Consider the following 56,987-nt stretch of genomic DNA (forward strand, 5'->3'; position numbering starts at 1 on the left):
GATCTATGCGCGCAAGCTGACCTTCGCCGAGGCCAAGGCTCGCGTCGATCTGGCCCACCGACCCTATCATGACGCCCTGGACCGGCTGCTGGCTTCGGCGCGGGCGACCCATGGCGTGGCGATCCTGATCGACTGGCACTCGATGCCGGCGGCGGCGGCGCGCGGCCAGCGGGCGCGGGGCGGCGGACCGTGCGACATCGTGCTGGGCGACCGGTTCGGCGCGGCCTGCTCGCCCAAGCTGACGGGACTGGTCGAGCGCGAGCTGGAAGCCATGGGATACAGGGTGGCCCGCAACGCCCCCTATGCCGGCGGCTACACCACCGAGCACTATGGCCGCCCGGCTCGCCGCACCCACGCCCTGCAAATCGAGATCAATCGCGCGCTCTACATGAACGAGGTCACGCGCGAGCCCACCGAGGGCCTGGAGCGACTGACCGCCGACGCCGGGCGTCTGACGCAGGCCCTTGCGGCCCTGGACGTCGCAACCCTGCGCTAAAACGGGCCCTGGGCACCTTGCGTGCGCTTCCATTGGGACCGGCCGGTGCCGCTCGGCGGCGTCAAATCCCCTTTTCCGCCTGAAAGCGGCCCGGCCCAGGTTCAGGCCAAAAAAAAGCCCGGCTCGAAAGCCGGGCAGTTCATTAGGGAGGAAACGCCCAGGAAGGGCAGAAGCGGCAAGGCCGCCTCACGGGTTGTTTATAGGGTGCGATGCGAAATCGAGCAAGCGGAAAAGTGGACGGTAATGTCGATTTTTCTTAACCCACTTCGAGAAACCCTTTGCGGCGTAAGGATTAGCGAACGGCGATAGATGAAGATGATGAATTTTTAGGCATGCTGCACCGCACAATTAGTTACGCCTGAAACCACCTGACCCGCAGATGGGGCTCAAAGCCCTTCTAATCAAGGCTTTCGGGTTGACACCGGTTTCCTGGAAATCCTCTTTCCTGCGGGGTGGGCTGGATAAATGTCGCGCAGTCGCGTAAAAGCCGCGCGCCTGACGCCTACAGCGTCAAATCCTGATCCTCCCCGCCCGACCCTCCCCGAAAGTCCGTCCGTTCCCATGTCCATGCGAAATATCGCCATCATCGCGCACGTCGATCATGGCAAGACCACCCTCGTCGATCAGCTGCTCGCCCAGTCCGGTGTTTTCCGCGCCAACGAGGCGACGACCGAACGCGCCATGGACTCCAACGACCAGGAGCGCGAGCGCGGCATTACGATTCTGGCCAAGTGCACCAGCGTCCTGTGGAACGGTGAAGCGGGCGAGACCCGCATCAACATCATCGACACCCCCGGCCACGCCGACTTCGGCGGCGAAGTCGAGCGCATCCTGGGCATGGTGGACGGCTGCGTCCTGCTGGTCGACGCCGAAGAAGGCGTCATGCCGCAGACCAAGTTCGTGCTGACCAAGGCCCTGAAGATGGGCCTGCGCCCGATCCTCTGCATCAACAAGGTCGACCGCGCCCACGCCGATCCGGACCGCGTTCACAACGCCGCCTTCGACCTGTTCGCCGCCATCGGCGCCACGGACGAGCAGCTGGACTTCCCGCACATCTACGCCTCGGGCCGCGCCGGCTGGGCGACGATGGACATGAACGTGCCCAACGACAACCTGGGCCCGTTGTTCGACCTGATCGTGCGCCACGTTCCCGAGCCCAAGCAGATCGCCAAGAGGGATGAGCCGTTCCAGATCCTGAACGTGCTGATCGAAAGCGATCCGTTCCTGGGCCGCCTGCTGACCGGCCGTATCGAAAGCGGCAAGGCAGTCGCCGGCATGGCCATCCACGCGCTGGACCGCGACGGCAAGGAAATCGAACGCGGCCGCATCACCAAGGTGCTGGCCTTCCGCGGCCTGAAGCGCTCGCCGGTCGACGAAGGTGCTGAAGCGGGTGACATCGTCGCCATCGCCGGCATGTCCAAGGCCACCGTCGCCGACACGCTGTGCGCCATGGACGTGACCGAGGCCCTGCCCGCCCAGCCCATCGATCCGCCGACCATCTCGATGACCGTCTCGGTCAACGACAGCCCGCTGGCCGGCAAGGAAGGCGACAAGGTCCAGAGCCGTGTCATCCGTGACCGCCTGCTGAAGGAAGCCGAATCGAACGTCGCCATCAAGGTGACCGAAACGACCGAAGGCGACGCCTATGAAGTGGCCGGTCGCGGCGAACTGCAGCTGGGCGTCCTGATCGAGAACATGCGTCGCGAAGGCTTCGAAGTGTCGATCAGCCGTCCGCGCGTGGTGTTCCAGACCGATCCGGAAACCGGCAAGCGCCTCGAGCCGATGGAAGACGTCATGATCGACGTCGACGACGAATATTCGGGCATCGTCATCGAGAAGCTGTCGCTGCGTAAGGCCGAACTGAAGGACATGGGCCCCTCGGGCGCCGGCAAGACCCGCATCCAGCTGACCGCTCCGTCGCGCTCGCTGATCGGCTATCAGGGCGAGTTCCTGACCGACACGCGCGGTTCGGGCGTGCTGAACCGCGTGTTCAGCCACTACGAGCCCTACAAAGGCGCCTTCGACAGCCAGCGCAAGGGCGTGCTGATCTCCAACTCGGACGGCGAAACCGCCGCCTTCGCGCTGTGGAACCTGGAAGATCGCGGCACCATGTTCGTCGGTGCCGGCGAAAAGACCTATCTGGGCATGATCATCGGCGAGAACGCCCGTCAGGACGACCTCGACGTCAACCCGATGAAGGCCAAGCAGCTGAACAACATCCGCGCCGCAGGCAAGGATGAAGCCGTTCGTCTGACCCCGCCACGCCGTATGACCCTCGAACAGGCCATCGCCTACATCGAGGAAGACGAACTGGTGGAAGTGACGCCCAAGAACATCCGCCTGCGCAAGAAGATCCTGAACCCGTCGTTCCGCAAGCGTCGCGTCAAGGAAGACTAGGACCCTAGAGCCCTTTCCGACCTGATGGCTTCTTGAGGCCGGACGAAAAGGGCTCTAGGTCTAAAGTTTGGAGCATTTTTCGATCCGATAACCGTTTCACACTTATCGGAAAATGCTCCACGGCTCCCGAACGACCAAAGGCCGCCGCCCCCTCGGGACGGCGGCCTTTTTCGTGCGCCGCGCGGCGGAAGCGCCCGAAAATACAGGCTTAACGCCGGATTTACCCAAACCACGCAAGGTCGTGGCGGGGGACGTCTTTGTCCTGGGGAATTCAGGACCGCGCCGTGCGTTCAGCCGCCGCCAGCAAGATCGTTGAACAGCGCATGGCGAAGCGCTTCGCCGGCCTGTCGCCGGCGGTGCCCGAGGCCATGGCCGGCCGCGTGCGCATGGAGCAGGTGCTCAGTATCCTTCGCCTGACGCCCGTGATGATGAGCGCCAACATCATCATCGCCACACTCGTTCTCCTGGCGGGTTTCGGCGGTCCCCACCGCATCGCGTTGTCGTTGTGGGCCTGCCTGGTCGTCAGCTATGGCCTGCTTGGCCTGCGGGGCTGGCTGGCCGCGCGTCGCCGCAAAGGCGGCAAAACCAGCGTCTCCGCGCGAGGTTTGCGTCGCATTACCTTCCAGGCTGCGGTTCTGGGCTGCCTCTGGGGTGCCCTGCCCCTGCTGGCCCTGGACGACTCAAGCGTACAGATGCGGATGCTGATCGCTTCGGTGATCGCCGGCATGATCGGCTGTGGCGGCTTCGCCATGCTGACCCTGCCTCCTGCCGCGATCGCCTATTGCACGCCGATGGTGGCCGGCACGCTGGCTGTGCTGCTGACCAGCCATGATCCGATCCTGATGGCCTTGGCCTGTCTCCTGATCTTTTGCTACGTCGTGGTGATCGTCTCCTGCCAGGACCACGCCAAGGTCTTCGCCGAGCGTCTGGTGGCCGGCGACGAGCTGGAGCGCCAGCGCCAGGTGGTCAGTCTGCTACTGAGCGACTTCGAGGAAGGCGCCAGCGACTGGCTGTGGGAAATCGACGCATCGGGCGCCCTGACCTATGTGTCCGACCGCATGTCCGAGGCCGCCGGCCTGCCGCGCGAGGCGCTGCTGGGCCGCGTGGTCACCGATATGGGCGTCGAACTGACCGCCGGCTCGCAGGACATCGCCGGGACGCTGGCCGCCCTACTGGCCCAGCAGAAGGCCTTCCGGGACGTAACGATTTCAGTCCGGGTGGGCGAGGCCTCGCGCTGGTGGTCACTGACGGCCAAGCCGACCCACGACCTGACCGGCACCTTCACCGGCTTCCGGGGGGTGGGCGCAGACGTCACCGAGGCCCGCGAGGCCCAGGAGCACATCGCCCGCCTGGCCCATTTCGACGTCCTGACCCAGTTGCCCAACCGGCTGTCGTTCCTGAAAACCCTCGGCAGGGCCTGGACCGACCACGGTCCGGGTGAGGCCGGTGGCTGCGCCGTGCTGTGCCTGGACCTGGACTACTTCAAGTCCGTCAATGACAGTCTCGGCCATCCGGTCGGCGATGCCCTGCTGATCGAGGTGGCTCAGCGCCTGAGCGCCTGCGTCGGTGACACCGGCTTCACCGCCCGCCTTGGCGGCGACGAATTCGCCGTCGTGGTAACCCCGGTCCCGTCGACCCAGGTGCTGGGCGAACTGTCCCGCACCATCATCGAGCACCTGTCCCAGCCTTATGAGATCAGGGGCCATACGGTGCTGATCGGCGCCAGCGTTGGCATAGCCATCGCCCCGGTCGACGCGGCCGACCCCGACAGCCTGCTCAAGAACGCCGACCTGGCCCTCTATCGCGCCAAGGGCGACGGGCGCGGCGTCTATCGGTTCTTCGAGATGTCGATGGACCTGTGGGCCAAGGAACGCCGCGCGCTGGAGATGGACCTGCGGGCGGCCCTGAAGAACGAGGAACTCAAAGTCTTCTTCCAGCCCCTGATCGGTTGTCGCGACCACGGGATCACCGGCTTTGAGGCCCTGGTGCGCTGGCAACATCCGCAGCGGGGCCTGGTGATGCCGGGCGACTTCATCGAATGCGCCGAGCAATGGGGCCTGATCGGCAAGATCGGCGAGTGGGTGCTGAACGAGGCCTGCCGCCAGGCGGTGACCTGGCCCGCGCCGCTGAGCGTGGCGGTGAACCTGTCGCCCAACCAGTTTTCGACCGGCGATCTGGTGGGCCAGGTGGCGCGCGCGCTGGAGGCCTCGGGCCTGGAGCCCTCGCGGCTGGAGCTGGAAATCACCGAGGGTCTGCTGCTGAACGACACGACCCGCACCATGGACCAGCTGACGGCCCTGAAGGCCCTGGGCGTGAAAATTGCCATGGACGACTTTGGCACGGGCTATTCCAGCCTGGCCTATCTGTGGCGTTTCCCGTTCGACAAGATCAAGCTGGATCGCTCGTTCGTCGCCGAGATGCAGGACAATGCGGCGATCACCGACATCGTCCGCACCATCACCCTGCTGGGCCAGGCCCTGAAACTGCAGGTGACGGCCGAAGGGGTCGAGACCACCGACCAGATGAACATCCTGGCCGGCATGCACTGCGACCATTTCCAGGGCTATCTGTTTGGCCGCCCCATGCCGGTGGGCGACATCCCCGGCTTTCTGGTCAGCGACCTGGCTCGCCGGATGCGCCGCGAAAGCGTCGAGGCGGCAAGCCTGTCGCGGGATGCGGCGGCGGGGTGACCGCATGACTGTCATCCGGGCCAAGCGCCAAGCGCGCCGAGCCAGGATGACAGGCCGTTTGCAATCTATCGCTTCCTGATCAGGCCCAGCAGGGCCAACAGCAGCACCGCGCCGATGGTCGAGATCACCAGACTACCGACAAAGCCTCCAAAGCGGATGCCCAGCAGGCTGGCCACGAACGCGCCGAGGAACGAGCCCACGACGCCGACGATCAGATTGGTCCACAGCCCGTGGTTACGCTTCATGATCTGTTCGGCGATCCAGCCGGCCAGAATGCCGATGATGATCGCGCCGATGATGCCTACGCCACTCATATGTGTCTCCTGACAGCCGTGTTGAGCCTCAGAAATGCGCGAGCTGCGGTGAAGGTTGCGTCGGAAGGGGCGCAAGGTCCCTCCAACGACACTGTCATCGCCTTGTAGCGCTGGCGACGTCCGCGTGCCGCAGGGACGCGCGTGGCGAGCTTCGAGCCTGAGCGGGCCTTGATCCAGGAGGGCCGCCGTTACTTCGCTCTATCCGTTTTGATCAATATTGTCGGTTTTTCTTCAGTCCATGAGGCGACCAAATGACGATCCACGAAACCGAAGAATTCCGTGCTGATGCGTGCTGCGAGCTTCGAAAACTCCTCTGTCGTTTTTAAGGGAAGCTCTTCACTCACCCATCGGGAGCTGCTTTTGGGAACAGCGGTATCCCAGTCAGAATAGTAAAAATGACGCATTGCCCAGAAGGAACAAATTCGGGTCGCAGATATAATCGGAGCAACAGTACATTCTTCGGGTGCAATAATTTTGAATTTCGGCTCAAGACGAATAGTCAGCGATGAAAATGGGAGAGATGCAGTATTTTTATATCCCGATATAACGCTACGCGTAGCATCAACAAGTTTTGTATCCTCATCGATTAGCAGATTTGGGAATAATCGGCTAGATAAATTGAAAACAGATGGCGGGCTTCTCGGAACCCGGCGCTTGTAATTTTCAGTCTTGTGGCTCGCTGCGGCATAGTAGTTGCGCTCGGCGTTCGCCGCGATCCACTCGCCAATCACCGATGCATCACTCGGCTCGTCCGAGAGAGGCATAATCTTCAAGTCAAATATATCACGTAAATTGGTAGGCAGACTAATATTTGATAATACAGTATGCAGCGCTTTGAGCGCGGCCAACGCCTCCTCCCGGGACACGTACGCTTCATCGCTAGACTTAATCCGGTCCAGGAGCGTGATCGATTTAGCCGGTGCGGGGCTCGGGCCCGACGAGGCGGCTGGGCTTGGCGGTAGGGGCGTGGCTGGAGCGGACGGCTTCAAGGAAGTTGGCAGATATGGCTTCAGAACTGCCTGCAATGCCGCGCCGGCCTCGCAGAACACCTCTGTGAATGGTGCTTGGGTTACAAACTGAGGCGTTTGAGTTCCGTGCAATACGAAATAGTCGGAGGCTGCGCTCATTAGATCGCGATAGCGGATGGGGCCGCTATCTTGAGCAGCAACGGCTTCTAGAATTCCAGTCGTGAAGGCGCTTAACTTCCCCGCCGTTCGGGATGGCTCAGAATTCTGCGAAGAATATAGAAAGTAGACGCTCTTAAAATTGCTGGTGGTTGATTTTAGATATTCATTAAGTTCGTCATCTTCACCCTTAATATAATTTATACCAGAATAGCAGGCATCAACGACCTTAACAAACAAGTCGGGCGAGAGAGCCCTCATCATTGTGTCAAACTCACCACTGGTCAACGTTGTTTGGTTTCTGTATCCCTTTTGATAGTCAGATAAAATGTGATAAAATTCATTTGATGAAAATTCTCCGTGCCCACTAAAGTAATAAAATAGCTCCTCCACATTATTTGACTTATGCTTATCAACGAAAGCTGAAAGTTCAGCTTTGACATTCTTGCTTGCAGTTTCTTTTTCAGACGAAAGGATCAATAAATCGTCAAACTTGCCCGTTCCCTTGAGTAGGGCAGCGATGGCGGCACCATCGTTCGCACAGGCGGCTAGGCTATTAACCGGCGCAATATTGTTGCTGACGGCGATGACGATTCCTAAGCGCGACATTAGCTATCCTTAGTTGTATCGGCGCACCCTAGCTTAACCTTTGGTGGGATTCCTAGTACCTTCGGCGATACGCGCCAAAGTCCGCCACCCCCCCCAACCGACCTTCAGAATGTCTCCTGCCGGCACAGCGACGGATAGCGGCTAGACCCGTCGTTCCATGAACACATCCGCCCGCGCATATGGCGTATCGCGATGGGGCAGATCGACAAAGCCCATCGCCCGATAGAGCCCGAGCGCCGGCGCGAGGCTGGAATTGGTCTCCAGATAGAGCCGCGGCGCGCCCAGCGCCTGGGCCTTGTCGATACAGGCCTGCATCAGGGCCCGGCCCAGGCCGGTGCCTCGCGCCGCCTCGGTGACGGTCATCTTGGCCACCTCGAAGCCGCCGTCATCAAGGGCGATCAACCCCACGCAGCCGACGATCTGGCCATCGTCCGTCTCGGCCATCAGGATGTGGCCGCCCTTGTTGAGGATCTTGCCAACGGGATCGTTCAGCGCCTCGTGGTCCTTGGGCTCCATGGCAAAATAGCGGGAGATCCAGGCGGTGTTGAGGTCGCGCCAGGCGTCGGCGTGCCGGGGCTCGAAGGGGATGATGCGCATGGCGTTGATAATGTGGCATCAGACGGACCAGGCAACAGCGAACGCGTCCCATGGTCCACCCCGTCTTCGAAAACCTGCCCACCACCATCTTCGAGGAGATGAGTGGCCTGGCGCGCACGCTGGGTGCCCTCAATCTGGGCCAGGGCTTTCCCGACGACGCCGGTCCCGAGCCGGTGCGCGCCCGGGCGGCGCAGGCCCTGATGACGGGCCTCAACCAGTATCCGCCGATGCGCGGCCTGCCCGAACTGCGCCGCGCCGTCGCTGAGCACTACCGCCTGTCGCAGGGGCTGGACCTGGACGAGGGCGAGGTCACCGTCACCTCGGGCGCCACCGAGGCCCTGGCGGCGGCCTTCTTCTCGCTGATCTCGCCCGGCGACGAGGTGGTGCTGTTCCAGCCGCTTTACGACGCCTATCTGCCGCTGATCCGCCGGGCGGGTGGCGTGCCCAGGCTGGTGCGCCTGACGCCGCCGCACTGGCGGTTTGACCGGGCCATGCTGGAGGCCGCCTTTACCGACAAAACCCGGATGGTGGTGCTCAACAGCCCCCTCAATCCGGCAGGGACCGTTACCCCCGACGCGGACCTGGCCCTGCTGGCCGAATTCTGCGTGGCGCACGACGCCGTCGCCGTCTGCGACGAGGTGTGGGAGGCGGTCACCTTCGACGGGGCGCGGCATCGCTCGCTGATGGACTTTCCGGGCATGCGCGAGCGCACGGTCAAGATCGGCTCGGCGGGCAAACTTTTTGGTATGACGGGGTGGAAGGTCGGCTTCCTGTGCGCCGCCCCGCCCCTGACCCGCGCCCTGGCCGGCGCCCACCAGTTCCTGACCTTTACCACCCCGCCCAACCTGCAGACCGCCGTGGCCTGGGGGCTGGAGCACTATCGCGACTGGTTCGTCACCATGCCGGCCGGCCTGCAGCGCTCGCGCGATCGCCTTGCCGACGGCCTGACCTCTGCAGGCTTTGCAGTGCTGCCCAGCGCCGGGACCTATTTCCTCAATGTCGACCTGCGCGCCTCCGGCGTGGAAACCGCCGACCGGGCCTTTTGCCTGGCCAGTGTGCGCGAGCACGGGGTGGCGGCCATCCCCGTCTCGGCCTTCTATGCGCAGGATCCCGTGACCCATGTCGTGCGCCTGTGCTTCGCCAAGGCCGATGACACCCTGGACCAGGCGGTTGAACGCCTGGCGCGCGCCCGGCAGGAACACGCCGGATGATCCGGCTGATCTGCGGGACCACCGCGACCCTGGACGCCGAGGACGTGGGCGGCGAAGCCATCGCCGACTGCCTGGGCGTCGCCCCGCCTGCCGCCTGGCCGCCGGAGCACAATGACCGCGCCACCCGCGACTGGATGCGCGCCCTGTTGGCCGAGCATCCCGCCGAGCCAGGCTATGCCTGCTGGTACATCGTGGCGGACGAGCGTCTGGTCGGGGTGATCGGCTTCAAGGGCCCGCCGACCGCGCAGGGCGAGGTCGAGATCGGATACGCCATCGTCGAGACCGAGCAGCGCAAGGGCTACGGCGTCGCGGCAGCTGAGCTGATGGTGGCCAAGGCCTTCGCCGATCCCCGCGTGAAGCGGGTGGTGGCCCAGACCTTGCCCCGGCTTGAAGCATCACAAAAGGTGCTGACGCGCTGTGGATTTGTCCATGTCGGCGGCCATCTGGATGCCGAGGAGGGACAGATCATGCGCTTTGAGCGAGGCCGCCCCTAAACCGCCAGAGCATTGCGATCGCCCTCGGGCCGGCCGGCAGAGCGCGCGCCCAGGCACTGATCCATCACTGACAGCAGGTTGCGCAGGTCGATGGGCTTGGCGACGTGAGCGTCGGTCCCGGCGTCCAGGCAGGTGCGGATCTGGGCCGACATCACGTCTGCGGTCAGGGCGATCACCGGCAGGCGGGCGAAACGCGGATCGGCCCGCAGACGCCGGGTGGCCTCCAGCCCGTCCATCACCGGCATGTTGACGTCCATCAGCACAATGTCGACCGCCTCACGGTCCAGCGCCTCCAGCGCCTGCAGGCCGTTCTCGACCTCGATCAGCTCGCATTCAAAGGGCGTGAGAAACAGGCGGATGACGCGACGATTGACCGGGTGGTCATCGACCACCAGCACCCTGCGGCCGTGCAGGGCGGTGAAGCTGGACTCATCGGGCGTCTCGTCGAGGGTCGGTTCGCGGGTCGGTTCACGGGTCGGGGCGACGTCGGTCGCCGCATCGGCAAGGATCTCGATGGTGAACACCGACCCCTGACCATCGCGGCTTTCGACCACGATCTCGCCGCCCATCATCTCGACCAGCCGGCGGGTAATGTTCAGGCCAAGACCGGTACCCCCGAAATTTCGGGTGGTCGAGGCGTCGGCCTGGGTAAAGGCACCAAAGAGCTTGGCCAGGGTGGCTTCATTCATGCCGATGCCGGTGTCCGAAACCTTCAGCCGCACGCGCTGGCGACCGCTGGCCAGATCAGGCGCGCATGACAGAACGACCTCGACCGATCCGCCATTGGTGAACTTCAGGGCATTGGACACCAGGTTGGTCATGCACTGACGCACCCGCACGGCGTCAAACAGCAGGGGTCCCGGCGGCTTGCCCTCAACACGGAAGGTCAGGGTGATGTCCTTCTCGCGCGCCGTGGGCTGATAGCCGCCGATCAGGCGCGCGCAGGTCTGGACCAGATCCCCGGGCGTGGGCGCAATCTCCAGCTTGCCCGCTTCGATCTTGGAGAGGTCGAGAATGTCGTTGAGCAGCACCAGCAGGGTGTCGCCGGAGTCCAGGATCAGGTCGACATGTTCGCGCTGGGCCGGCGTCAGGCTGTCGCTGCGCAGCACCTGGGCCAGGCCCAGCATGCCGTTCAGCGGCGTGCGCAACTCGTGGCTCATCACCGCCAGGAAGGATGACTTGGCCCGATTGGCGGCCTCGGCTCGCTCCTGAGCCTCGCGCAGGCGACGGGAGATGCGGCGCTGATAGATGGTCAGGGCCACACCGCCAACGCCCAGCAAGGCCAGCAGGGAGGCGATGACGCCCGATGCATGGGCCAGGCGGCGGTTCAGGGCCACCTCGGCGGCCAGCCGCCGGCTCTCGTTGCGCTTGACCCGCAGCTCGCTTTCAAGGGCCGCCGACATTTCGGCGACGCCCTGCGCATGGGCCTTGCTGGCCTTTTCGCGGTCAATTCGGCCCCAGGCCTCCAGCCGGTCGAAAGCCGACTCCAGCCGCCCCTCGCCCTTGTCGATATAGGCCTGGATCAACTGCTCTATCTGCGGATCGGGGGCCGCAAGCGTGGCTGGCAGCGAGCGCAGGGTCGTCAGGTCGACGCGCGCCCCGGCGGTGTCGCCCAGCATCGCACGCGCCCAGCCCCGTTTGCGCAGCATCAACACGTGCAGGCGCGTGGTGGGCTTGGCCAGATCCGCGTCGATCTCGGAGACGCAGTTGAGCACGCGCCGAGGATCGTTGCGCCCTTCGGCGACGATCGTGCAAAGAAAGCGGTCCCAGCTGCGCAGGTCAGGATCGCCATCGGCCTTGGTCATGGTTCGGTGAAGGGTCGCAAAGCGCTCGGCGGCGCCCAGCTCGCCGATTTCCACCGCCGTATAGGCGATGTCGTAGACCCGCTCGATCTTGCGCATGTAGAAGGCGTCGCGCTCGTCCAGCGCCGCCGCCTGGGCCATGTGATCCAGGGCTCCTTCCTTATCGCCGATGTCCGACAGGGTGTAGGAATGCACCTGGTGGATCTCGGCCAGCAGGGGGCGGGCGATTTCACCGCGCCGCTCGGCCTCAATCGACAGTTCGGCGGCCAGGCGCGCGGCCTCTGCCCAGCGACCGGTCTGGGCCTGGTCACGAACGCGCTCGACTCCGGCCATCATGCGAATGTCGCGCGACGGCCCATTGAGGAACCGGCGCCAGTCATCGGGCGTGAAGATGCGATAGCCTTGAGTCTCGTGGCGGTAGGTCAGGGTCAGCAGGTCGACCAGGGCCAGCAGTTCGGCGTCCTTGTCGCGCTGGGCCACCTGGCGTGTACGCTCTGCCCAGGTCTCGAAGCCGCCCTGGACCTGGTTGCTTTTGTAAGCATAGAGCACGCGCCAAAGGCCGTAGAGACGCTCTGAACCCTGCTGGCGCAGCGCCTTGCGGCCGGCTTTCTCGATGTCCTCGTTGCGATTGGGCGGCTTGGCAACCTGATGGGCGCCGACCTGATTGTTCAGTTGTTCGAGCTTGGCGGCTATGCTCTGAGACGCACCGGGACCCGCCAGGGCCGGAGCGCTGGTCGCCAGGCCTCCGACCAGAGCGATAGATGCAAAAAGGCGACGCAAGACTCGTTCCCCGACAAAGGCGGGAACCGTGCGCGGCAACCTGTATAAGAGCCGTTAAGCTTGGGCGGCTCCAAGGACACTAGATGGTCGCGCCCCCGTCCACCACCAAAGCCTGCCCGGTCATGAAGCTGCCGGCCTGCGAGGCCAGATAGACGGCGGCCCCGGCCAGTTCGTCCGGCTCGCCGATCCGGCGCAGCGGTACGCTCTTGGTCGAGCGCTCCAGCGTCTCGGGATTGTCCCACAGGGCCTTGGCGAAATCGGTCTTGATCAGGCCCGGCGCAATGCAGTTGACCCGCACATTGTCGGGGCCAAACTCGTGGGCCAGGTTGCGGGCCAGCTGGAAGTCGGCGGCTTTCGAGATGTTGTAGGCCCCGATGATGGCGTTGCCACGCAGGCCGCCGATCGAGCTGACGATGATGATCGACCCATCGCGACGCTGGCGCATCTCGGGCGCGACCATGCCGATCAGCCAGTGATTGCTGATGATGTTGTTGTCGAGGATCTTGCGGAACTGGTCATCGGCGATGCCGGCCAGCGGACCGTAATAGGGGTTGGATGCGGCGTTGCAGACGCAGATGTCGACCTTGCCGAATGCGGCCTTCGTCTCATCGACCAGCCGCTGGAGATCTTCCTTCGAGCCGATATTGGCCGGGACCGCTATGGCCGTCCCCTCGCCGTGCTCGGCGTTGATCGCGGCGGCCACCTCGTCGCAGGGCCCGGCCTTGCGCGACGAGATCACCACCCTGGCCCCATGCTCGGCCATGCGCTGGGCGATGGCCTTGCCGATCCCGCGTGAGGATCCGGTGATGATCGCCACCTTGCCGGTGAGGTCGAAGAGGCCCATGTCGCGCGCCCTAAACAGTTGTTTTAATTCCAGGCACAGTGGCGGTCGGGGATAGCCAGGTCAAGTCGCCGAGGCCTTGTCAGAACAGGCCCTTCTGCGGCAAAGTTGTCTCGACGTTTCGGCCGATACCCTGGAGCCTGACATGCCCGTTCCTGACCTGGACCCCGAACGCGACCTCATTCTCAGCCGCGTTATCGACGCGCCGGCGGACAAGCTGTTCCGTTGCTGGACCACGCCCGAGCTGCTGCCCCTGTGGTTCTGCCCGCCGCCCTGGAGGGTTTCAAAGGCGGTGATGGATGTCAGAACCGGCGGCAACAGCCTGATCACCATGGCGGGCCCCAATGGCGAGGTGATCGACAATCCCGGCGTCTATCTGGAGGTCATCCCGAACGTAAAGCTCGTCATCACCGACGCTTTCAGCGAGGCGTGGAAGCCCTCGGCCAAGCCCTTCACGGTCGTCACGGTCAGCTTCGAGGATCTTGGCGAAGGGCGCACGAACTACACGGCGGTCGCGCGGCACTGGAACGCGGAGGACAAGGCCGCACATGAGCAGATGGGTTTCCATGAAGGCTGGGGGATCGCCACCGACCAGCTGGCCGCCCTGGCCGCCAGCCTCTAGCGCCCCCTAGCTCAGGGAACCGCACTCTCACCCGTCCGTTTCAGCCAAACAGTCGGGAGTTGCAGCATGGCCGAGATCGTTAGCGATGAGACCGCCCTTGAGGAGGTTCTGGCCTTTCTGGATCACCCTCCAGAGCACGGAACACCGGAAGACAGCGTCTTTGGCGAGCGCCTGCGTCAGGTGATGGCGGCCTCTGTCGCGGATGAACCGGAAGAGGATGATCGCGGCGAGCCCACCCTGATGCTGGGCGAAGATCTGCGCCGCAAGCTCGACGCCGCCGCAAAGCGACAGGCCGGTACCCATCCGTTTGGGGACTATCCGGACGGGATCGGCCCAACCCTGGGCATGGACCTGAGCCACAGCTGAACGCGACGGGAAAGCGCCAGGACCTGCCGGAGGGCCAGCGTCCAAATGGGCGTTGAGGGCTGGCAACCCGCCGGGGCGGCGTGTAGAGCCGCGCCCAGACCCTGAACCACCAGAAAGCCCAACATGACGCCCGGATGGCGCGATCTTCTGAACCGCGACCTCGCCGCGCGCTTTGCCCTGCTGTGCCTGGGCATCTGGCTGAACGCCGCCGACACCCTGGTGACCGTAACCATCATGCCCAGCGTGGCACGCGAGATCGGCGGCTATCAGTATTTCGGCTGGTCGATCGCCGCCTTCCTGCTGGGCTCGATCCTGGCCGGGGCCTGCGCGGGCAAGCTGTCGATGCGCTTTGGACTGCGGCAAGCGACAGCCCTGGCCGGGGTGATCTACGCCATAGGCTGCGCCATGAGCGCCCTGGCCCCCGACTTTCTGATCTTCGTGGCCGGCCGGCTGGTGCAGGGGCTGGGCGCGGGGGCCATCGTCTCGCTGTGCTATGTGGCCATCACCGCCATGTTCCCCGAAAGCCTGTGGCCGCGCGTCTATGGCGCCATTGCCGGCGTCTGGGGCGCAGCCACCCTGCTGGGCCCGCTGTGCGGCGGCCTGTTCGCCCAGGCCGGCTTCTGGCGCGGAGCCTTCTGGTTCTTCGTCATCCAGGCCGTGATCTTTGTCGGCGCGGTTCTGATGCTGATGCCCTCGACAAAAGGAACCCGCGACGAGGGCCACATTCCAGGCCGGCAACTGGCCCTGCTGACCCTGGGGGTGAGCCTGATCGCCGCCGCCGGTGTCGTGCCCGGCGGCCTGCTCGCCGCGCTCTGCGCAGCCCTGGGCACCCTGACCATGGCCGCCATGCTGTGGGTCAACAAGCGCTCGCCCGACCGCCTGCTGCCGCGCGCCGCCGGCGACCTGACCACCGCCACGGGCCTTGGCCTGATGGTGATCTTCTTCTGCGAGGCCGCGACCGTGGGCTTTGCGGTCTATGGCCCGACCTTCATCCAGGTGCTGCACGGTGCCGATCCGCTGATCAGCGGCTATGTGATCGGCGGCATCGCGGCGGGCTGGACGATCATGTCGTTCGTGGTCGCCGGCCTGGCGCCCCGGCATGAAGGCCTGGCGATCCGCACGGGCGTTGTGGTGATCGCGGCCGGCGTCGCCTGGGGCGCGTTCGAGATGGTGCGCGGGGGCCTCGTGGGCATCACCCTGTCGATGGTGCTGCTGGGCAGCGGTTTTGGCATCTGCTGGGCGTTCCTGGCCAAGCGGGTGATCGGCGGCGCGCCTCTGGCCGAACAGCCCCTGGCCTCGGCCGCCGTGCCGACCACCCAGCTGATCGGCGGCGCCACGGGCGCGGCCGCCGCTGGAGCCCTCGCCAACGCCCTGGGCTTCGCCCACGGCGTCACCCCGGACGGCGGACTATCCCACGGGCTGATGCTGTTCTACGCCTTCCTGCCCCTGGCCCTGCTGGGCCTTATGGCGGGGTGGCGGCTGGGACGGGGTTAGAAGTGGTCCGCCGCGTGCCCTCTCACACCATCGCCGAAACCAGCCCCAACCGCTCGACGAACGGCTCGAAATCACGGTCGCTAAACAGCAAACTGTGACCGCTGAAAATACAGCGGTCCCGGATCTGCCGCCCCTCGGGCCGCGTCCGGGATCGCCGCCCCTCAAGCCTGCGTCAGCACCGTCCCTTCCACCAACTTCACGATGTCGCCCATGATCTCGGTGATCTTGAAGTCCTTGGGCGTGTAGACCCGGGCCACGCCCATCTGCTTGAGGATCAGGGCGTCGGCGTCGGGGATGATGCCGCCGACGACCACGGGCACGTCGCCCAGGCCTTCGGCGCGCATGACGCGCACCACTTCCTGCACCAGGTCCAGGTGCGAGCCCGACAGGATCGACAGGCCCACGACGTGGGCGCGGCTCTCCTTGGCGCGGCGCACGATCTCGTCCGGCGTTGAGCGGATGCCGTCGTAGACGACCTCCATGCCGCAGGCGCGAGCCCGGGTGGCGATCTGCTCGGCGCCGTTGGAGTGGCCGTCCAGGCCCGGCTTGCCGACGAGATAGGTCAGGGTACGGCCCAGAACTTCCGAGACCCGCTCGACCTCGCGCTTCACGGCCTCGACGTCTTCGGCCTCGCCGGTCGAGACGACCACCGCCACGCCGGTGGGGCCGCGATACTCGCCGAACACCTCGCGCAGGGCACCCGACCACTCGCCGGTGGTGACCCCGGCCTTGGCGGCTGTAATCGAGGGTTCCATAATATTTCGGCCATCGCGGGCGGCGGCCTTCAGGTCGGCCAGGGCGGCCTCCACAGCGGCTGCGTCGCGGCCGGCGCGCCAGGCCTTGATGCGTTCGACGACGCCGGCTTCCAGGCGCGGGTCGACGGTTTCTATGCTGCTTTCGCCGGCCGCCCCCACAGCCATGAGCGGCGAGACCTCCGTGTCGGTCCAGCGGTTGACGCCGACCACGGTCATGTCGCCGGTCTCGCGCACGCGCTTGGCGTTGGAGCCGACCAGTTGGGTCTTCATGTAGTCGATGGCGTTCTGGGCCCCGCCCATCTCGTCGATCAGGGCCAGCTGCTCCAGCGCGCCCTTGCTCAGTTCGGCGACCTTGGCCTCGACGACGTGAGAGCCGTCGAACAGGTCCTCATACTCCAGAAGGTCGGTTTCATAGGCCAGCACCTGCTGCAGGCGCAGCGACCACTGCTGGTCGAACGGACGCGGCAGGCCAAGCGCCTCGTTCCAGGCCGGCAATTGCAGGGCCCGGCAGCGGGCATCCTTGCTGAGCGTGACCGCCAGGGCCTCAATGAGAATGCGATAGACGTTATTCTCGGGCTGCTGCTCAGTCAGGCCCAGGCTGTTGACCTGCACCCCATAGCGGAAGCGGCGGGCCTTCTTGTCCTGTACGCCATAGCGCTCCAGCAGGATCTGGTCCCACAGGCGGGTGAAGCTGCGCATCTTGCACAGCTCGGTCACGAACCGCACGCCAGCATTAACGAAGAAGCTGATCCGAGAGGCGACGATCTCGAAGTCTTCGTCGGGCACCTGGCCGCCGGCCTTGACGGTGTCGAGTACGGAAATGGCGGTGGCCAGGGCGAAGGCCAGCTCCTGCTCGGGCGTCGCGCCGGCTTCCTGCAGGTGATAACTGCAGACGTTCATCGGGTTCCATTTGGGAACCTCCAGATAGCACCAGGCAATCATGTCGCCGATTAGCCTTAAGGAAGGGCCCGGCGGGAAGATGTAGGTGCCCCGGCTCAGATACTCCTTGATCAGATCGTTCTGCGTCGTGCCCTGAAGCAGCGCCCGGTCGGCCCCCTGCTCGTCGGCCAGGGCCACATACAGGGCCAGCAGCCAGGCGGCCGGGGCGTTGATGGTCATCGAGGTGTTGGACTGGTCCAGCGGGATCTGGTCGAACAGCTGGCGCATGTCACCCAGATGGCTGATCGGCACACCCACCTTGCCGACCTCGCCGCGCGCCAGGATGTGGTCGGGGTCATAGCCGGTCTGGGTGGGCAGGTCGAAGGCCACCGACAGGCCGGTCTGGCCCTTGGACAGGTTGGCCCGGTACAGCGCGTTGGACTTTTCGGCCGTCGAGTGGCCCGCATAGGTGCGGAAGATCCACGGCGCATCCGGCGCGTGCTGATACGGCTTTCCTGACATTCCTGCGCTCCCGACTTATCGTTCTTGATTATTGGCGATCATGAACCGGGATTTGCTGCGATGCAATATCGCAAAAGCGAAGAGTCGCGCATCCCGGCAGCTCGGGGCCACCGGGACGGACGCTTCGATCAGGCGTGCGCGGCCAGGGCCGAGGCGATCTTGTCCTTCAGGTCGAGGCGCTGCTTCTTGAAGTCCTCGAGGACCGCATCGGCCACCGCTTCGATGTTGGTTTCCATCCGGTGCACCGAACGATTGACCTCGTGATAGCTCTCAACAAGCTTGGCGAAGTGGGCGTCAGTGGTCTTCAGCGTGTGGATACGGTCGGCGTCCTGGGGAAACTCTTCGTGCAGTTCATGGGGCGTATTGCTCATGGGTCAGGACTTCCAGCAAAATGACGCCCGGCTTGGCGTCACCTCCACCCTGCGCCGGTTGAGATGGCCTGGCCTTGCGATCGATCAATCGCCGTGGCGTCAAGCTCAGGCCCGCCCAAACACCGCCGCCCGCTTCTCGCGGAACGCCGCCAGGCCCTCTGCATGGTCGGCGCTGGTGACCAGGGCCGCGACATCGACCGTCTGACCGGCCATGGCCTGCTTGACCGCCTCGACCGACAGCGGCGCGCGGGTGGCGATGCGTTCGGCCACGGCCAGAGCCTCCTCCAGCAACACCTCGACCGGATGGACGGCGCTGACCAGCCCGTCGGCCAGGGCCCGCTCCGGCCCGAAGGTCTCGCCGGTCAGCAGGTGAACCCGGGCCCGGGCCTCGCCGATCAAGCGCGGCAGCCGCTCGACCGAGGCCATCAGGCCGATATTGACGCCGGAGGCCGCGAAAGCGGCGCGGTCACTGCACAGGCGGATGTCGCAGGCCAGGGCCAGTTCCAGCCCGCCGCCCAGGCACCAGCCGTCCACGGCAGCAATGACCGGGACGCGGCAGGCCGCGACCTGGTCCATCAGCCCATTGAAGCCCAGCACGGCGGTCAACTGCTGCTCGCGGGTACGGCCCAGGGCCTCGCGCAGGTCATCGCCGGCGCAGAAGGCCCCGTTGCGGCCGGTCAGCACCACGGCGCGGACGCTGGTGTCGGCCTCGATGTCGGCCAGGGCCTGTGACAGCTCGCCACGCAGCGCCATGCCCAGGCCATTGGCAGGCGGGGCGTCCAGGGCCAGCAGCACGATGGCGGGGAACGGGCGGGAGAGATGCAGGGCCTGGGTCATGCGGCAACCTCGCCGATATGGCGGCGCCTGCAAAGCGGCGAGGTCGTTTCAGATGCAACCATGCTGCGTCGCACAAGATTCCGCTTGCCAGTTTCAAACACTTGTCTCAGCTTACGGGACTTCGGGGCGGATTTGTCCGCGCTGGAGCCTAAAATGACGGGTCGGCGGCTGATTTTCCCAGTTTGACCGCCCCGCGCGCAGCCGAGACGAAGCTTTGGACCTTGCTGCAATGCAGAAGCAGCGGGCCGGAGAGAACGGGGAGAGAGATGACGATCGCTACGCTTGAAAAGTCGCCCGTGAAGGACCTGTACGAGATCGGCGAGATTCCGCCGCTCTATCACGTGCCCAAAAACATGTACGCCTGGAGCATCCGCAAGGAGCGCCACGGCAAACCGTCCACTGCCATGCAGGTCGAGGTCGTACCCACCTGGGAGATTGGCGAGGACGAGGTGCTGGTCCTCGTGATGGCCGCCGGCGTCAATTACAACGGCGTCTGGGCCGCCCTGGGCGAGCCGATCAGCCCACTGGACGGACACAAGCAGCCCTATCACATCGCCGGATCCGACGCCTCGGGCATCGTCTGGGCCGTGGGCGCCAAGGTCAAGCGCTGGAAGCTGGGCGACGAGGTGGTCATCCACTGTAACCAGGACGACGGCGACGACGAGGAGTGCAACGGCGGCGACCCGATGTTCTCCACCAGCCAGCGCATCTGGGGCTATGAAACGCCCGACGGCAGCTTCGCCCAGTTCTGCCGGGTGCAGTCGCGCCAGCTGATGCCGCGCCCCAAGCACCTGACCTGGGAAGAGGCCGCCTGCTACACCCTGACCCTGGCCACCGCCTATCGGATGCTGTTTGGCCACAACCCGCACGAGCTGCGGCCGGGCCAGAACGTGCTGGTCTGGGGTGCCTCGGGCGGGCTGGGCGTCTTCGCCGTGCAACTGGCCGCTGTGGTCGGGGCCAACGCCATCGGCGTGGTCAGCGATGACGAGAAGCGCGATTTTGTGCTGTCGATGGGTGCCAAGGCGGTGCTGAACCGCAAGGAATTCAACTGCTGGGGCCAGCTGCCCACCGTCAACGGTCCCGAATTCACCGACTACATGAAGGAAAGCCGCAAGTTCGGTAAGGCGATCTGGCAGATCACCGGCAACAAGGACGTCGACATGGTGTTTGAGCACCCTGGCGAGTCGACCTTCCCGGTCTCGGTGTTCCTGGTCAAGCGCGGCGGCATGGTGGCCATCTGCGCCGGCACCAGCGGCTTCAACCTGACCATGGACGCCCGCTTCCTGTGGATGCGGCAAAAGCGCGTGCAGGGCAGCCACTTCGCCAACCTGATGCAGGCCAGCGCCGCCAACCAGCTGGTCATCGACCGCCGTGTCGATCCCTGCCTGTCGGAAGTGTTCCCCTGGAACGACATCCCCCTGGCCCACGAGAAGATGCTGGCCAACCAGCATCTGCCGGGAAACATGGGCGTTCTGGTCTGCGCCCAGCGCCCGGGCCTGCGCACCTTTGAAGAGGTGCAGGAGCTCAGCGGAACGCTTTAGGACTGCCGCGCGTCGGCCTCTGATCAGGAGGTCGGCGCGCGATCCTTGAGCGGCAACCAGCGCGCGACGAAGCGTTGCAGACGGGGCCGAAGACGCAGGAACCGGCGATAGCTGAACTCCAGAACCGCCAGCACGGGGTGCCATTTGGCCAGCAGGCCGAAGGGCCGCAGCACCGGTATCGCACGCCACATGGCCGCAAAGGCGGCCGCGCCCGACAGCAGCTGGCCGTCCTCGCGGGCATGGAACCGGGCCAGCAGATCGGCGCGGTCCAGCGGACAATCGCCCTCGCCCCCTGCCGCATCGACAAAGTCGATCGCGCCCGCCCGGTCCAGTCGCCGCATCAGGGCGATCTCGCGCAGGCACAGCGGGCATCCGCCATCGAACCAGACAGTTACTTGGGTCATGGCCCTTACTTAGCGATCCCGACGCCCCTTCGCATCGGCCGTCTGCAAAAAGGGCCCCGTCAGGCCGGCAGCCGCCGGATGGCTTCGGCCAGGGCGTCAGCCTGGGGACCCAGCACGACGTGGATCGTGCGCTCGCCGATCCGTGCCACGCCCCGAGCGCCCACGGCCTTCAGTGCCGCCTCGTCCACGGCCAGGGGATCTTGCACCACCAGACGCAGGCGGCTGGTGCAACTGCCCAGGGTCTCGATATTGCCGGCCCCGCCCAAGGCTGCGACGAGGGCCTTGGCCTGGGCCGCATCCCCTGCAGCGACCGGCGCGGCCACCGCGGCGGACGGGGCCAAGACAGTGCCGCCCAGGGGGCCGGCGGCGGCGCGGATCTCGCTGGCCACCTGGTCGGCGATCGGACCCAGCACCACCTGCAGGGTGCGCTCGGAGGGCCGCACGATACCGCGCGCGCCCAGGGCCTTCAGGCGCGGCTCATCGACCACGCCCTGGCCGGTCACGATCAGCCGCAGGCGCGTGGTGCAGGCATCGACCGAGGCGAGGTTGGCCGCCCCGCCCAGGGCGATCAGGAAGTCCTCGCCCCGCCCGCCGGCGGCCGCCGCCACCGGCGCGGCAAGCGTGTCTTCGGGCTCGCGGCCGGGGGTTTTCAGGTCAAAGCGCACGATCACCCAGCGGAACACGCCGTAATAGACCGCGCCATAGATCAGACCCACGGGGATCAGCAGCAGCGGTCGGGTGGCCCTGTTGAAGTTCAGCACATAGTCGAACAGGCCGGCCGAGAACCCGAAGCCCAGCTTCACCTCCAGCAGGTTCATGATCACCATCGACAGGCCGGTCAGCACGGCGTGGACCGCATAGAGCAGCGGCGCCAGGAACATGAAGCTGAACTCGATGGGCTCGGTCACTCCGGTCAGGAACGAGGTCAGGGCCAGAGAGCTCAGCATGCCGCCCACGGCCTTGCGGCGCTCGGGCCGGGCGGTGTGCAGCATGGCCAGGCAGGCGGCGGGCAGGCCAAACATCATCACCGGGAAGAAGCCGCTCATGAACGCCCCGGCGGTGGGATCGCCGGCCGCAAAGCGGTTCAGGTCGCCGGTCGCGCCGTTGAAGTCGCCAAGGATGAACCAGACCACATTGTTGAGGATGTGGTGCAGGCCCGTAACGATCAGCAGGCGGTTCAGCACCCCGTAAATGAACAGCCCCACATCGCCCGAGGCGACCACCAGGTTACTCAGCCCATCAACGCCGGCCTCAAGGAAACCCCAGCCAAAACCGAACACTAGGGCCAGCCCCACCCCGGCCAGACCCGCCGCGATGGGCACGAAGCGCCGCCCGCCGAAGAAGGCCAGGTATTCCGGCAGCTTGATGGTTGAGTAGCGATTGTAGAGCGCGCCCGCGATCAGGCCCGACAGGATGCCGACCGGGATCGACAGCTTGCCGATCTCCTTGGCCTTCCAGGCGGCGACCACCAGATCCTTCGCGCCCTCGACGGCGGCAGCGGCCACTTCGGGCGGAACCACGATCAGGGCTTCGGCACCCTTGGTGGCGACCAGATAGGCCACGACGCCGGCAAGGCCCGCCGCGCCGTGGTTCTCTCGCGCCAAGCCCACGGCCACGCCAATGGCGAAGATCAGGCCAAGGCTGCCGAAGATCGCCCCGCCCGCCGCGCCGAACACATTGGCGATGGTCAGGGAAAGGCCGTGGGTCATGGTCGCCAGGGCCGGCGCGCCCAGCAGGTCGCCATGCCCCAGCCGCAGCAGCAGGGCCGCCACGGGCAGGACGGCGATGGGCAGCATCAGGGCCCGGCCCAGAGGCTGGAGAACTTCGAGCGGCGACTTCATGGTCTCAAACACTCACAGTCGAAGATTGGGCCAGGAAGGCGTTGCAGAGATCGCGGACCGCCTCGGGCGAGGTCAGGTCTTGCCCCTGAGCGGCCAGGGCCTGGCAGGCCTTCAGATCCAGGCTGCGGACCAGGGCCTTGACCTCGGGCACCGTCGAGGGGGTAACCGACAGCTCGGTGACGCCCAGACCCAGCAGGATGGGCACGGCCGTCAGGTCTGACGCCGCCCCGCCGCAGACGCCCACCCAGCGCCCGTGCTTTGCGGCGCCCTGGCAGGTCTGGGCGATCATGCGCAGCACGGCCGGGTGCAGAGCGTCGATGTGGGCGGCCAGTTCGGGATTGCCCCGGTCCATGGCCAGCACATATTGCGTCAGATCATTGGTGCCGATCGACAGGAAGTCGGCCTCGGCAGCGATCAGGTCGGCGGTGACGGCGGCGGCCGGGGTCTCGATCATCACGCCCAGGGCTACCTCATGGGTGACGCCCAGTTCGCTTTTGGCCTCCTCCAGCACGGCGCGGACGGCGCGCAGCTCATCCAGGCTGGCGATCATCGGCACCAAAATCTTGCACTGACCGGAAGGCTGCACGCGCAGGATAGCGCGGATCTGGGTCTTCAGCAGGTGCGGCCACCACAGCGATACGCGCACGCCGCGCAGGCCCAGGGCCGGGTTCTCTTCGGCCGGGATCGGCAGGTAGGGCGCGGCCTTGTCACCGCCGACATCCAGGGTACGGACAATCAGCAGCTTGCCGTCCAGGGCTGAGGCGATGGCCTGGTACTGGCGAGCCTGTTCGTCTTCATCGGGCGGGGTATCGCGATCGAGAAACAGGAACTCGGTGCGCAGCAGGCCACAGCCCTCTGCGCCATTGGCTGCGGCCGACTGAGCGTCGCTCAGCGCGCCGACATTGCCAAACACCTCGATCCGATGCCCGTCGCGGGTCAGGCAGGTGAGGTGGGCCATGGCCCTGGCGGCGGCCCGGCGCTCCTGGCGCTGGGCCAGCATCGTCTGGGCGGCTTCCAGCGCCGGGGCGTCAGGGGCCACCCGCAGCTGGCCGCTGTCCGCGTCGAGGATCAGGGCGGTTCCATCGGCGATGGACAGCACGGCACCGCCCACCGCGACCAGGGCCGGAATCCCCATGGCGGCCGCGAGTATGGCCACATGCGCGGTCGGTCCGCCGCGCGCCGTGCAGAAGCCGGCCAGCACGCCAGGGTCCACGCCCATCAGCTGCGAGGGCAAGAGCTCGTCGGTCAGCAGGATCGAACCGGGGGCCAGGGACGCGGCGGCCTCTTCCTCGCCCGACAGCGCGCGCAGCACCTGGCACTCCAGATCGATCAGGTCGTCGACCCGCTCGGCCATACGGGCGTCGCCCAGGCCCTTCAGCGCCTCGACATAACCGCCGACCGCCCTGCGCCAGCCAAAGCCGGCGCTCTTGCCCTGCTCGATCAGGGCCCGCGCCTGGGCGGTCAGTTCGGGGTCTTCCAGAAAGGCCAGGTGGGCAGACAGGATCGCCTGGCGGGCCCTGTCGCCGCCCGTGTCGCTTTCACAGGCGGCTGCGGCTTCGAGACGGCCGCGCACCGCCAGCACGGCGGAGGTCAGGGCGGCCTGTTCGGCGGCGACGCCCTCACCGGCCTCGAGAACCGTAATCTCGCTGGAGGCCAGGCGCACGGCCTTGCCGATGGCCAGGCCCGGCGCGGCGCGCACGCCCTTGAGCACCCCTTCGGCAGGAATTTTGGCCGGCGCTGACGGCGTGGCGGATGGAGCCGGCACGGCGACCTTTGCAGCGACCGGCGCTCCCTCGCCCATGCCGCTCTCGACCAGGGCGACGACGGCCGCCAGGGCGGCCTGCGCGTCGGCGCCGCTGGCTACGACCTGGATCGTTTCGCCATGCCGGATGGCCAGGGCCATGACGCCCACTGGGCTACGGGCGTTGGCGCGCCGCTCGCCCTGCAGCAGGGCGACCTGCGCCGTGAAGGGGCCCAGGGCCTGCGCGATCCGGGCGGCAGGGCGCGCATGAAGGCCATGGGCCAGCGGCACGACCACCTGGGCCGACAGTTCGGTTCCGGTAGCGTCCGTGGCGGCGACGGCGATGCTCAGGGCCGCCAGTTCCATCAGCACATCGCCGACCTCGGCTGAGCGGTCCTGACGGCGAGCGACGATCTGGAAGGCCTCCAGATTGGTCACCAGAATCGGGGTAATCAGACTACGGACATTTTGGGCCAGATAGTCGAGATCAAAGGCGATCAGCGGCTGGCCCGCCGTAACGGCCTCGCCCTGCGCCACCAGCACCTCGAACCCGGCCCCCTCCAGCGCCACGGTCTCCAGACCCAGGTGCATCAGGATCTCGGCGCCATTGGCGGCCCGCAGGGTCACCGCATGGCGGGCGCGATGCACGGTCAGGACCACGCCGTCGCAGGGCGCATGCAGGGTCGAGCCCGTCGGATCAATGGCCAGACCGTCGCCCAGCATCCGCTGAGCGAACACGGCGTCGGGCGTCTCGTCGAGCGGTGCGATCCAGCCCTTCAGCGGCGCGGAGAGAACGAGGTTGGACACGGGTGCGCTACTCTCTGGAAGGACGCTAGTTCGGCTTCAGCGTGACGCGGTCGATGGCGAAGGTGGGATCGACGCTTTTCGAGGTGAACATCAGGCACAGGTCGTGCTTGCCTTCACGGGCCGGGATCTTGCCGGCGATCGTCGAGAGGGCGGGCTCGCGCGTGGCCTTGCCCAGCGGGATGGCGGCGATGCGCTCGCCGTTGCAGCCCAGCCGCACTTCCAGTTCGCCCTCAGGTGTGGCCGGGGCGCGCAGCGGGATCTGGGCCTTGGCCGCGCCGATCTGGAAGTTGAACGGAACCTGGCCGATACGGGCCGTCAGGCTCGCACCCTTGCTCAGGTCGGCACCCTCCCAGATCCAGCAGGGGTTCATGACGTCGACATGGAAGACCGCGCGGTCGCCCCCCGGCACGCCGTTGATCGGGGCGTCGTCTTCCAGCAGGATCGTCAGATTGTCGCTGCACGCCTTCAGCTGGTGGCCCGTGCGGGTGAGCAGGGAGTCGGGATTGACCGAAAGGTCGCGGATGCGGCCCAGCGGACGGCCATCCACAAACGTCCGGGCCCGGAGCTTCTCGTCGGCATTCAGGGCCAGAGGCCTGTCATAGAGGGTCGAAGCCGCAGTCGGCTCGGCACCGCCCACCGTGTAGCGGATCTCGCCGATGGCCAGACTTGAGGCCAGGGAGACAGCGACCTTGCCACCCTCGCCCGGCGAAAGGGTGGCCTGGGGCTCGAACGGCACGGCGTTATAGGCCACGCCCAGGGCGTCCAGCCGCGCGAACCCGGCCGGCATGCGGCGATTGAAATCGGCCCAGTCGGTGGTCGCCGCCGGCGACCAGCCGCGCTCGGCCACAGCGACTAGACGCGGGAACACCATCCGCTCCAGCCGCTCGTCGGTGCGCATGTGCTCGGTCCAGGCATTGGCCTGCAGGCCGATGACGTGCTTGCGCTCGTCGGGCGTCATCGCCGCCGGGGCGGGATCGAAATCATAGACGTCCTTGAGGCTGACCACCCGGCCACGCCCCGGCGGCTCGTCGGGCGAGGCGCTCTGGCGGTTGTCCAGATACATCAGCGGCCAGGGCGACAGCACGGTGTCGTGGCCCAGCTTGGCGGCCGCGACCGCCCCGTCCAGCCCGCGCCAGGACATCACGGTAGCGTTGGGCGCCAGGCCGCCTTCGAGGATCTCGTCCCAGCCGATCAGGCGACGGCCGCGCGACGACAGGTGCTTGCCGATCCGCTGGATGAAATAGCTCTGGGCCTCGTGCTCGTCCTTCAGGCCCAGGGCCTTCATCTGGGCCTGGATCCTGGCCGAGGCCTTCCACTGGTCCTTGACGGCCTCGTCGCCGCCCACATGGATGTAGTCACTCGGGAAAAGGTCCATCACCTCGTCCAGCACGTCGTTCAGGAAGGTGAAGGTCGAGTCGTCGAGGTTATAGAGCCAGGGAAAGATGCCCCAGTTGTTGCGGTCAATGGCCGGCGGATCGGCATTCACCCCCAGCGCCGGATAGGCCACGATCGGCGCCAGGGCGTGGCCGGGCATCTCGATCTCGGGCACGATGGTCACGCCCCGGGCAGCGGCAAAGGCCACCAGCTCGCGCACCTGATCCTGGGTATAGAAGCCGCCATAGCGCACGGCCTTGCCGCTGGCGTCCTTGCCCGCCGCGCCGGCCGGGGTGCGCCAGGCCCCGACTTGCGTCAGCTTGGGATACTTCTTGATCTCCAGCCGCCAGCCTTGGTCGTCGACCAGGTGCCAGTGCAGCGTGTTGAGCTTGTGGGCCGCCATGGCGTCGATGATCGCGCGCAGGGTTTCCACACTCTGGACGTGCCGGGCGCTGTCGATCATCAGACCGCGCCAGCCAAAGCGCGGAGCGTCCTCGATGGCGACGGCGGGGATGGCGACCGGGCCCTTGACGGCCTCCTGGGTGGCCAGCTGCCACAGGGTCATGGCCCCATAGAACAGACCCGCCCGCTTGGCCGCAGTGATGGTGACACCGGACGGACCAGCCTGCAGGGCATAGGCCTCGCCGCTCGCGCCGCCGCGCACCAGGACGATGGCGGCCTCACCGACGCGGGGCGCGCCCTCGACGACGGCCAGCTTCAGGCCGCGCGTGCGAAGCAGAAGATCGGAAAACTGGGCGGCCACGCCCCGGGCCTCGACATCGCCCCTGGCGACAAAGATCCGGGTGCGGGATGACAGGGCGAAGGCCCCTTCTGCGGTCGTCAGCCTGACCGGCAGCGGCGTCAGGGCCACGGGATCGGCCAGGGCAGGAACGGCGGTGATCAGGGCGGTGGCGGAGACCAGTGCGGCAATCAGCGAACGAACGAGGGACATCAGGGAGCTCTCACGATACGGGCGCGGCAGAAGGCAGGCGGAGCGGCATAGGCTTCGCCCCAGACCCGTCTTGCAGGTCCAGAGAAAAGGTTCCGGCAGCACGGGACGAAAGAGCCATCGGGCGATCCTGAACCATGCCGCAGCCGATGCAATCGCCGTTTGGCAGAGGGATCGGGACGCCCGGCGAGGGGACGGACATGGCGACAACGACCGCCAGGGCACCGGCGGATGCGATCAGGATGGATCTTTGAAAGCGTCTCAAAACGCGGCTCGCCCCATTTCGCCGTGCCAAGGGCAGGGAGCCGAACCCCAAGCCCAATCTGGCACCAATTTTCTACCGACGTCCGGAGAATGCAGGACTTTTGGAGCCCTCGAGACGTAACTGTGATGAAATCGCACCTGATGACAATCCCAAAAGGAAACCAGATACGGACCACGTTCGTATTGGTATGAAAATGGTCCTATGTTATCCAGGCAGCCAGACGGTGAAGCCGAATTGCGCGAGAGGCTGATTTGACCATGTTCTCGGAACGGATCGGGCGCCTCGACGTCGGCGGTTCAGAGCACGCGCCGCTGTACAAGCAGTTGCAGCGCGCCCTGCGCGACGCGATCCACAAGAAGGTCCTGGGTCCCGACGACGCCCTGCCCGCCGAGCGGGACATGGCCGACGAATTCAGGATCTCTCGCATCACGGTGCGCAAGGCGCTGGACGGCCTGGTCAGCGAGGGCCTTCTGACCCGTCGCCAGGGCGCCGGCACCTTCGTCGCCGCCCGGGTGGAAAAGAGCTTCTCTAAGCTCTCGTCCTTTACGGAAGACATGATCTCGCGCGGGCGGGTTGCGCGCAGCGAGTGGATCAGCCGGAACGAAGGCCAGGTCACACCCGAGGAATCGCTGACCCTGGGCCTGTCGCCCGGTACGCCGGTGTATCGCTTCGCCCGCATCCGCTATGCCGACGGCGCGCCGATGGCGGTGGAGTACACCACCATAGCCGCCTTCGCCCTGCCCTCATCCGAGGCGGTCGACACCTCGCTTTATGAGGCGCTCGAGGCCGCCGGCCACCGGCCGGTGCGCGCCCTGCAGCGCCTGCGGGCCGTGCTGTTCACCCCTGAACATGCCGACCTGCTGGGTGTTCCGGCCAAGGACGCCGGCCTGCTGATCGAACGGCGGGGCTTCCTGAAGGACGGCCGGGCGGTGGAAGTCACCCAGTCCTACTATCGCGGCGACGCCTATGACTTCGTCGCCGAACTGAACGCCCTGGCCTGAAGGAAAACCTGTTTTGGAGGCGAAGGCCTTGACCCGACCGAAGGCTCCGGTGCCGCTGACGCCGGAGAAGACCCGCATGTTCCTGGAAGCGGGCCAGGCCTCTGGGGTGGTCGCCGCCCAACTGGCCGCCAATGCCGCCGGAGTCGAAGCCATCGGCCGGCGCCTGCGCATCAGCCCGCCGCGCGCCGTGGTCACCTGCGCCCGGGGCAGCAGCGACCACGCCGCCACCTTTGCCAAGTACCTGATCGAGACCCGAACGGGCGTGCTGACCGCCTCGGCCGGCCTGTCGGTCAGCTCGGTCTATGCCGCCACCCAGGCCATGGACGGCGTGCTGTACCTGGCCATTTCGCAGTCGGGCAAAAGCCCCGACCTGCTGGCCTCGGTGCGGGCGGCCAAGGCGGCCGGTGCCTTCACCATCGCCCTGGTCAATGACCTAGCCTCGCCGCTGGCGCAGATGGTCGACGAGGTGATCCCCCTGCACGCCGGCCCCGAGCTGAGCGTGGCGGCCACCAAGTCCTACATCGCCGCGCTGTCGGCCATCGTGCATCTGGTCGCTGCCTGGACAGGCGACGAAGCCCTCAAGGCGGGGTTGGCCGCCCTGCCCTCCGGCCTGGCCCAGGCCTGGGCCCTGGACTGGACGCCCGCCGTCGAGCGCCTGAAGCCGGCTCGCAACCTCTATGTGCTGGGACGCGGCGTCGGCTTTGGCATCGCCCAGGAAGCAGCCCTGAAGTTCAAGGAGACCTGCGGCCTGCACGCCGAGGCCTTCAGCGCCGCCGAGGTGCTGCACGGGCCGATGGCCCTGGTGAAGACGGGCTTCCCGGTGCTGATGTTCGCCCAGAACGACGAGAGCCGTGACAGCGTCGACGAGATGGCCAAGGGGCTGAAGGCGCGCGACGCCGATGTGCTGCTGGTCGGCGCTGGAGAGGTCGGTGCCGGCGTGCTGCCCGCGCTGGCCGCCCATCCGGTTGTCGAGCCGATCCTGATGATCCAGAGCTTCTATCGAATGGCCAACGCGCTTTCCGTGGCGCGGGGCTATGACCCCGACAGCCCGCCCCATCTCAACAAGGTGACAGAAACCGTCTGATGCAGGCAGCACTCGTAAATGGCCGCGTCCTGACGGAAACCGGAGTCGTCGACGGCAAGTGCGTCGTGATCGAGAACGGCAGGATCGCCGCGATCCTCGACGGCAGCGACGCGCCCGCCGGCGTGACGCGCCGCGACCTCGAGGGCGGCCTGCTGGTTCCCGGCTTCATCGACACCCAGGTCAATGGCGGCGGCGGGGTACTGTTCAACGACGCCCCGACCCTGGAGACCATCGCCGCCATAGGCGCGGCCCACCGGCCGTTCGGGACGACGGGCTTTCTGCCCACCCTGATCAGCGACGACCTGGCCGTGGTCGACCAGGCTATGCGCGCCACTGAGGCCGCGATTGCAGCCGGCGTACCGGGCGTGTTGGGCGTTCACATCGAGGGGCCGTTCCTGAACGTCCAGCGCAAGGGCATTCACGACGCCGACAAGTTCCGCGTCATCGACGAGGCGGCTTTCACCCTGCTGACGTCGCTGAAGGTTGGCCGGACCCTGGTGACCCTGGCCCCGGAAACGACGACGCCGGAAATGATCCGCAGGCTGGTCGAGGCAGGCGTGGTGGTGGCCGCCGGCCACACCAACGCCACCTACGCCACGACGCGCGCAGCGCTGGCTGCGGGGCTGAGCGGCTTTACCCACCTCTTCAACGCCATGTCACCCCTGGCCAGCCGCGAGCCAGGCGTGGTGGGCGCGGCTCTGGAAAGTCAAAGCGCCTGGTGCGGACTGATCGTCGATGGCCGCCATGTCGATCCCGCAGTGTTGCGGATCGCCCTGCGTACCCGGCCTCTGGACCGCTTCATGCTGGTGACCGACGCCATGCCGACCGTGGGCATGAGCGAAAAGCGCTTCGAGCTGCAGGGCCGCCAGATCCAGGTGATCGACGGGGTTTGTGTCGATGGCAACGGCACCCTGGCCGGCTCGGATCTGGACATGATCGGCGCGGTGCGCAACGCGATGGCGATGCTGGATCTGACGGTTGAGCAGGCGGTGGCAATGGCCTCGGCCTCGCCCGCCGCCTTCCTGGGCCTAGCGGCTCAGCGCGGCCGGATCGCAGTAGGCCAGTCAGCGGACCTGGTGTTGCTGGACGATAGCCTGGCCGTTCGCGAAACCTGGATCGATGGCGCGATCGATAGCTGTACTAGCCCTCGTCGGACCTGAAGCCACTGACCTTGTAGAGCCCTTTGAGCATGTTGGCGCGTTCGGCCTCCGGCAGTTGTGCCCCGACAGAGCGCAGCAGGCGCATGGCGTTGAGATGCACGTCGACGGCGTCCCATCGCCAGACGCGCGCCTCCGCGCAGCTATCCACCAGATTGCAGAACGAGAGGACGGCCTTGTCGACCCCGGTGTCTGCGGCGAAGCCGGCGACGTCGACGACCTTCAGACACAGCAGGTACAGTTGCTCAAAGCTTGCCTCAGTGCGATCGGCCTGCGGGCCAAAGCGCCGCTCCATCTCGGAGAGGGCGTCGTCCAGCGCTTGCAGTGAAGCCTCACGCAGGCTCTCCACTCCGGCCTCGGCGGCGGCGATAGCGTCTTTAGCCATCACACCGCCCTTCTGCTTGATCATTCCGGCCAGGCGATTGGCCGGGCGGAATTTGCGGACGACGCTCATAGCTGCACCTTCGCGATCTTCATCAGATTATTGATTTCGTCTTGCGACATATTGGGTTCTTGAGCGTCGCCCACCTCGGCGGGGAGATCGTCGCGACGTCTCCCGTCCGTGCCCGGCGGCGGCCCCTCGTGCTTGAAGCGCCGATCCGGACCAACATAGGTCTCGCACTCGATAAAGGGACGCTCTTCGCGGGCCACCCAGTAGATTCGTTCCAGCAACACCTTGGGCGTGATCGGCTTGGCGACCATGAAATTGGCCCCTGCGTCCCGGATACGCATGACATCGGGCTTGCGGGTGTGGCCCGTGACCAGGATCACCGGGATGTAGCGGTTGGGTTCAGTGGCCTCGCGTCGCAGCCACTGGATAAACTCGACGCCATCGACATCGGGCATCTGCACGTCGCTGATGACCAGATCAAACGTCTTGGTCCTGACAAGGGCCTGGGCGTCGGCGACCGACTCCGCGCGATGGAGTTGTTTTACGCCAAACCCCGAGACGACCTGCGAGAGAATATCCAGCGAGGCGCCGTTGTCGTCCAGGACCAGGACAACGGCCTTTTCGAGATTGATCCGCGTCGAAGGCTGAAGGACATCGCTCATCGACTTCGCCTAGAAGAAATCGAGCTCGCCCGCCTCGACACCCCAGCCTGCGCTTTCGCCGTCCGCGCGCAGGCGCACGACCAGGTCCGCCAGGCCAAGACCTTCGAGAAGGGGCTCTATCGACAGGCTCCATTCGCCAGACGCATGCTGGCTGATCCGCTGCAGCACGTCCGACAGACCATGGAGGCGCTGGCTCAGTTCATCGAGCGCCTGCAGGCGCGAGATGTTCTCCAGGGCGGCGCCGCCCTGGGCCAGATCGCCGGCGATATGTTCGCAATCGCGGCAGACCGCCGCCGCCGACATCAGCTCGGCCGCGAGTCGGCGCGAGAGCTCGCCCACCGGAAGCAGGTGATCCGGCGTGACGATGGCAGATGTCGCATTCGGCGTGGCGGTCATGTGGATCAGAACAGCTCCAGATCGCCGCCGGACGAAGCCGGCATCGGTGCAGGGGTAGGACGGCGGACGTCGCTCGGCGCGTTGTCGACCGCGACGAGGCGCTGACGCACGCGGCCCGTAGCCGGCCAGAACTCGACGCGACGCGCTGAAACACCGCCCGTGCTGGACGAGACGATCGGAATGCCTTCGTCGCGCAGGAAGCGCTCGGCAAAGGCCGCATTGCTGGCGCCCACGTCTGAAAGACCTTCAAACAGCTTGCCGCCGCCGAAGATCTTGGCCTCCAGGCGCTCGCGTCGGGCGCCGCGCTTGAGCAGGCCGTTGATCAGCAGCTCCATCGAATAGGCCCCGTAGCGAACGGCGTCTCCGTCGCGACGGCCATCACCCGAGTCGGGCAACAGAAAGTGATTCATGCCGCCGATACCCGTGCTGGGATCGCGCAGGCAGGCAGCGATGCACGAGCCGAGCACTGTGGTCATCACCACATTGGGGTCTGACGACACATGGCTTTCGCCCTGGGTGACGTGGACCTTGACCGAGCGTTCGAGATCGTCGTGAGGATGGCCTGTCGTCATGTCAGTTGTCCAAAGACTTGTTCGATCTTTTCCTTGAGGCCCTGAACGGTGAACGGCTTGACGCAGTAGTTGTTGACGCCGAACTGCACCGCCCTTTGCACCAGCTCGCGGTCTGCCCGGCCGGTCAGCATGACGAAGGCCGTCTGCCGGATCGGCGGGTGCGAGCGCACAGCGCGCAGCAGGGCCAGACCATCCATCTTGGGCATGTTGAAGTCGGAAATCACCAGGTTGGCCGGCTTGGCCAGAAGGCTCTTGAGCGCCTCCTCGCCGTCCGGCGCCTCGCGGACGTCTTTGAAGCCGATCTGTTGCAGAGCATTGCGGATCAGCGCCCGCATTGTCAGCTGGTCATCGACGACGAGAACGGAAATTGTGCTTGCTTGGGGCATGGGTTCATCGCCTCGCGGAGGCCAGATCGAGAATGGATTGCCCCATGGAGGACAGGGAAACCTGCTTCTCCACGGCGCCGATTTCAAAGGCCGAGCGCGGCATGCCGTAGACGACACAGCTCTGCTCGTCCTGGCCGAGGGTCTTGGCCCCGGCCTTGCGCAGGGCCAGCAGACCCTGCGCGCCGTCGCGACCCATGCCGGTCAGGATCGCCCCGACCGCCTTGTCGCCAACGGCATTGGCCACCGAGTTGAACAGCACGTCCACTGATGGGCGGTGGCCACTGACCGGGTCGCCGGCGACCAGTCGGCAGCGCAGACCGGCCGAGCGGACGACCTCAAGGTGCGTGGCACCGCCTGGGGCGACATAAACCTTGCCCGGCTCCAGCAGAGCACCGTCCGTGGCTTCCTGCACCTTGGCGCCGCTGGCCCGGTCGAGCCGCGCGGCGAAGCTGGCCGTGAAGGTGGCCGGCATGTGCTGGGTGATCACCGTCGGCGGGCAGGTCTCGGGGAACAAGGTCAGGATCTGCAGCAGGGCCTCGACCCCGCCCGTAGACGAACCGATCGCGATCACGTCGCCCGACGGCATGTAGCCAGCCTTGCGCGCTGAAGCGGGTGCCATATCGGCCTTGGTGCGGACCGAGGCGCGCGCCGCGATCTTCACCTTGACGACGATCTCGGCCAGGGCGTCCTGGGTGCCCAGGGCGTCGGCAGGTTTGGCCACGCAGTCGATGGCGCCCAGTTCCAGAGCCCGCAGCGTCATTTCGGCGCCGGCCTGGGTCAGGGTCGAGACCATCACCACAGGCATCGGCCGCAGGCGCATGATCTTCTCGAGGAACTCGATGCCGTTCATGTTCGGCATCTCGATGTCGAGGGTGACGACGTCGGGATTGAGGGCCTTGATCATGCCCCGCGCCTCGAAGGGATCGCCGGCCGCGCCGACGACCTCGATACCCGGGTCGCGATTAAGGGCGGCGGTGATCAGGCCCCGCATGGTGGCGGAGTCGTCAACGACCAGAACGCGAATCTTGGCCATCAGCGACCTCCCACCTTGCGATAAGCCGTCAGGCCCGCACTTTCAAAGGCGGTGATCGAGGTCCCTACCCGTTCTGAGTGACCGACATAGAGCCGGCCGCCGGGCGCGACGAGCGGCGCAAAGCGGTTCCAGACGCGCTCCTGGGTCGGCTCGTCGAAATAGATGACGACGTTGCGGCAGAAGATGGCGTCGAACGGACCCTTCATCGGCCAGCTGGGACCGTTCAGGTTCAACTCGCGGAAGGCCACCATGCTGCGCGCGGCTTCCGACACGCGGAAGGCGCGGCGATCGCTGGGGTCGCGCTCGAAATGCTGGTTGCGGACGGCCGGCGGGATACCTTCCAGCAGGCTCTCGTCATAGACGGCGGCGCGACCGGTCGCGAGCACGTTGGTGTCGATGTCAGTGCCCAGGATCCGGATATCCAGGTCAGCGGCGTTGGGCCATACTGACAGCACCGTAAAGGCCATCGAATAGGGCTCCTGGCCCGACGAACTGGCCGCCGACCACAGGCGCAGACGGCCGCCGGCCCTGACCTTGTCGGCCATGGGCTCCAGGATGTTGGCGCGCAGGTCGTCGAAGTGATGCGGCTCGCGGAAGAAGCGGGTGACGTTCGTCGTCAGGGCCCGCAGCATTTCCTGCTGCTCGTCGACGCTGCTTTCCAGGGCGACGAAGGCGCAATACTCGGTGAAGGTCTTCATGCCCAGCGTACGCAGACGCTTGGCCAGGCGCGAATAGACCAGGGTCGCCTTGCTGTCGGGCAGGCTGATGCCGGCCTGATTGTAGAGCAGGGCCGCGATCTTCTTGAAGTCCTGGTTGGTGAACGCGAACTCGCCATCGACGATGGCCTGGCGTTCGGATGTTGAGGCGTGGGTCATCAGGCGGCCAGAGCCTCGCGGTCAGGTAGGATGCGGTCGAGCGAGATCTCGCTGATCATGCGGCCTTCGATCGAAATGATGCCGCGGACGAAGCTGCGAACGGAGTCACAGGCGACGTCGGGCGTGGGTTGAACCAGGTCGTCGGTGATGGACAGGATGTCGGACACCGCATCGACAAGCAGGCCGACCATGCGGTCGCCGGCCTGGACGACGATAAAGACGCTACGCACCGTCGGCTCGACCATCGGCATGCCCAGCCGGGCGGCCAGGTCCATGATCGGCAGCACGGCGCCGCGCAGGTTGATGACGCCGCGCATATAGCCCGGCGACTGGGGCAACGAGGTCGCGGGGCTCCAGCCCCGGATCTCGCGAACCGCCATGATGTTTACGCAATACTCCTGATCGCCGACCCGGAACGAGATCAGTTCCCGGCGTTCAGTGCTGACGGGGGCGGTGAGGTCGTTCATGACTTACTCCGCCGCGATCAGGGTGGGTTCGACAGGACGCGGCGACTCACGCCGGCGAAGGTTGATCACCGCATCGACGTCCAGGATGAGGGCCACGCGGCCGTCGCCCAGGATGGTCGCGGCGGCAACGCCCTCGACCTGCTGATAGTTCTGCTCCAGCGACTTGATGACCACCTGGCGCTGACCGTGGATGGCGTCGGCCACCAGGGCGGCGCGAGAGCCGTCCTCGCCCTCGACCAGCAGCACGACACCTTCGGTCGGCGACGGCGAGGTGGTGCGGTAGCCGAGCGCCAGGCCGACATCGATCAGCGGCACAAAGCTGTCGCGCACGGCCAGGACCGAGCCGACAGGGCCCAGGGGGCGCACTTCTTCAGGCTTGGGACGCAGGCTTTCGACAATAGCGGCCAGCGGCACGACCAGGGTTTCGCCGGCCACATCGACCACCATGCCGTCCAGAACGGCCAGGGTCAGGGGCAGGCTCAGCGTGAAGGTCGAGCCCAGGCCCGGACGCGAGGTGATCGAGATGCGACCGCCCAGAGCCTGGACCGAACGCTTGACCACGTCCATGCCGACGCCGCGGCCCGAGACGTCCGAAATCTTGTCGGCCGTCGAGAAGCCCGGCAGGAAGATCAGGTTGTCGATCTCTTCGTCGGTCAGCTGCAGGTCGGGAGCGATCAGGCCCTTCTTGACGGCGATCGACAGCACGCGCTCGCGATTGATGCCCTTGCCGTCGTCCTGGACCTCGATGACGATCCGGCCACTGCGGTGCAGGGCGGCCAGACGCACGACGCCTTCGGGGTTTTTGCCGGCGGCGCGACGCTCGTCAGGGCTTTCCAGCCCGTGGTCAATGGCGTTGCGCAGCATGTGGGTGATCGGATCGGACAGACGTTCGATGACCGTCTTGTCGACCTCGGTGTTTTCGCCGTCCATCACCAGACGGGCCTGCTTGCCCGTCATGTTGGCGACTTCGCGAACCAGGCGCGGCATGCGCTGGAACACCGACTTCACCGGCTGGGCGCGGATGGCCATGACACTGTCCTGGATCTCGCGGGTGAGCTGTTCCAGCTCATCCAGACCCATGGCCAGGTTCGAGGACGGGGCAATGCCGTATTCGCCGACGCGCTGCGCCAGCATGGCCTGGTTGATGACCAGCTCGCCGACCAGATCGATCAGGCGATCGATACGCTCGGGATCGACGCGGATGACCGACTGACCGGGTCCGGGAACATCGGCCTGGGTGACCTTGGCGGGCGCGGCGGCGGCCGGCGTCGGTGCAGCGGCGACGGGGGCGGCCACCGGGGCCGGAACCTCAACGACGGGAGCCGGCGCAACGGCGATGGGTTCGGGCGCCGGTTCGGGAGCGGCCTCGACGGCCGGAGGATCGATAGCGCTGAGCAGGTTCGCGAGGGCGGCCTCGACAGGCGCCTCGCCACGAACGATGTCCAGCTCGCAGTCGCCGTCGACGAATTCAAAGACCTCGCGGATGGCCTCTTCGCCCTCGTCAGTCTCGACGCGGACGCTCCAGGTGACATAGGCGGCCTCGGCGTCGAGGAATTCCAGCGTCGGCAGGGCGCTGTCATCCATGGTGGCGACGATGGGGCCAAGGCGGCTCAGTTCGCGCAGGAGAAGCGCGGTCTCGTTGGCCTTGCGGTAGAGGTCCGACTTGGGGCGGATCGATACCGTCCAGACGTTGTCGGGGATCAACTCGGCGTCGGCGGCCTGCGCGTCGATCGAGATCGTCATCGGCTGGAAGTCGAAGCCCAGGTCGTCGTCGTCCAGGGCGTCCGGATCGGCGGCGACCACCGCCGGGGCTGGCGCGGCCTCGGACACTTCTGCAACCGGCGGCGGCGCTGCCGACGGATCAGTCCAGGCCTTCAGCTCGGCGGCCATGGCGGCCGAGGCGGCCATGTCGACGTCACCCAGGCCACGAGCGGCGCTCACATGGTCGGCCAGCACGTCGGAAGCGCGCAGCATGACTGCGGCCAGGTCGACAGTGTTGGGGACCTCGTTGGAGCGCACCGCGTCCAGCAGGGTTTCGAAGACGTGGGCGAAACGGACCAGCGGCTCCAGGCCGAAGGCACCCGCGCCGCCCTTGATCGAATGCACGGCCCGGAAGACGGCATTGACAGTCTCAATGTCGCCGACGCCCTCCTGCATGGCCAGGAGCCCGCCTTCGAGGTCGGCGAGCAGTTCCTCGCATTCCTGAAAGAAGGTGACCTTGATGGCCTCTAGCTCGTCCATTCCCGCAGTTCCTTAGAGTTCAAGACGTCGTCTGTTGTTCGGGGTATCAGGCCGCGACGCGGCGGATGGCCTCGACCAGCTTCTCGGGATTGAAGGGCTTCACGATCCAGCCCGTCGCACCGGCTTCACGCGCCCGCTGCTTCTTGGTCGGGTCGCTTTCCGTGGTCAGGACCAGGATCGGGATGGCCCGATAGTCGTCGTCGACCCGAACCGCCTCGATGAAGCCAAAGCCGTCCAGCTTGGGCATATTGATGTCGGTGATGATGACATCGGGGCGATGAGCCGAGAGAACCTCAAGCCCATGCTCGCCGTCGACAGCCTCGACCACGTTGAAACCGGCGCCGGAGAGAGCCATGCGAAGCATGTCCCTCATGGTGCGAGAATCGTCGACCGTGAGGATCGTGCGCGTCACGATTTGACTCCATTAATGTCCGTCGAGAGAAGCGCCCCATCGGCGCCGAACAGACGGGTTGTTTCCAGGAAGGCCTCGGAAGGCCCGTTGATCGAAAAGGCTTTACCGTCGTCCGCCCAGGCCTTGCGGGCCGCGAGCAGAATCTGGAGGCACAGGCCGCCGAGGCGGCGGACCTGACCGGCGTCAACCTCGACCGGTCCGCCGCGATGCGACAGGAAGGCGGTCTTGAGCGGCCCTGCGGCCTTGAGGTCCAGTGTTTCAGGCAGCATCAGGGCAGCCATCAGAATTCCTCCCAGGAATCGGACGCCGGAGCGGCGGCGGTCGCCGCGCTACCGCGCGACGGCCTGGCGAAAGCGCCTAGCCTGGCCCGCTGTTCGGCAACCGGGTTGCGGGCCGGAGCGTGCTGGGCAGGATCGGCGGCGGCCGGACGGCTATAGCCCGACTGGCCATCGGTGACCCGGAACCGGGCCATCAGCCGCACCAGCTCGCCCGTCTCGCCCTTCAGGGAGTGCGTCGCTGCGGTCGATTGCTCGACCATGGCGGCGTTCTGCTGGGTGACCTGGTCCATCTGGTTGACGGCAGTGTTCACTTCATTGAGCCCCGTGGCCTGCTCGGCGGCGGAGGCCGCGATCTCGGTCACCAGAGCGTCGATCTCGCCCACCTTGACGACGATGCGTTGCAACGCTTCGCCGGTCTGGCCCACCAGGCTGACACCCTGGCTGACCTGTTGGGTCGAGGACGAGATCAGGGTCTTGATCTCCTTGGCCGCCTCAGCCGAACGTTGGGCGAGCGCCCGGACTTCCTGGGCGACGACCGCGAAGCCGCGGCCGGCTTCACCCGCACGGGCGGCTTCGACGCCTGCGTTCAGGGCCAAAAGGTTGGTCTGGAATGCAATCTCGTCGATCACGCCGATGATCTGGCTGATCTGCTTGGACGAGCTCTCGATCTGGCCCATGGCCGACACTGCCTGATGCACAACCTGGCCGGAATGCGTCGCTTCGCCACGTGTGGTCGAGACAACGTCTGAGGCCTGGCGGGCGCCTGCGGCGGTGCGGCGCACCGTGGCGGTCAGCTCGTCCAGTGCGGCGGCGGTCTCTTCCAGGCTGGCGGCCTGCTGCTCGGTGCGGCGCGACAGATCGTCGGAGGCATGGGCGATTTCGTCAGCGCCGGTCGACAGGCCGCTGGTCGAGGCGGCGATCACCTTCATCGTCTCCTGCAGCGAAGCCATGGCGCCGTTGAAGTCGTCCTTCAGCTTGCGGTAATCGCCGGGGAAGTCGGCGTTGACGCGGAAGGTCAGGTCGCCCGAGGCCAGCTTTTCCAGGCCTTCGGCCAGGCTGCTGACCACCAGGGCCGATTCCCGGGCGATGGCGGCGGCGGCGGCCTCCTTGGAGCGGCGCTCGTCGGCAGTCATGGCGGCCGACTTTTCCTGCTCTGCGCGCATCTGCTCAAGATTCAGCTGGTTGTCGCGGAAGACCCTCAGCGAGCGGACGATCGCGCCCAGCTCGTCCAAGCGGTGCATCTTCTCGAGGTCAATGTTGTTGTCGCCGTTGGACAGACGCTCGGTTGCGCCGGCGATATCCGCGATCGACTTGCGGACATTCATCACGGTCAGGAACGCCAGCGCGCCCACGGCGCCCAGGGTGACAAGCGACAGGATGATGGTGAGGCTCGTTGCGGCCGCAGCCTCCGCCTTGTGCTGGTCGGCGGTGACAATTGCGCGAGCGGCGGCGTCATCGACCACCTTCTGTAGCTGCACAGCCATCTTGACGTACTGGTCTTCGAAGCTGCCTGCAAAGCTCATGGCCATGCCCGTATCGACATCGACCATGCCGCTCACCGTGTCGACGGCGCTGCGGCACTCGGCCAGGGCCTTGACCAGGGCGGCGATCTTGGGACGCTCCGAGGCGGGCAAGCGCGCCTCAAGGGCCTTCATGTCCTTGCCCAGGGTGTCGAAGTCAGCGATCAGCTCGGTGATGCGGGGACCGGCGGCGGGGGCCATCGGATCGGCCTTCGAGGCCAGGATCTGATACAGCTTACCGTGCGCATCGGTAATGCGAAGCGACAGCGACTGGATGTCACTGTTGATCTTCATGTCCTGTTCGACGACCTGACGCAGGGCGTCAGACTGGCTCTTCTGCACGACGACTGCACCGCCGGCCATCAGGGCCAGCATCAGAAGTGCGAAAGCCGGCGCGAAGCCGATCTTGATAATCAGTGGCAGATCGACGAGTCGAAACCGCTTCATACTCTGGTCCCCTCCAACCAGCGGTCCGTGCCCACGGATCGCCAACAAGCAGGAGTGATCATCACGATAGAGTCCTAACAGACTCTGACCTTGGTTAAGAGAAACTGGATTTGGGTAGGTCAGGCGCTGTCCAAAGGGACGATTGGTCGCAGCCCTCGGCGAGAAACTGCTCTGAAGGCTAGCCGGCGCCGTTAAGACGTTCGTAAGGTTAGTGTAAAGTAAATTTTCAGTATCCGCGAGGCAATTAGAATATTTTAACTCACATCTGTGAAAACGGTTCTGCGTCCGGTTGGCGCATCGTCCACAGGGCGAGAATTCATTACTAGGAGCAGCGGGATGAAATATCCGATCGCTTTTGCCGCGGGAATCGCTGGCAGCTTTTTCATCGCCCAAGCCGCCTCGGCAGCCGGCGGCTTCGAAGACCAAATGAGCCGTTGCTTGCAGCAATACGCCAATACGCGCGACGCAGCGCAGGTGATGCTGGAATGCACCGCTGACGCCGGCAAGCTTTCTGAGTGCAAGGTTGTCGACAACAGCGCGGCCGGCAAGGGTTTCGACAAGGCTGCCATGTGCATTGCTGAAAAGCTGCCGATGGGCGCCAAGACCGGCACCGTGAAGGTTCCGTTCCGCTTCCCGGGCGGCGCGTAAGCCTGACACTCTGCTTTCGGGGGTGCGAACACACCTCCGCGGACCAGGACGAAAGCGCGTCTCACCGACCGCTTCGCGCCTGGCCTGCGGGGGCGTTTTGCTATGCGTGTAAACCCGCATGCAGCGACGCCGTCTGGCGTCGCACTCGCCTCAGAATTCCTCCCAGTCCTGACGCACTGCGGTCGCCGCGCCGCTACGTGAGCCGGGACGGGCCGTGCCTCCCGGGCGGCTGGCTGCGGGGGCCGACGCGCGAGCCGGGGCTGACATCGGCGCCGGCTTGGGCGCTGCGCGTGATCCGCTGACGCGGAAGGCTGAAATGAGCCCTACCAGCTCGGCGGTCTGCCCCTTCAGGGAATGGGTCGCCGCCGTCGTCTGCTCAACCATCGCAGCGTTCTGCTGGGTGACCTGGTCCATCTGATTGACGGCTGTATTGACCTCATTGAGTCCCGTGGCCTGTTCCTGGGCCGAGGCCGAGATTTGCACGATCAGACCATCAATCTCGGCGACCTTGGCGACGATGCCGCGCAGGGCCGCGCCGGTCTGGCCGACCAGTCCGACCCCGGCCTCGACCTGGCGGGTCGAGGCGCTGATCAACGTCTTGATCTCCTTGGCCGCCTCCGCCGAGCGCTGGGCCAGGGCCCGCACTTCCTGGGCGACGACCGCGAAACCCCGACCGGCTTCGCCGGCGCGGGCCGCTTCAACCCCGGCGTTCAGGGCCAGAAGGTTGGTCTGGAAGGCGATCTCGTCGATCACCCCGATGATGTTGCCGATCTCGCGCGACGAGGTTTCGATCTCACCCATGGCCGCGACGGCCTGGTTGACGACCACGCCGGACCGTTCAGCCTCGGACTTTGCGCCGGCAACCACCTCGGAAGCCTGCTGGGCGTCTGCGGCGGAACGTCGCACCGTTGAGGTGATCTCGTCGAGGGCGGCGGCGGTCTGCTCCAGACTGGCCGCCTGTTGCTCGGTTCGGCGCGACAGATCATCAGCCGCGACGCCAATTTCATCGGAGCCAGAGCGGATGCCATCGGTCACACCGGTGATGCGTGACATGGTCTGCTCCAGAATGCCGACCGCATTGTTGAAGTCGTCCTTCAGCTTCTGGAACTCGGGGGTAACGTCGGCGGCCAATCGGCCCACCAGGTCGCCCTGGGCCAGGCGATCCAGGGCGTCCCCCAGCGCGGCGACCACCGCATTCTGGGCCGTTTCGTTGGCGATGCGCACCTGTTCCAGGCGCTCGCGCTCGGCCTGGATGGTTTCAAGATAGATCGAGATGGCGAAGTCCATGTCCAGCATGACCGCCTTCATCAGGGCGCTGACGGCTTCACCCGCCTTGCCGGAATCGCCCTTGGACATCATGCTCCGGGGCCACATCGAGTCGATGGTCGCGCGGATCAGATGATCCGAGACGATAGCATAGCCGCCGATATACCAGCGCGGCTCCAGCCCGATACGGGCATGGACCTGACCTATAGTGCGTACGGCGTCGACATAGGTCCTGCTGAAATCGCCTTGGGCAATAACGTCCCAGTGCGCTGCCTGGCGGCTCCCGGCGGCGTCCATGTGCCGCTCATCATTGAAGAACTTGCGGGTCTCGGGCGTGGCCTTGACCTTGTCGTAGAAGGCCTTCAGCGCGGGGCCGATCTCCTTGCGGATGATCGGGCGAAGATCGCGCAAGGCGGCCTTGGCCCGATCGTCCAAACCCATGAACGCGGTTCTTTCACTGGCAGCGTGATCCTGGCTCATGATGGCGTGTTCCCGACTGATTTGACGGGACCAAAGCTCTGCCTTCATACTTAACACACGATTAAGTACTCAAGCATCCAGTGCGACAGGACGACGCACTCGCCGATTGGTGGTTTCAGACAAAAGCCGATCTGGACTTGCCAGAATACTGGCAAAACGCCCTTAGCCGCCCTGCTTCATGGTCTCTCGGGCAATAACCACCTGCTGGATCTGGCTGGTGCCCTCGTAGATTCGGAAAATACGGACGTCGCGGTACAGGCGTTCGATCCCGTAGTCGGCGACATAGCCCGCGCCGCCGAAGATCTGCACCGCCCTATCGGCCACCCGGCCGACCATCTCGGACGCGAACAGCTTGGACGCCGCAGCCTCCAGGGTGACGCCCTGCCCGGCGTCGCGCTTGCGGGCGGTCTCCATCACCAGCGCCCTGGCGGCCAGGGCCTCGGTCTTGCTGTCGGCCAGCATGCCCTGCACCAGCTGGAAGTTCGAGATCGCCTGGCCAAACTGCTTGCGCTCGCCGGCATAGGCCACGCAGTCCTTGATCAGCCGCTCGGCCACCCCCACGCAGACGGCGGCGATGTGCAGGCGGCCCCGATCCAGCACCTGCATGGCCACCTTGAAGCCCTCGCCCTCTTCGCCCAACCGGTTCCAGGCCGGCACGCGAACATTCTCGAAGGTCACGTCGTGGATGTGGGCCCCCTGCTGGCCCATCTTCTTCTCGGGCTTGCTGACGCTGAGACCCGGCAAGCCGCTGGGCACCAGGAAGGCCGAGACGCCCGAGCCGCCCTTGGAATCGGGATTGGTCCGCGCCATCACCGTGAACAGCGAGGCTTTGCCGGCATTGGTGATGTAGCGCTTGGAACCGTTCAGCACATAGTCGTCGCCATCGCGGGTGGCGCGGGTCTGGACCGAGCCGCTGTCAGAGCCGGCTTCCGGCTCGGTCAGGGCGAAGCTGGTGATGATCTCGCCAGACGCGATACCGGGCAGCCATTTGGCCTTCTGTTCGTCGGTGCCGAACATCACCAGCCCCTGACTTCCGATGCCGACATTGGTGCCGAATACCGAGCGGAAGGCGGGCGAGGCGCGGCCCAGCTCGACGCCGACCAGGCATTCCTCTTCCATGTTCAGGCCCAGTCCGCCGAACTCCTCGGGGATCGACAGACCAAACAGGCCAAGCCCTTTCATCTCGTCAATGACGTCCTGCGGCACCGCATCATCCTCGGCCACCTTGGCTTCGATGGGGCGCAGGCGGCCGGCCACAAAGCGGGCAACCATGTCGATCAGCTGATCGCGGGTTTCGAGGTCCAGGGCCATGGCGTTCCTTCCGGTGTCAAACACTTGTTTTGACGCGGACTGTAACTATCGAAGCCAGGAATGGAAGGGGTTAGAAGCGGCGTCGCCACAGGGCGCTGGCACCCAGCTCCGGCAGGGCGTCGGCGCGATGTCCAGGCTGGAAGGCCACCCCGCTGCGCAGCACCAGCTGACCGCCCTGCCCCAGCGAACGCTGCAGGCTGATCCGTAAGTCGATCTCGCGGCCGTCCGGCGCGGCGCTGAACCGGCGCGTCGAGAAGCTGTCGGGGTCATCATAGGCCAGCGGCACGTCGGCCAGATAGGCCTGGAAGCGGCCGCGCTCGATGCGCAGGGGCTGGGCGAGCTCGACACTGGCCTGATCGCAGGCCCAACCGAAGCCGGTGCAATCAAGGCTGGCGGCGAGGCGCCAGCTGCTGCTGACCGCGTCGGTGAGACCCAGCACTGCACCATCTGCCTGACTGCGCCCCAGGGCGGCTTCGGCGCGCAGGGCCAGCCGAGGCGAGATCGCCAGATCCAGCGCCGCCGCGCCATAGCGGGTGCGGGCCGGGCTCTCCAGAGTGGCGCCCGGTGTCACGAAGGCGCCCAACGGGCCCAGCGGCTCGTCCACCGTCCCGGCCGTACCGCTGAGCATGGCGCGGCCCAGCCTGAGCGTGGCAGTGGCCGAGGCGTAGCTGGAGGCGGTCAGTTCGGTCAGTTGCAGCGGCGCGCGCACCGTGGCGGCACCCTGCTCGGCCCCCAGGGTGAGCCGTCCCAGCCTGACGGCCGCCTGGGCTGTGCGGTCTGGCCTGGCCACGATCTGGAAGGCGTCGCGCCCACCAGGTCCCTCAGGCGCTGGCGCATCGCCCTCGCCCCTCCAGCTGGAAAAGCTGAACCGGCCAACCGAGGCCTGCATGTGAGCCGACCGCATGGGCTGCGTTGCCAACAGGGCGTCGACCGGACGCTGGCCCAGCGGAGCCTCGAACACCGGGGCCTCGACCTGAAAGGCCATCGCCGCCTTCGAGCCCGGTGCCGCCAGCACGAGGCTGGTCGAGGTCTGTATCGGCGCGCTGGTCACCGCCATCCCGCCGCCCCGGCGAGCAGGCAGGGCGTCCGCGAGGTCAATGGTGAACAGCCGGCGATAGTCGTCGCGGATGATGGTGCGCAGGCCGCCGGAGCGAACCAGGGCGTTGCCAAACGCCGCCCCGCTGGTCGTGCCCGGACCGCCTGACGCCACCGGCGCCGCGCCGCCGCCGGCCAGGGGCAGGCTGCTGGTCCCCACCGGCGCAAAGGCCCGCGTCAGGTCCAGCGCGCCTCGCCCATAGACCGCGTCCGTCCCCGTCGCGCCCCGGTCGGCGGCGGTGCGCAGCAGGATGTCGACGGCGTCGCGCCCGGAGATGTTGGGAAAGGCCTGCATCAGCAGAGCCAGGGCGCCGGCCACATGCGGTGCCGAGAACGAGGTGCCCGACACCCGCCAGCAACTGCCGGTCCCGCAGTCGGTGATCACGTCCTCGCCAGGCGCGGTGATGAAGCCGTTGGCGGTGACCCCGGCCCTGTTGGAAAAGCTGGATATCAGCCCGTCCTTGCCCGTGGCGCCCACTGCGATCACCGTGCCCAGGTAGCGCGGGTCGGTGGCGTAGCGGGCCGGCCAGCCGGGATCGGCCTCGCCGTCATTGCCAGAGGACGCGGCGATCACCAGTCCGGCCGCTGCGGCGCGGCTGAGGGCCGCCTCGAAGCTGGGGCTCAGCGGCGTTTCCCCGCCCAGGGACAGGTTGATGACCCGCGCCCCTCTGGCGATGGCGTAGTCGATGCCGCGCGCCAGATCCGAAGAGCGGAACTTGCAGTCCTTGTCGCACGAGGTGGCGTCGCCCGCCGTATCGTCGGCCCGGATCGAAAGGATGGTCGACTGGTAGGCCACGCCGATCGTGCCCGTGCCGTTGAAGCGCGCCGCGATCACGCCGGCCACCCGTGTGCCGTGGCGATCGACGCCCGCCGGGGTTGACCGGCTGGTCAGGATGTCGGTCGAGGCGCTCGAGATCGCCCCGGCCAGGTCGGGCTGGGTGGTGTCGATCCCCGTGTCGATCACCGCCACGGTGATGCCGGACCCCGTCGCCCCCAGATTATAGGCGACCTCGGCATGGATGGCCGCCAGGCCGAAGTTTCGCAGATATTCGCCGCTGGTGACGCTGGGGGGCGGAGGCGGAGGCTGCGGAGGTGGAGGTGGAGGTGGAGGTGGCGGTGGCGGGGCAGGCGGAAGCGGGGTGGTGACGCCGGTCGATGGACCGCCCCCGCCGCCCCCACCGCCGCCGCAAGCGGCCAGAAGCAGGGCGGCGGCCAAAACCATCGCCGAGGGGCCCTTGAGCGGGGTCTTGTCGAAGATGGTCATGACCGCATGCTCAGGGTCTTCTTCAGCGGATGGCCGTCATGACCCGCTGCAATGGCGTCGATGGACTTGCTCAGCGTCCAGAAGCTCAAGGCCCTTCCCCCCGACTTTTGTCAGCGACCATGGGCCGGGACGCTCGCCGCGCCAAGAGGGAGCGGACGATGGCGGAAAAACGCCGCAGGCCGGCCGCATTTTTTCGGGGCTCTTCCGGAGGCTTCAGCGCCCGCCTTGAAGAAATCCGCCCTAGAAGAACAGCCGCGTCAGGCCATAGGCGAGGCCCGCCACGGCCAGGGTCGAGAGACCCAGCGCCGCCGCCAGCCGGGGCTTGACCTCCAGCAGGGCCGCAGGGCCAAGCCGGGCCGAGATAGCCCCGACGCCGGCCAGCAGCAGGAAGCTCGACGTCGCGGCCAGGGCGGAGACCAGGGCCGGTGGCAACAGGCCAAGGCCGCGCAGGGCGGCCAGGGCAGCAAAGCCCAGCACGAAGGCCGGCGGGGCCTTCAGTCCGGCCCGGGCAGTGCCGGGTTGGGCGACACCGGGCTGGGCGCGCATCAGCAGCACGCCGATCAGCAGCACCGCCGGGCCCAGCCAGACGATCCGGGCCAGCTTGGCCAGGGCCGCCGCCCCCGCCGCTTCGGGCGACACCGAGGCCCCGGCCCCCGCCACCTGGGCGACGTCATGGATCGACAGGCCAAAAAACACGCCGGCCTGATGGGCGGTCAGGCCCAGGGCATGGGCCAGGGGCGGATAGGCCAGCATGGCCAGGGTGGAGAGCAGATTGACCCCGATGATCACCAGGGCCGTGGTGCGCTGGTTGGCGGGGCTGGCCGGCGCGGCCTGGGAGGCGGCGAGCGCCGCCGAGGCACCGCAGATCGAGCAGGCGGCCGCCGCGATCAGGGCCTCGGCCAGGGGCAGGCCGACGGCCATGCCGACCAGCGCGCCGACGCCCAGCCCGCCCAGCACGACGGCGCCGCTGGCCAGGATGGCCGGACCGCCGAGCAGGGCAAACTCGCTCCAGGTGATCTGGGCCCCCATGAAGGCCACGCCCAGCCTCAGGCCCGGCTTGGCCCAGACATCAAGCCCGGCGGACAGCCGGGCGCCCAGGCCCAGAGCCCCGACCGCCATGCCCAGCGCGACGGCCAGCAGGGGCGCAGGCAGATGCAGCAGCTGAGCCAGGGGCTTGGCCAGCGCGGCGATCGCCAGGCCCGCCAGCAGGCCCGGCCACAGCGTGCCGAGCTCCAGCCGCCCCCCGCCCAGCCGGGAGATGGCGGCGTTCATCCGGCGACGGGCTCGGCGGGCGCAGCCGGCTGAGCCAGGGCGCAGCGGCGGCCCAGCCGCTCGTGCAGTCGCCGGACGGTGTCGCTGCCCGTCCGCTCGAAGGCAAACGGCAGCAGGCCGTGCACCAGGCAGGCCAGGCCCGCGCCGATCAGGGTGAAGCCAAAGCCGAAGGCCACGCCCATGTGCTGGCCATAGGTCTCGCCGACCGTCTCGGGATGGTGGGTGAAGGATTTCAGCATGGCGGCCCCCAGCGTCTGTTGAGGCCTGTCAGCATGACGCCGTCGCGAGGAATGGCATTACTGGATGCCCTGCCCTTTTCCGATTATGGAGAACCTCATTCTCGAAACGGGCAAAAGCGAAGATGATTGATCTCGATCATATCGACCGCAGGCTTCTGGCGATCCTGCAGGAGGATGCGACCGTGGCCATCGCCGAACTGGCCGAGCGGGTCGGTCTGAGCCAGACGCCCTGCTGGAAGCGGGTCAAGCGGCTGCAGGACAGCGGCGTCATCACCGCCCGCGTCGCCCTGCTGGACCGCGACGCCCTGGACCTGTCGCTGACCGTCTTCGTGGCGGTCAAGACCGGCCGCCATGACGAGGCCTGGCTCAACACCTTCGCCGCCGGGGCCCGCGCCCTGCCCGAGGTGGTCGAGTTCTACCGCATGAGCGGCGAGGTCGATTACCTGCTGAAAGTCGTGGTCCGCGACATCGCCGCCTATGACCGCTTCTACAAACGCCTGATCGCCACCGCCCCGCTCACCGACGTGTCGTCCAGCTTTGCGATGGAGCAGATCAAGTTCACGACGGCCCTGCCGATCCAGACGTCCTGAACAGGCATGCGTTCGCCCCCTCGCGCCAAAGGCTGCGAGGATCGGGGAGGCGGCGGAGCGTCCGGGCCAGGCCCGGAGGTGTGTTTTAGGAGTACCGTTTCGGCCTGAGCCGGAGCGCTCCGCGCGGCTGGTGGACGAAAGCCTTCGGGGCGCGGGGTTTTAACCCGCTTCCGATCAGAGGCCCCAAAAAGCGGAGAGAGGGCGGGCGGAAGGGCAGCGACCCTCCCGGACCGCGCGAGCGATTTCAGCCCGCGCCTGGGGCGCCCCGTGGCCTGCCGACCCAGGCTGTTCCCTTCCCCGGCACAAGGCGCTCGCCTTCCCTGGAGGGACAGACCTCGCCTCGCAACCAGGCCCCGGGGGCCTGAACCGACAGCCGGCGGGACGCTCCCCGCTCAACCGCCCCCACCACGCATCCGGTCGCCGGCCGACGCCCTCCCCCGTGATGGAGCGAGGAGCAGTATGGGGGCGGTTTTGGGGGGTGTGCGTCGATTTTCGATCGTGACGCTGAGGGCGGGAGTTAGGGCGTTGAATTTGCTGGGACGGCGGGGTGGCTGTGCCCGAGAGGGGACGGGGATTGGGGGGCGATGGCAGCCAACAGGATCTGCCAAATCGCCCACTATTCTTCTTGATCGTCCTCGTCGTCGAAAACGATCTCAAGCTGGTGTTCCTGCTGTTCCAGCGAAATCTCGAAACCGTCGCGTCCGCCACTAAAGCGAACTGCTTTATCGGTGCCGGGAATCTTGAAAACGCGATCTCCGGCGATATTGAGCCTACCAAGGAGCGCAAACGGGATCCGCACGCGCTCCTTCGCATACTCCTCTCGCACTAGATCGTCGAAACTAACGTCACGAACGTCCACCACGGACTCGCCAGGCTTGGGGAGACTGGTTTCGAGCAAGAAAATACCCTTATCGAATCCCCCAACACGCTCGCGCTTTATGTTCGCGATCTCGACGACACGCTGCTCTTCGACGCCAGCTTGGTGCATCATTCCACGCAAGACCTCATATACGTCAGCTAGTTCTTCGGCCGTAGCCTCGGAACCTTCAGCAGAGATCAGTTCCTGCGCTTCTTCAATGAGCTTTCCAGTCAGTAACTGGAGAATTTCTCGGCTACCGAGATTGGCGTATACTACACGCTCATGCTTGGCGCTGACCCGTTCGGGAATCCGATCGCGCACAAGCTTATGGTATTTGATGCGGCTTCGGGTACGGAAAGACTTACGTTGGACGCGAAGGTAGACGCGCACCCGCCCCTTCAACTGGAAAAATGGGTGCGACAACGGTGATCCCGAATAGATCACCGACGCGTCGACCGCCTGAGCCATCTCAATAATCTTTTCGAGAAAGCTGGGTTCCCGGATCAGGTGCTCGCTCGGCTGTATATCCATACCCACCTGCAGACCGGGAGCGTGTTGGACGAAAGCGCGGCGAACCTCTTCCAGATCCTTCGGTTCCCTCACGTCAATGATGACGTGGTCCTTTTCGAGTGCAGTATCGAGATCAGGTTCAGAGTATTCGAATGTTCGGTACCACGGAAGCGAGAATGGAACACCGCTTTCGGACTCAACACCGGCGAACCACATTACGGCCACGCGCCGCGCTAGCTTAATTCCGATGGCATTTGTACGACGCGCGATATCAATTACTTCATGTGATCTCAAGCATTGGTGCCGAGCAATCGAATTCCGGATTTCTTTGAACGCCCATTGACCGTCGGCTTGAGGCCAGAGGAAATGAGACTTGTAGCTTGGATAGGCATTCACCTCTTCCGTTATAGTATGTACATCCCACGCGTCGTACGGATAGTATTGTAATGAGTCCGGAAGCCCCCAGTTGGCATGAACTTGAATATAGGGCGACTCAGGGTCATAAAGCGCCCACGCACCGGACCGAGCACCGATGAACTTGTGGAGAATGAACGCCCTCTGAGACAGCTCTTCTGGCTTGTCCGCCACTTCGGCCAATGCCTCTCTTATCCAGGCGAGGGCAGCTTCCGATGCCATGCACTTGCTGTTGCAGGGCAAATTGGTAGTCGATGTCGCCCCTGTCCGCCTACTCACCCGGATAATTCCCATGTCGCCGAACAGGGCGGCGTACTCGCCGGAAAGCGCAGCGGTCGCCGTTACGTTAGCGAGTGCTGTAGCCGCGTCCTCGTATGTAAACACGTAGAGCGCCTGAGGTAGCGGGGCGAACTCAGTCGATAGTTCATCAATGACTTTCAGTTTGTCCCAGGCATCGATGTCGCGCCTGTCCGGAGCCCTGAAGTAGGTCGCGACGCCCTTTTGGGGGGACAAGCGTGAGGTGATGAGCTGGTCCATAGGATTTACGCCGACCGCGTTATCCTGATCGAGGTCGCATTGCAGCAGGAAGACCTTGCCCTCGGCCGTAGCCCATTCGAGCAACATCCTGTCTCGACCCAGCGCAACGCCAAGATGGTCAATCAGCCACCGAACCGCCGATCCGAAAGTCCGGTCAATGTGCAATCCAGGCAGAATACGCAACTGGACACGGGTGTCTGCCGGCGCGTCCCTCTGAGAATTGAAGCGTTCAGGAGCTGTTCGTCGCCCGGCAATCTCCGAGAATCGGGACCACTGCTCCCTCGTTTTGGATAGGCTGTTGAGATTGCCCAACGTGCCCTTTTCACATTGCGTCAGGAACCGCTGAACGATCACCGCCACCTTCACTCCCGCGCGCTTGTGCAGGGCATCCGCACGAATTCGCAAGACTGTGGCGGCGATCTCCTCGGAACGAAGAGCCCCTTCGAAAGGGACGGACAGATAGGTACCCCTCTCCCAGATCGTTTCGCCGACAATGCTTGAGCGTAGTATTAGGGGGCGGCCGACAAGGGACTCCGGCAATTCCAGCGCCGGATCATCGCCATTCGCAAGCTGCTCGACCCACTCGACTGTCAGGATGATGTATTCAGGAGTCCACGCCGGCGGCAGACCGGCTAGAAATGCGCCCTTGGTGCCAAGCCGAGGCGCGTACTGCTCGATACGTGTCGATAAGATCGCATGGTCAGTGGGACAAAAGATAAGGTCTGACGCCCCGAACTCGGCCATACTACTTCTTTTCCACCTGCCCGAATATGGCGTTGGCAATGTTCGACAGCAGGCCGCTGACTCCATCGGCGAAGTAGCCAGCAAGGAATGCGAGAACTAGATCACGAGTCAGGGCCTCCACGACCGCGTCGCCAGCCTTCTGCCCGCCCATTAGGCCTGTCTGCATCAAGCCCAGCACGGTAAGCGCGTAGATGCCGCCGGTAAGCGGAACGAAGACCCTCCAAAGGAAACGATCTTGATGCCAAAGGCCCTTCGCGACCGAGTGCACTAGCCATTTGATCGCGAACGTTACGGCTCCAACGGATCCGACGAAAAAGACCAATAGATCATGTCGTCGCAAGTAGAGGATTGCCGTCTGGGGCGAGGCTCCGGCCGGGTATACTGGGTCGCTAACCAAGGCAAATACGAGCAGGGTCAGGAAGCCAAATATGGCGAGGTAGACACCTAGAATCTTAGCCTCTTGCCAGATTTGGCTGGAGATTTCCCCGTACTTAGTTTCCCAGTCCCATGGTTCGCGACCATCCGGCCGAAGGACCGGCGGCAAGGCACCTTTCTGATCGTCCTCACTCAAGCCGCCAACCCAAGCCGACGCTTCGACATGGCGACCGTTCGCCGAACATTGTCGTCAAATCGATGGGCCCGATAATCCCATTGGTCGGCGACGCCAGCTGCGGTCGCGATTAGCTTACGAAACCGCTGGGAAATCTCAGCCTTCGCCGGTTGTTCGAGAAGACGCTGTCCATTGCGCCACGCCAAATAGTAAGGTCGCGCACAATCTACTTCCATATGAAGAGAATCTAACGGCACGGAGATATCGGTCGCCTCCAGATCTGCCTCAATCCTTCGCCACAAAGTTTCTGCAAAGTTACTTTGCAGAAAGAGGACATGAAGGTGGGCGTGGTCCACGCCGCATCCCACGGCAGAATCCGCAACGGACGGACCATGTTCTAATACGACCGTCTCACAGTCGGCGCTAGCGAAGTCAGCCGACAGTTCATCAACGATCGCTTTGACTTCTTGGCGCGCGTCGGCGTCCTGCTGCGCATAATTCAGTGTGCATGCGCGAGGGACAATCAAAAGCCACTTAGGCACGATCATGCCAATCGTAGGGATAACCACGTTGTGGGATCCGCGCACGAGAGTTTGATTTTCAAGCTTTGCGCCCATCTCCACGGACAGCGCCTCAGCGAATCGTCTCACGCTCATCATGTCCGATCTCCCCTAACGACGCAGAGGAAGCATACCTGAATTCTGTGGTTCATTGGCTCACAAATGGCCCCCTCCACAAGCCCTTGCAAGGACACTCGGCTAGTCAGCATTACCCATTTTTGTTGGCGCGGTGGCAAAAAAAATTGAGCGGCCGGCCAATCCCCCCAGCCCCCCTCCAATCCGCCCAAAGATCCTGCACATCGCCCTTCCGGTTCAGCATGTGCGTCGCGCGCCTGATCACGGCCAGCAGGCGCTCGAGGTCGCCGTCTGCGCGTCGGTCAGGGTGAAGCGGGCCAAGTCGCGGCTGATCTGGAAGCGGGGCCCAAGCTGAGCCAGCAGAGCCTACACGCGACACCCGGCCTGGATCCCCGCTTTCGCGGGGAGCGCGGAGCTGATCGTCGAGTCCGACCCGGCCCTAAGGCGCGATGGGGGCCAGGGTCTGGGGGGTGCCGGCGTCGGCGCCGCTGAACACCAGGGTTCGGGTGACGCCCAGGCGGCGAATATTGACCTGGTTGACCTCGTCGCGATGGATATCGGCGAACATCGCCGCCCGCACCTCAATGGCGGCGCGGGTGTCTGCCTGCGGCGCCTGGCCGACATAGGCGAAGCGCACCTCGTGCTCGCCCAGCGTCAGGTCTCGCAGGGTCAGATCGACGGGGACGTCGTTGAGCTTCAGCGAGAAGGTCTGCTGCATGTAGGCCTTCAGGGCTTCGACGGCGTCGGGGTCGTCGAGGCTGGCCTGGGCGTCGGGGGCGATCTGGACCAGGGCCGGTTCGACGTCGTGGGTCGCGATCCGATGGCTGACCCTGACCCCGCCGGTTTGGGCGTCGATCTCCACGACGCTGAGCACGGCATGGCCGCGATGCGCGGCGGCCGGCAGCGGGGCCAGCATGAGGCCCAGCGCCGCGATGATGACGGCGGCCCGCGTGATCATTTGGCGCCCTCGTCCTTCTTGGGCTCTTCGGACGGCAAGGTTCCCAGGCCGCCCGGCTCGACCTTGAGATTGGCGTCCTTCATGCGGTTGGTCGCTTCCGTCGGCTTCTGGATCTTCAGGGTCGTGGGCGTGATGGTGCCCTCATAGATGTTGTTGCCGCGATCAGCGTCGGCGGTTTCCCACAGGGGGTCGATCTGGGCGCCCTTCAGGTCCTTGGTCGAGACATACTGCCAGGTGACCTGCTTTGAGTTCTTGCGCCAGATCTCGGCCGGGATGCGCACCGTCTCGCTGGAGCCGTCGGTGAAGTCCATCTTGACGATCACCGGCATCACCAGCCCGCCGATGTTGCGGAAGGTGAAGCGATAGAGGTTGTCCTTCAGGTCCTGGGCCGCCTGCTCTTCGGGCGTCAGGTCCTCGCGGGCGGTCTTGGCCTTCTTGCGCGCGCTGTCGAAGACCGCGAACTCGTCATTGGCGTTGTAGAAGTCGCGAACCTTGGGGTCGCGCTCGATGACCGTGGTGCCACTGTTGTTGGCGGCGGTGCGGGATTCCGGTTCGACGTCGTTGGCGGCCTTGCGGACGGCGGCTTCAACATCGGGATCACCGCTGTCGATCCGTGCCTTGACCACCTTGTCCAGCGCGATGTCGACATGGTCGGTCGAGTAGAACCAGCCGCGCCAGAACCAGTCCAGATCGACGCCCGATGACTCCTCCATGGTGCGGAAGAAGTCGTAGGGCGTGGGGTGCTTGAAGCGCCAGCGGTTGGAATATTCCTTGAAGGCCTGGTCGAACAGCTCGCGGCCCATGATCGTCTCGCGCAGGATCACCAGGGCGGTGGCCGGCTTGGAATAGCCGTTGGGGCCAAACTGGATCACCGAGTCGGACTGGGTCATCAGCGGCACCTGGTCCTGGCTGACCATGTACTCGACGATGTCCTTGGGCTCGCCGCGACGCGAGGGGAACTTTTCGTCCCACTGCATCTCGGCCTGGAATTCGAGGAAGCTGTTGAGGCCCTCGTCCATCCAGGTCCACTGGCGCTCGTCGGAATTGACGATCATCGGGAAATAGTTGTGGCCGACCTCGTGGATGACCACGCCGATCAGGCCGTACTTGGCGCGCTCGGTATAGGTCAGGGCGCCGGTCTTCTTGTCCTTCACCGGCCGCGGGCCGTTGAAGCTGATCATCGGATATTCCATCCCGCCGACCGGGCCGTTGACCGACTGGGCCACCGGATAGGGATAGGCGAAGGTGAAGTCCGAATAGACCTTCAGCGTGTGGGCGATCGACTTGGTCGAATAGGCGTCCCACAGCGGGCGGGCTTCCTTGGGGAAGAACGACATCGCCATGACGACCGGATGCTCGGCCCGGGGGTCGTCCTGCTTCACGCCCAGGGCGTCCCAAACGAACTTGCGCGAGCTGGCCCAGCCAAAATCGCGCACATTGCTGGCCTGGAAGATCCAGGTCTTTTCGGTGGTGGCCTTAGCCTTTTCGGCGGCCAGGGCCTCTTCGGGCGTCACCACATAGACCGGCTCGCTGGCGGTGCGGGCCCTGGCCAGACGCTCGCGCTGGGCGGCGCTCAGGACGGCGGCGGGGTTCTGCAGCACGCCGGTGGACGAGACCACGTGGTCGGACGGCACGGTCAGGGCGACCCGATAGTCGCCGAACTCCAGCGTGAATTCGCCGGCCCCGAGGAAGGCCTTGTTGTGCCAGCCTTCATAGTCGGAATAGACGGCCAGACGGGGGAACCACTGGGCACCCTCATAGATGCAGTTGCCGTCCTCGCCCTTGCCGGTGAAGCACTCATAGCCGCTGCGGCCGCCGACGACCTTGTTCTCGGCCATCGGCAGGGACCATTCGATCGTGAAACTGGTCTCGCCGCCATTGGCGCGCACGGCGGCCGGCAGATCGACGCGCAGCAGCGTGTCGACGACCTTGAACTTCAGCGCACGGCCCTGGGCGTCCTTCACCGACTTGATGGTGAAGCCGCCCTCCCATTCCTTGAAGCGCTGGATGCGGCGCACCTGGCCCAGGCTGATGCTGTCGCCCGAGACGGTTTCGGTCAGCTTGCTGATCGAGTCGCGCTTGTAGTCCTGGTCCAGCAGCAGCCACAGATAGGGCAGGCTGTCGGGCGAGTTGTTGCGATAGCTGATGGTCGCCTTGCCGGTCAGCAGCTTGGAGTCTTCGTCCAGGCGAACCGCGACGTCATAGTCGACCTTCTGTTGCCAGTAGCGATAGCCCGGCGCGCCTGAGGCGTTGCGGTAGTCGGTCGGGGTGGGCCAGTCCTCGCCTTCCAGCTGGCGAAACTTGTCGTCGAAGGGTGCCTTGGTCTGCTTGATGGCGTCAGCCTGGGCGACGGTGGTCAGCGACACGGCGAGCGCCGCCGCGACAACGCCGGCGACGGCGTAACGAATAGAACGCTTGGACAAGTTCAAAACCCCTTGGAGGCGACGGCCTATCCTAAAATCCCAAAACGAACTTGGCGAGCCGAGAACGGAAAGTCAGCCTGCTCTTGTCAGACTTGATGAGGGATTGATCGTCAGCACCCATCGCACGGTGCGAACTTTAGCGCCCAG

General features: G+C 65.6%; 48 protein-coding genes and 1 pseudogene (1 of these 49 running past the window's edge). 14 read left to right on the forward strand and 35 right to left on the reverse strand.

Annotated elements, in window-relative coordinates:
* The 3 genes from ACW179_RS02610 to ACW179_RS02620 form a co-directional block, all read left to right on the forward strand.
* Positions 1-496: the 3' portion of an N-formylglutamate amidohydrolase gene (locus tag ACW179_RS02610; RefSeq protein WP_492062675.1), read on the forward strand. It extends 425 nt beyond the left edge of the window; only the last 496 of its 921 coding nucleotides appear in the window; its start codon lies off the left edge, out of view; the stop codon is at positions 494-496.
* 561 nt (positions 497-1,057) lie between these two features.
* A complete protein-coding gene (typA, locus tag ACW179_RS02615) occupies positions 1,058-2,893 on the forward strand; it encodes a translational GTPase TypA (RefSeq protein ID WP_492062677.1) in 1,836 nt (611 codons plus the stop codon).
* A gap of 284 nt (positions 2,894-3,177) precedes the next feature.
* Positions 3,178-5,583 carry a putative bifunctional diguanylate cyclase/phosphodiesterase gene (locus ACW179_RS02620; protein ID WP_492062679.1) on the forward strand — a complete coding sequence of 802 codons (2,406 nt, stop codon included), beginning with the start codon at positions 3,178-3,180 and terminating at the stop codon, positions 5,581-5,583.
* A gap of 65 nt (positions 5,584-5,648) precedes the next feature.
* Here ACW179_RS02620 and ACW179_RS02625 read toward each other — a convergent pair whose 3' ends face one another.
* The 3 genes from ACW179_RS02625 to ACW179_RS02635 form a co-directional block, all read right to left on the reverse strand.
* Entirely contained in the window at positions 5,649-5,897 is a 249-nt protein-coding gene (locus tag ACW179_RS02625; protein ID WP_492062681.1) for a GlsB/YeaQ/YmgE family stress response membrane protein, read from the reverse strand.
* A gap of 188 nt (positions 5,898-6,085) precedes the next feature.
* A complete protein-coding gene (locus ACW179_RS02630; RefSeq protein ID WP_492062683.1) occupies positions 6,086-7,630 on the reverse strand; it encodes a caspase family protein in 1,545 nt (514 codons plus the stop codon).
* Positions 7,631-7,771: 141 nt separating this feature from the next.
* A complete protein-coding gene (locus ACW179_RS02635; RefSeq protein ID WP_492062685.1) occupies positions 7,772-8,227 on the reverse strand; it encodes a GNAT family N-acetyltransferase in 456 nt (151 codons plus the stop codon).
* Between the two features lie 50 nt (positions 8,228-8,277).
* On the opposite strand from ACW179_RS02635, the gene ACW179_RS02640 reads away from it, so the two are divergent.
* Together ACW179_RS02640 and ACW179_RS02645 are read left to right on the forward strand one after the other, a co-directional pair.
* On the forward strand, positions 8,278-9,438 hold the full coding sequence (locus ACW179_RS02640; protein ID WP_492062687.1) for an aminotransferase: 1,161 nt from the start codon (positions 8,278-8,280) through the stop codon (positions 9,436-9,438).
* On the forward strand, positions 9,435-9,932 hold the full coding sequence (locus ACW179_RS02645; RefSeq protein WP_492062689.1) for a GNAT family N-acetyltransferase: 498 nt from the start codon (positions 9,435-9,437) through the stop codon (positions 9,930-9,932). The genes ACW179_RS02640 and ACW179_RS02645 overlap by 4 nt, the downstream gene beginning before the upstream one ends.
* On the opposite strand, the gene ACW179_RS02650 is transcribed toward ACW179_RS02645, so the two are convergent.
* Positions 9,929-12,514, reverse strand: a complete 2,586-nt coding sequence (locus tag ACW179_RS02650) for a hybrid sensor histidine kinase/response regulator (RefSeq protein ID WP_492062691.1) — start codon at positions 12,512-12,514, stop codon at positions 9,929-9,931. The two genes, ACW179_RS02645 and ACW179_RS02650, sit on opposite strands and share 4 nt — an antisense overlap.
* Before the next feature lie 79 nt (positions 12,515-12,593).
* The gene (locus ACW179_RS02655; RefSeq protein WP_492062693.1) at positions 12,594-13,358 is read right to left on the reverse strand and encodes an SDR family oxidoreductase; all 765 of its coding nucleotides are present in this window, start codon (positions 13,356-13,358) and stop codon (positions 12,594-12,596) included.
* Positions 13,359-13,500: 142 nt separating this feature from the next.
* Here ACW179_RS02655 and ACW179_RS02660 point away from each other — a divergent pair, with 142 nt between their 5' ends.
* The 3 genes from ACW179_RS02660 (at position 13,501) to ACW179_RS02670 (ending at position 15,837) form a co-directional block, all read left to right on the forward strand.
* Complete coding sequence (locus ACW179_RS02660) at positions 13,501-13,977, forward strand: SRPBCC family protein (RefSeq protein ID WP_492062695.1); 477 nt, start codon at positions 13,501-13,503, stop codon at positions 13,975-13,977.
* Positions 13,978-14,043: 66 nt separating this feature from the next.
* Positions 14,044-14,343 carry a hypothetical protein gene (locus ACW179_RS02665; RefSeq protein ID WP_492062697.1) on the forward strand — a complete coding sequence of 100 codons (300 nt, stop codon included), beginning with the start codon at positions 14,044-14,046 and terminating at the stop codon, positions 14,341-14,343.
* Positions 14,344-14,466: 123 nt separating this feature from the next.
* Complete coding sequence (locus tag ACW179_RS02670) at positions 14,467-15,837, forward strand: MFS transporter (RefSeq protein ID WP_492062700.1); 1,371 nt, start codon at positions 14,467-14,469, stop codon at positions 15,835-15,837.
* Between the two features lie 161 nt (positions 15,838-15,998).
* On the opposite strand, the gene ACW179_RS02675 is transcribed toward ACW179_RS02670, so the two are convergent.
* The 3 genes from ACW179_RS02675 to ACW179_RS02685 form a co-directional block, all read right to left on the reverse strand.
* Positions 15,999-17,993 carry a methylmalonyl-CoA mutase family protein gene (locus ACW179_RS02675; protein ID WP_492062703.1) on the reverse strand — a complete coding sequence of 665 codons (1,995 nt, stop codon included), beginning with the start codon at positions 17,991-17,993 and terminating at the stop codon, positions 15,999-16,001.
* 128 nt (positions 17,994-18,121) lie between these two features.
* Positions 18,122-18,364, reverse strand: coding sequence for an HP1242/YdcH family protein (locus ACW179_RS02680; protein ID WP_492062705.1), 243 nt, complete (start codon positions 18,362-18,364; stop codon positions 18,122-18,124).
* Positions 18,365-18,469: 105 nt separating this feature from the next.
* Positions 18,470-19,201 carry an enoyl-CoA hydratase/isomerase family protein gene (locus tag ACW179_RS02685; RefSeq protein ID WP_492062708.1) on the reverse strand — a complete coding sequence of 244 codons (732 nt, stop codon included), beginning with the start codon at positions 19,199-19,201 and terminating at the stop codon, positions 18,470-18,472.
* Between the two features lie 266 nt (positions 19,202-19,467).
* Between ACW179_RS02685 and ccrA the strand changes: the two genes are divergently transcribed.
* Positions 19,468-20,742: a crotonyl-CoA carboxylase/reductase gene (gene ccrA, locus ACW179_RS02690; RefSeq protein WP_492062710.1), complete on the forward strand. Its 1,275-nt coding sequence runs from the start codon at positions 19,468-19,470 to the stop codon at positions 20,740-20,742.
* 23 nt (positions 20,743-20,765) lie between these two features.
* On the opposite strand, the gene ACW179_RS02695 is transcribed toward ccrA, so the two are convergent.
* The 4 genes from ACW179_RS02695 to ACW179_RS02710 are packed head-to-tail and all read right to left on the reverse strand — an operon-like array spanning position 20,766 to position 27,861.
* Complete coding sequence (locus ACW179_RS02695; RefSeq protein WP_492062712.1) at positions 20,766-21,146, reverse strand: thiol-disulfide oxidoreductase DCC family protein; 381 nt, start codon at positions 21,144-21,146, stop codon at positions 20,766-20,768.
* 59 nt (positions 21,147-21,205) lie between these two features.
* The gene (gene nagE, locus ACW179_RS02700) at positions 21,206-22,987 is read right to left on the reverse strand and encodes an N-acetylglucosamine-specific PTS transporter subunit IIBC (protein WP_492062714.1); all 1,782 of its coding nucleotides are present in this window, start codon (positions 22,985-22,987) and stop codon (positions 21,206-21,208) included.
* Between the two features lie 4 nt (positions 22,988-22,991).
* Positions 22,992-25,535 (reverse strand): phosphoenolpyruvate--protein phosphotransferase, encoded by a 2,544-nt coding sequence (gene ptsP / locus ACW179_RS02705; protein ID WP_492062716.1) that lies wholly within the window; start codon positions 25,533-25,535, stop codon positions 22,992-22,994.
* A gap of 25 nt (positions 25,536-25,560) precedes the next feature.
* The gene (locus tag ACW179_RS02710) at positions 25,561-27,861 is read right to left on the reverse strand and encodes a family 20 glycosylhydrolase (protein ID WP_492062718.1); all 2,301 of its coding nucleotides are present in this window, start codon (positions 27,859-27,861) and stop codon (positions 25,561-25,563) included.
* 519 nt (positions 27,862-28,380) lie between these two features.
* On the opposite strand from ACW179_RS02710, the gene ACW179_RS02715 reads away from it, so the two are divergent.
* From ACW179_RS02715 to nagA, 3 genes are read left to right on the forward strand one after another with little or no spacing between them, the layout of a single operon-like run.
* On the forward strand, positions 28,381-29,124 hold the full coding sequence (locus tag ACW179_RS02715) for a GntR family transcriptional regulator (protein WP_492064244.1): 744 nt from the start codon (positions 28,381-28,383) through the stop codon (positions 29,122-29,124).
* 13 nt (positions 29,125-29,137) lie between these two features.
* The gene (locus ACW179_RS02720) at positions 29,138-30,208 is read left to right on the forward strand and encodes an SIS domain-containing protein (RefSeq protein WP_492062720.1); all 1,071 of its coding nucleotides are present in this window, start codon (positions 29,138-29,140) and stop codon (positions 30,206-30,208) included.
* Positions 30,208-31,368, forward strand: a complete 1,161-nt coding sequence (gene nagA / locus ACW179_RS02725; RefSeq protein WP_492062722.1) for an N-acetylglucosamine-6-phosphate deacetylase — start codon at positions 30,208-30,210, stop codon at positions 31,366-31,368. The genes ACW179_RS02720 and nagA overlap by 1 nt, the downstream gene beginning before the upstream one ends.
* Here nagA and ACW179_RS02730 read toward each other — a convergent pair.
* From ACW179_RS02730 to ACW179_RS02785, 12 genes are read right to left on the reverse strand one after another with little or no spacing between them, the layout of a single operon-like run.
* Complete coding sequence (locus tag ACW179_RS02730) at positions 31,349-31,819, reverse strand: chemotaxis protein CheE (RefSeq protein ID WP_492062724.1); 471 nt, start codon at positions 31,817-31,819, stop codon at positions 31,349-31,351. The genes nagA and ACW179_RS02730 overlap by 20 nt on opposite strands.
* Positions 31,816-32,418, reverse strand: a complete 603-nt coding sequence (locus ACW179_RS02735) for a response regulator (protein WP_492062726.1) — start codon at positions 32,416-32,418, stop codon at positions 31,816-31,818. Before ACW179_RS02735 ends, ACW179_RS02730 begins: the two co-directional genes overlap by 4 nt.
* A 9-nt stretch (positions 32,419-32,427) precedes the next feature.
* On the reverse strand, positions 32,428-32,814 hold the full coding sequence (locus tag ACW179_RS02740) for a DUF8776 family protein (protein WP_492062728.1): 387 nt from the start codon (positions 32,812-32,814) through the stop codon (positions 32,428-32,430).
* A gap of 5 nt (positions 32,815-32,819) precedes the next feature.
* The gene (locus ACW179_RS02745; RefSeq protein ID WP_492062730.1) at positions 32,820-33,386 is read right to left on the reverse strand and encodes a chemotaxis protein CheD; all 567 of its coding nucleotides are present in this window, start codon (positions 33,384-33,386) and stop codon (positions 32,820-32,822) included.
* The gene (locus ACW179_RS02750) at positions 33,383-33,772 is read right to left on the reverse strand and encodes a response regulator (protein WP_492062732.1); all 390 of its coding nucleotides are present in this window, start codon (positions 33,770-33,772) and stop codon (positions 33,383-33,385) included. Before ACW179_RS02750 ends, ACW179_RS02745 begins: the two co-directional genes overlap by 4 nt.
* Before the next feature lie 4 nt (positions 33,773-33,776).
* On the reverse strand, positions 33,777-34,805 hold the full coding sequence (locus ACW179_RS02755) for a protein-glutamate methylesterase/protein-glutamine glutaminase (protein WP_492062734.1): 1,029 nt from the start codon (positions 34,803-34,805) through the stop codon (positions 33,777-33,779).
* The gene (locus ACW179_RS02760) at positions 34,805-35,680 is read right to left on the reverse strand and encodes a CheR family methyltransferase (protein ID WP_492062736.1); all 876 of its coding nucleotides are present in this window, start codon (positions 35,678-35,680) and stop codon (positions 34,805-34,807) included. The genes ACW179_RS02755 and ACW179_RS02760 overlap by 1 nt, the downstream gene beginning before the upstream one ends.
* The gene (locus tag ACW179_RS02765) at positions 35,680-36,147 is read right to left on the reverse strand and encodes a chemotaxis protein CheW (RefSeq protein ID WP_492062738.1); all 468 of its coding nucleotides are present in this window, start codon (positions 36,145-36,147) and stop codon (positions 35,680-35,682) included. The genes ACW179_RS02760 and ACW179_RS02765 overlap by 1 nt, the downstream gene beginning before the upstream one ends.
* A gap of 3 nt (positions 36,148-36,150) precedes the next feature.
* Positions 36,151-38,388 (reverse strand): chemotaxis protein CheA, encoded by a 2,238-nt coding sequence (locus tag ACW179_RS02770; RefSeq protein WP_492062740.1) that lies wholly within the window; start codon positions 38,386-38,388, stop codon positions 36,151-36,153.
* A 46-nt stretch (positions 38,389-38,434) separates the two neighbouring features.
* Entirely contained in the window at positions 38,435-38,800 is a 366-nt protein-coding gene (locus ACW179_RS02775; protein WP_492062742.1) for a response regulator, read from the reverse strand.
* Positions 38,797-39,084: an STAS domain-containing protein gene (locus ACW179_RS02780; protein ID WP_492064245.1), complete on the reverse strand. Its 288-nt coding sequence runs from the start codon at positions 39,082-39,084 to the stop codon at positions 38,797-38,799. Before ACW179_RS02780 ends, ACW179_RS02775 begins: the two co-directional genes overlap by 4 nt.
* Positions 39,081-41,045, reverse strand: coding sequence for a methyl-accepting chemotaxis protein (locus tag ACW179_RS02785; protein ID WP_492062744.1), 1,965 nt, complete (start codon positions 41,043-41,045; stop codon positions 39,081-39,083). Before ACW179_RS02785 ends, ACW179_RS02780 begins: the two co-directional genes overlap by 4 nt.
* 336 nt (positions 41,046-41,381) lie before the next feature.
* On the opposite strand from ACW179_RS02785, the gene ACW179_RS02790 reads away from it, so the two are divergent.
* The gene (locus ACW179_RS02790) at positions 41,382-41,693 is read left to right on the forward strand and encodes an energy transducer TonB (RefSeq protein ID WP_062143593.1); all 312 of its coding nucleotides are present in this window, start codon (positions 41,382-41,384) and stop codon (positions 41,691-41,693) included.
* A 150-nt stretch (positions 41,694-41,843) separates the two neighbouring features.
* On the opposite strand, the gene ACW179_RS02795 is transcribed toward ACW179_RS02790, so the two are convergent.
* The 5 genes from ACW179_RS02795 to ACW179_RS02815 form a co-directional block, all read right to left on the reverse strand.
* Positions 41,844-43,439 carry a methyl-accepting chemotaxis protein gene (locus tag ACW179_RS02795; protein WP_492062746.1) on the reverse strand — a complete coding sequence of 532 codons (1,596 nt, stop codon included), beginning with the start codon at positions 43,437-43,439 and terminating at the stop codon, positions 41,844-41,846.
* A 162-nt stretch (positions 43,440-43,601) separates the two neighbouring features.
* Positions 43,602-44,750 (reverse strand): acyl-CoA dehydrogenase family protein, encoded by a 1,149-nt coding sequence (locus tag ACW179_RS02800; protein WP_492062748.1) that lies wholly within the window; start codon positions 44,748-44,750, stop codon positions 43,602-43,604.
* Between the two features lie 70 nt (positions 44,751-44,820).
* Positions 44,821-47,109, reverse strand: a complete 2,289-nt coding sequence (locus tag ACW179_RS02805) for a S8 family peptidase (RefSeq protein ID WP_492062750.1) — start codon at positions 47,107-47,109, stop codon at positions 44,821-44,823.
* Positions 47,110-47,349: 240 nt separating this feature from the next.
* A complete protein-coding gene (locus ACW179_RS02810; RefSeq protein ID WP_492062752.1) occupies positions 47,350-48,381 on the reverse strand; it encodes a putative sulfate exporter family transporter in 1,032 nt (343 codons plus the stop codon).
* The gene (locus tag ACW179_RS02815) at positions 48,378-48,620 is read right to left on the reverse strand and encodes a DUF6356 family protein (RefSeq protein ID WP_492062754.1); all 243 of its coding nucleotides are present in this window, start codon (positions 48,618-48,620) and stop codon (positions 48,378-48,380) included. The genes ACW179_RS02810 and ACW179_RS02815 overlap by 4 nt, the downstream gene beginning before the upstream one ends.
* Positions 48,621-48,742: 122 nt before the next feature.
* On the opposite strand from ACW179_RS02815, the gene ACW179_RS02820 reads away from it, so the two are divergent.
* Complete coding sequence (locus ACW179_RS02820) at positions 48,743-49,210, forward strand: Lrp/AsnC family transcriptional regulator (RefSeq protein ID WP_492062756.1); 468 nt, start codon at positions 48,743-48,745, stop codon at positions 49,208-49,210.
* A 616-nt stretch (positions 49,211-49,826) separates the two neighbouring features.
* Here the strand turns inward: ACW179_RS02820 and ACW179_RS02825 are convergent.
* From ACW179_RS02825 to ACW179_RS02850, 6 genes and pseudogenes are all read right to left on the reverse strand, one after another.
* Positions 49,827-52,274, reverse strand: coding sequence for a hypothetical protein (locus ACW179_RS02825; RefSeq protein WP_492062758.1), 2,448 nt, complete (start codon positions 52,272-52,274; stop codon positions 49,827-49,829).
* A gap of 1 nt (position 52,275) precedes the next feature.
* The gene (locus tag ACW179_RS02830; protein ID WP_492062760.1) at positions 52,276-52,845 is read right to left on the reverse strand and encodes a hypothetical protein; all 570 of its coding nucleotides are present in this window, start codon (positions 52,843-52,845) and stop codon (positions 52,276-52,278) included.
* On the reverse strand, positions 52,842-53,483 hold the full coding sequence (locus ACW179_RS02835) for a hypothetical protein (RefSeq protein ID WP_492062762.1): 642 nt from the start codon (positions 53,481-53,483) through the stop codon (positions 52,842-52,844). Before ACW179_RS02835 ends, ACW179_RS02830 begins: the two co-directional genes overlap by 4 nt.
* Before the next feature lie 178 nt (positions 53,484-53,661).
* A pseudogene (locus ACW179_RS02840) lies at positions 53,662-53,822 on the reverse strand (TetR/AcrR family transcriptional regulator); the annotation flags it as partial.
* 76 nt (positions 53,823-53,898) lie between these two features.
* Entirely contained in the window at positions 53,899-54,417 is a 519-nt protein-coding gene (locus ACW179_RS02845) for a DUF6702 family protein (RefSeq protein WP_492062764.1), read from the reverse strand.
* Positions 54,414-56,846 (reverse strand): M1 family metallopeptidase, encoded by a 2,433-nt coding sequence (locus tag ACW179_RS02850; RefSeq protein ID WP_492062766.1) that lies wholly within the window; start codon positions 56,844-56,846, stop codon positions 54,414-54,416. Before ACW179_RS02850 ends, ACW179_RS02845 begins: the two co-directional genes overlap by 4 nt.
* Positions 56,847-56,987 lie beyond the last annotated feature (141 nt).

This window comes from Caulobacter sp. AVps18 (genome assembly GCF_058681425.1).

Excerpts from the sequence above, each read along its gene's own strand:
- typA (WP_492062677.1), top strand. The coding sequence starts at position 1,058 with ATGTCCATGCGAAATATCGCCATCATCGCGCACGTCGATCATGGCAAG.
- ACW179_RS02625 (WP_492062681.1), bottom strand. The coding sequence starts at position 5,897 with ATGAGTGGCGTAGGCATCATCGGCGCGATCATCATCGGCATTCTGGCC.
- ACW179_RS02630 (WP_492062683.1), bottom strand. The coding sequence starts at position 7,630 with ATGTCGCGCTTAGGAATCGTCATCGCCGTCAGCAACAATATTGCGCCG.
- ACW179_RS02635 (WP_492062685.1), bottom strand. The coding sequence starts at position 8,227 with ATGCGCATCATCCCCTTCGAGCCCCGGCACGCCGACGCCTGGCGCGAC.
- ACW179_RS02640 (WP_492062687.1), top strand. The coding sequence starts at position 8,278 with ATGGTCCACCCCGTCTTCGAAAACCTGCCCACCACCATCTTCGAGGAG.
- ACW179_RS02645 (WP_492062689.1), top strand. The coding sequence starts at position 9,435 with ATGATCCGGCTGATCTGCGGGACCACCGCGACCCTGGACGCCGAGGAC.
- ACW179_RS02655 (WP_492062693.1), bottom strand. The coding sequence starts at position 13,358 with ATGGGCCTCTTCGACCTCACCGGCAAGGTGGCGATCATCACCGGATCC.
- ACW179_RS02660 (WP_492062695.1), top strand. The coding sequence starts at position 13,501 with ATGCCCGTTCCTGACCTGGACCCCGAACGCGACCTCATTCTCAGCCGC.
- ACW179_RS02665 (WP_492062697.1), top strand. The coding sequence starts at position 14,044 with ATGGCCGAGATCGTTAGCGATGAGACCGCCCTTGAGGAGGTTCTGGCC.
- ACW179_RS02670 (WP_492062700.1), top strand. The coding sequence starts at position 14,467 with ATGACGCCCGGATGGCGCGATCTTCTGAACCGCGACCTCGCCGCGCGC.
- ACW179_RS02675 (WP_492062703.1), bottom strand. The coding sequence starts at position 17,993 with ATGTCAGGAAAGCCGTATCAGCACGCGCCGGATGCGCCGTGGATCTTC.
- ACW179_RS02680 (WP_492062705.1), bottom strand. The coding sequence starts at position 18,364 with ATGAGCAATACGCCCCATGAACTGCACGAAGAGTTTCCCCAGGACGCC.
- ACW179_RS02685 (WP_492062708.1), bottom strand. The coding sequence starts at position 19,201 with ATGACCCAGGCCCTGCATCTCTCCCGCCCGTTCCCCGCCATCGTGCTG.
- ccrA (WP_492062710.1), top strand. The coding sequence starts at position 19,468 with ATGACGATCGCTACGCTTGAAAAGTCGCCCGTGAAGGACCTGTACGAG.
- ACW179_RS02695 (WP_492062712.1), bottom strand. The coding sequence starts at position 21,146 with ATGACCCAAGTAACTGTCTGGTTCGATGGCGGATGCCCGCTGTGCCTG.
- nagE (WP_492062714.1), bottom strand. The coding sequence starts at position 22,987 with ATGAAGTCGCCGCTCGAAGTTCTCCAGCCTCTGGGCCGGGCCCTGATG.
- ACW179_RS02710 (WP_492062718.1), bottom strand. The coding sequence starts at position 27,861 with ATGTCCCTCGTTCGTTCGCTGATTGCCGCACTGGTCTCCGCCACCGCC.
- ACW179_RS02715 (WP_492064244.1), top strand. The coding sequence starts at position 28,381 with ATGTTCTCGGAACGGATCGGGCGCCTCGACGTCGGCGGTTCAGAGCAC.
- nagA (WP_492062722.1), top strand. The coding sequence starts at position 30,208 with ATGCAGGCAGCACTCGTAAATGGCCGCGTCCTGACGGAAACCGGAGTC.
- ACW179_RS02730 (WP_492062724.1), bottom strand. The coding sequence starts at position 31,819 with ATGAGCGTCGTCCGCAAATTCCGCCCGGCCAATCGCCTGGCCGGAATG.
- ACW179_RS02735 (WP_492062726.1), bottom strand. The coding sequence starts at position 32,418 with ATGAGCGATGTCCTTCAGCCTTCGACGCGGATCAATCTCGAAAAGGCC.
- ACW179_RS02740 (WP_492062728.1), bottom strand. The coding sequence starts at position 32,814 with ATGACCGCCACGCCGAATGCGACATCTGCCATCGTCACGCCGGATCAC.
- ACW179_RS02745 (WP_492062730.1), bottom strand. The coding sequence starts at position 33,386 with ATGACGACAGGCCATCCTCACGACGATCTCGAACGCTCGGTCAAGGTC.
- ACW179_RS02750 (WP_492062732.1), bottom strand. The coding sequence starts at position 33,772 with ATGCCCCAAGCAAGCACAATTTCCGTTCTCGTCGTCGATGACCAGCTG.
- ACW179_RS02755 (WP_492062734.1), bottom strand. The coding sequence starts at position 34,805 with ATGGCCAAGATTCGCGTTCTGGTCGTTGACGACTCCGCCACCATGCGG.
- ACW179_RS02760 (WP_492062736.1), bottom strand. The coding sequence starts at position 35,680 with ATGACCCACGCCTCAACATCCGAACGCCAGGCCATCGTCGATGGCGAG.
- ACW179_RS02765 (WP_492062738.1), bottom strand. The coding sequence starts at position 36,147 with ATGAACGACCTCACCGCCCCCGTCAGCACTGAACGCCGGGAACTGATC.
- ACW179_RS02770 (WP_492062740.1), bottom strand. The coding sequence starts at position 38,388 with ATGGACGAGCTAGAGGCCATCAAGGTCACCTTCTTTCAGGAATGCGAG.
- ACW179_RS02785 (WP_492062744.1), bottom strand. The coding sequence starts at position 41,045 with ATGAAGCGGTTTCGACTCGTCGATCTGCCACTGATTATCAAGATCGGC.
- ACW179_RS02790 (WP_062143593.1), top strand. The coding sequence starts at position 41,382 with ATGAAATATCCGATCGCTTTTGCCGCGGGAATCGCTGGCAGCTTTTTC.
- ACW179_RS02795 (WP_492062746.1), bottom strand. The coding sequence starts at position 43,439 with ATGAGCCAGGATCACGCTGCCAGTGAAAGAACCGCGTTCATGGGTTTG.
- ACW179_RS02800 (WP_492062748.1), bottom strand. The coding sequence starts at position 44,750 with ATGGCCCTGGACCTCGAAACCCGCGATCAGCTGATCGACATGGTTGCC.
- ACW179_RS02805 (WP_492062750.1), bottom strand. The coding sequence starts at position 47,109 with ATGACCATCTTCGACAAGACCCCGCTCAAGGGCCCCTCGGCGATGGTT.
- ACW179_RS02810 (WP_492062752.1), bottom strand. The coding sequence starts at position 48,381 with ATGAACGCCGCCATCTCCCGGCTGGGCGGGGGGCGGCTGGAGCTCGGC.
- ACW179_RS02815 (WP_492062754.1), bottom strand. The coding sequence starts at position 48,620 with ATGCTGAAATCCTTCACCCACCATCCCGAGACGGTCGGCGAGACCTAT.
- ACW179_RS02820 (WP_492062756.1), top strand. The coding sequence starts at position 48,743 with ATGATTGATCTCGATCATATCGACCGCAGGCTTCTGGCGATCCTGCAG.
- ACW179_RS02825 (WP_492062758.1), bottom strand. The coding sequence starts at position 52,274 with ATGGCCGAGTTCGGGGCGTCAGACCTTATCTTTTGTCCCACTGACCAT.
- ACW179_RS02835 (WP_492062762.1), bottom strand. The coding sequence starts at position 53,483 with ATGATGAGCGTGAGACGATTCGCTGAGGCGCTGTCCGTGGAGATGGGC.
- ACW179_RS02845 (WP_492062764.1), bottom strand. The coding sequence starts at position 54,417 with ATGATCACGCGGGCCGCCGTCATCATCGCGGCGCTGGGCCTCATGCTG.